The 56,837-nt window shown below is 42.3% G+C and carries 57 protein-coding genes (2 of these 57 running past the window's edge); 33 read left to right on the forward strand and 24 right to left on the reverse strand.

The features are described from left to right. The 10 genes from ACFSTG_RS10295 to ACFSTG_RS10340 all read left to right on the forward strand — a co-directional run. Nucleotides 1–898: the 3' portion of a TolC family protein gene (locus tag ACFSTG_RS10295; protein ID WP_380752110.1), read on the forward strand. It extends 368 nt beyond the left edge of the window; only the last 898 of its 1,266 coding nucleotides appear in the window; its start codon lies off the left edge, out of view; its stop codon occupies nucleotides 896–898. A 6-nt stretch (nucleotides 899–904) separates the two neighbouring features. Then, a complete protein-coding gene (locus tag ACFSTG_RS10300; RefSeq protein ID WP_380752113.1) occupies nucleotides 905–1,798 on the forward strand; it encodes an HlyD family secretion protein in 894 nt (297 codons plus the stop codon). 18 nt (nucleotides 1,799–1,816) lie between these two features. Further along, entirely contained in the window at nucleotides 1,817–2,752 is a 936-nt protein-coding gene (locus ACFSTG_RS10305; RefSeq protein WP_380752116.1) for an ABC transporter ATP-binding protein, read from the forward strand. Further along, complete coding sequence (locus ACFSTG_RS10310) at nucleotides 2,742–3,479, forward strand: ABC transporter ATP-binding protein (protein ID WP_380752119.1); 738 nt, start codon at nucleotides 2,742–2,744, stop codon at nucleotides 3,477–3,479. Before ACFSTG_RS10305 ends, ACFSTG_RS10310 begins: the two co-directional genes overlap by 11 nt. 39 nt (nucleotides 3,480–3,518) lie before the next feature. Then, entirely contained in the window at nucleotides 3,519–4,625 is a 1,107-nt protein-coding gene (locus tag ACFSTG_RS10315; protein ID WP_380752122.1) for an ABC transporter permease, read from the forward strand. Next, complete coding sequence (locus ACFSTG_RS10320) at nucleotides 4,625–5,746, forward strand: ABC transporter permease (protein ID WP_380752125.1); 1,122 nt, start codon at nucleotides 4,625–4,627, stop codon at nucleotides 5,744–5,746. The genes ACFSTG_RS10315 and ACFSTG_RS10320 overlap by 1 nt, the downstream gene beginning before the upstream one ends. 39 nt (nucleotides 5,747–5,785) lie before the next feature. Next, nucleotides 5,786–6,166: a hypothetical protein gene (locus tag ACFSTG_RS10325; RefSeq protein ID WP_380752128.1), complete on the forward strand. Its 381-nt coding sequence runs from the start codon at nucleotides 5,786–5,788 to the stop codon at nucleotides 6,164–6,166. A gap of 2 nt (nucleotides 6,167–6,168) precedes the next feature. Further along, entirely contained in the window at nucleotides 6,169–6,624 is a 456-nt protein-coding gene (locus ACFSTG_RS10330; protein ID WP_380752130.1) for a DUF2141 domain-containing protein, read from the forward strand. Further along, complete coding sequence (locus tag ACFSTG_RS10335) at nucleotides 6,621–7,526, forward strand: hypothetical protein (protein WP_380752133.1); 906 nt, start codon at nucleotides 6,621–6,623, stop codon at nucleotides 7,524–7,526. The genes ACFSTG_RS10330 and ACFSTG_RS10335 overlap by 4 nt, the downstream gene beginning before the upstream one ends. Nucleotides 7,527–7,593: 67 nt before the next feature. Beyond that, nucleotides 7,594–7,794, forward strand: a complete 201-nt coding sequence (locus ACFSTG_RS10340) for a hypothetical protein (RefSeq protein ID WP_380752136.1) — start codon at nucleotides 7,594–7,596, stop codon at nucleotides 7,792–7,794. 171 nt (nucleotides 7,795–7,965) lie between these two features. On the opposite strand, the gene ACFSTG_RS10345 is transcribed toward ACFSTG_RS10340, so the two are convergent. From ACFSTG_RS10345 to ACFSTG_RS10360, 4 genes are all read right to left on the reverse strand, one after another. Further along, a complete protein-coding gene (locus ACFSTG_RS10345) occupies nucleotides 7,966–8,817 on the reverse strand; it encodes a hypothetical protein (RefSeq protein ID WP_380752139.1) in 852 nt (283 codons plus the stop codon). 17 nt (nucleotides 8,818–8,834) lie between these two features. Beyond that, entirely contained in the window at nucleotides 8,835–10,874 is a 2,040-nt protein-coding gene (locus tag ACFSTG_RS10350) for a TonB-dependent receptor plug domain-containing protein (RefSeq protein WP_380752142.1), read from the reverse strand. An 82-nt stretch (nucleotides 10,875–10,956) separates the two neighbouring features. Beyond that, nucleotides 10,957–11,328: a hypothetical protein gene (locus tag ACFSTG_RS10355; RefSeq protein WP_380752144.1), complete on the reverse strand. Its 372-nt coding sequence runs from the start codon at nucleotides 11,326–11,328 to the stop codon at nucleotides 10,957–10,959. Nucleotides 11,329–11,472: 144 nt separating this feature from the next. Then, on the reverse strand, nucleotides 11,473–12,030 hold the full coding sequence (locus ACFSTG_RS10360; protein ID WP_380752147.1) for a Pycsar system effector family protein: 558 nt from the start codon (nucleotides 12,028–12,030) through the stop codon (nucleotides 11,473–11,475). 232 nt (nucleotides 12,031–12,262) lie between these two features. Between ACFSTG_RS10360 and ACFSTG_RS10365 the strand changes: the two genes are divergently transcribed. After that, nucleotides 12,263–12,409: a hypothetical protein gene (locus tag ACFSTG_RS10365; protein WP_380752149.1), complete on the forward strand. Its 147-nt coding sequence runs from the start codon at nucleotides 12,263–12,265 to the stop codon at nucleotides 12,407–12,409. A 398-nt stretch (nucleotides 12,410–12,807) separates the two neighbouring features. Further along, a complete protein-coding gene (locus ACFSTG_RS10370) occupies nucleotides 12,808–13,023 on the forward strand; it encodes a hypothetical protein (RefSeq protein ID WP_380752152.1) in 216 nt (71 codons plus the stop codon). Nucleotides 13,024–13,350: 327 nt separating this feature from the next. Here ACFSTG_RS10370 and ACFSTG_RS10375 read toward each other — a convergent pair whose 3' ends face one another. From ACFSTG_RS10375 to ACFSTG_RS10420, 10 genes are all read right to left on the reverse strand, one after another. Continuing rightward, a complete protein-coding gene (locus ACFSTG_RS10375; RefSeq protein WP_380752154.1) occupies nucleotides 13,351–13,788 on the reverse strand; it encodes a hypothetical protein in 438 nt (145 codons plus the stop codon). 158 nt (nucleotides 13,789–13,946) lie between these two features. Continuing rightward, nucleotides 13,947–15,056 (reverse strand): sensor histidine kinase, encoded by a 1,110-nt coding sequence (locus ACFSTG_RS10380; protein ID WP_380752156.1) that lies wholly within the window; start codon nucleotides 15,054–15,056, stop codon nucleotides 13,947–13,949. Nucleotides 15,057–15,058: 2 nt separating this feature from the next. Next, nucleotides 15,059–15,823, reverse strand: coding sequence for a LytR/AlgR family response regulator transcription factor (locus ACFSTG_RS10385; protein WP_380752159.1), 765 nt, complete (start codon nucleotides 15,821–15,823; stop codon nucleotides 15,059–15,061). 134 nt (nucleotides 15,824–15,957) lie between these two features. Continuing rightward, nucleotides 15,958–16,512 (reverse strand): hypothetical protein, encoded by a 555-nt coding sequence (locus ACFSTG_RS10390; RefSeq protein ID WP_380752161.1) that lies wholly within the window; start codon nucleotides 16,510–16,512, stop codon nucleotides 15,958–15,960. A 695-nt stretch (nucleotides 16,513–17,207) separates the two neighbouring features. Then, nucleotides 17,208–18,419, reverse strand: coding sequence for an ATP-binding protein (locus ACFSTG_RS10395; RefSeq protein ID WP_380752163.1), 1,212 nt, complete (start codon nucleotides 18,417–18,419; stop codon nucleotides 17,208–17,210). Nucleotides 18,420–18,697: 278 nt separating this feature from the next. Beyond that, nucleotides 18,698–19,714, reverse strand: a complete 1,017-nt coding sequence (locus tag ACFSTG_RS10400; protein WP_380752165.1) for an amidohydrolase family protein — start codon at nucleotides 19,712–19,714, stop codon at nucleotides 18,698–18,700. 231 nt (nucleotides 19,715–19,945) lie between these two features. Next, nucleotides 19,946–20,236 (reverse strand): energy transducer TonB, encoded by a 291-nt coding sequence (locus tag ACFSTG_RS10405; protein ID WP_380752168.1) that lies wholly within the window; start codon nucleotides 20,234–20,236, stop codon nucleotides 19,946–19,948. Between the two features lie 274 nt (nucleotides 20,237–20,510). Beyond that, complete coding sequence (locus ACFSTG_RS10410) at nucleotides 20,511–21,269, reverse strand: SDR family NAD(P)-dependent oxidoreductase (protein WP_380752171.1); 759 nt, start codon at nucleotides 21,267–21,269, stop codon at nucleotides 20,511–20,513. 312 nt (nucleotides 21,270–21,581) lie between these two features. After that, entirely contained in the window at nucleotides 21,582–22,325 is a 744-nt protein-coding gene (locus ACFSTG_RS10415; RefSeq protein ID WP_380752174.1) for an energy transducer TonB, read from the reverse strand. 440 nt (nucleotides 22,326–22,765) lie between these two features. Next, nucleotides 22,766–24,238 (reverse strand): exonuclease domain-containing protein, encoded by a 1,473-nt coding sequence (locus ACFSTG_RS10420; RefSeq protein ID WP_380752177.1) that lies wholly within the window; start codon nucleotides 24,236–24,238, stop codon nucleotides 22,766–22,768. Nucleotides 24,239–24,539: 301 nt separating this feature from the next. Between ACFSTG_RS10420 and ACFSTG_RS10425 the strand changes: the two genes are divergently transcribed. The 4 genes from ACFSTG_RS10425 (at nucleotide 24,540) to ACFSTG_RS10440 (ending at nucleotide 28,378) form a co-directional block, all read left to right on the forward strand. Beyond that, nucleotides 24,540–25,523, forward strand: a complete 984-nt coding sequence (locus ACFSTG_RS10425) for a rhodanese-like domain-containing protein (protein ID WP_380752180.1) — start codon at nucleotides 24,540–24,542, stop codon at nucleotides 25,521–25,523. A 32-nt stretch (nucleotides 25,524–25,555) separates the two neighbouring features. Beyond that, complete coding sequence (locus tag ACFSTG_RS10430) at nucleotides 25,556–26,560, forward strand: rhodanese-like domain-containing protein (RefSeq protein ID WP_380752183.1); 1,005 nt, start codon at nucleotides 25,556–25,558, stop codon at nucleotides 26,558–26,560. Nucleotides 26,561–26,577: 17 nt separating this feature from the next. Continuing rightward, nucleotides 26,578–27,636, forward strand: a complete 1,059-nt coding sequence (locus ACFSTG_RS10435; RefSeq protein WP_380752186.1) for a porin — start codon at nucleotides 26,578–26,580, stop codon at nucleotides 27,634–27,636. A 136-nt stretch (nucleotides 27,637–27,772) separates the two neighbouring features. Further along, the gene (locus ACFSTG_RS10440) at nucleotides 27,773–28,378 is read left to right on the forward strand and encodes a Crp/Fnr family transcriptional regulator (RefSeq protein WP_380752189.1); all 606 of its coding nucleotides are present in this window, start codon (nucleotides 27,773–27,775) and stop codon (nucleotides 28,376–28,378) included. A 114-nt stretch (nucleotides 28,379–28,492) separates the two neighbouring features. On the opposite strand, the gene ACFSTG_RS10445 is transcribed toward ACFSTG_RS10440, so the two are convergent. Beyond that, nucleotides 28,493–29,011 carry a DUF4494 domain-containing protein gene (locus ACFSTG_RS10445; protein ID WP_380752192.1) on the reverse strand — a complete coding sequence of 173 codons (519 nt, stop codon included), beginning with the start codon at nucleotides 29,009–29,011 and terminating at the stop codon, nucleotides 28,493–28,495. A 230-nt stretch (nucleotides 29,012–29,241) separates the two neighbouring features. On the opposite strand from ACFSTG_RS10445, the gene ACFSTG_RS10450 reads away from it, so the two are divergent. Then, the gene (locus ACFSTG_RS10450) at nucleotides 29,242–30,984 is read left to right on the forward strand and encodes a trypsin-like peptidase domain-containing protein (protein WP_380752195.1); all 1,743 of its coding nucleotides are present in this window, start codon (nucleotides 29,242–29,244) and stop codon (nucleotides 30,982–30,984) included. Nucleotides 30,985–31,151: 167 nt separating this feature from the next. On the opposite strand, the gene ACFSTG_RS10455 is transcribed toward ACFSTG_RS10450, so the two are convergent. Next, nucleotides 31,152–32,984 carry a DNA/RNA non-specific endonuclease gene (locus ACFSTG_RS10455; RefSeq protein WP_380752198.1) on the reverse strand — a complete coding sequence of 611 codons (1,833 nt, stop codon included), beginning with the start codon at nucleotides 32,982–32,984 and terminating at the stop codon, nucleotides 31,152–31,154. Nucleotides 32,985–33,143: 159 nt separating this feature from the next. Between ACFSTG_RS10455 and ACFSTG_RS10460 the strand changes: the two genes are divergently transcribed. Together ACFSTG_RS10460 and ACFSTG_RS10465 are read left to right on the forward strand one after the other, a co-directional pair. Continuing rightward, a complete protein-coding gene (locus ACFSTG_RS10460) occupies nucleotides 33,144–33,341 on the forward strand; it encodes a hypothetical protein (RefSeq protein WP_380752201.1) in 198 nt (65 codons plus the stop codon). A gap of 108 nt (nucleotides 33,342–33,449) precedes the next feature. Continuing rightward, nucleotides 33,450–34,346 (forward strand): DUF5996 family protein, encoded by an 897-nt coding sequence (locus ACFSTG_RS10465; protein ID WP_380752203.1) that lies wholly within the window; start codon nucleotides 33,450–33,452, stop codon nucleotides 34,344–34,346. Between the two features lie 50 nt (nucleotides 34,347–34,396). Here ACFSTG_RS10465 and ACFSTG_RS10470 read toward each other — a convergent pair whose 3' ends face one another. The 4 genes from ACFSTG_RS10470 to ACFSTG_RS10485 all read right to left on the reverse strand — a co-directional run bounded on the left by ACFSTG_RS10470 (nucleotide 34,397) and on the right by ACFSTG_RS10485 (nucleotide 36,705). After that, nucleotides 34,397–34,855, reverse strand: a complete 459-nt coding sequence (locus ACFSTG_RS10470; protein WP_380752206.1) for a DinB family protein — start codon at nucleotides 34,853–34,855, stop codon at nucleotides 34,397–34,399. 61 nt (nucleotides 34,856–34,916) lie between these two features. Next, nucleotides 34,917–35,381, reverse strand: a complete 465-nt coding sequence (locus ACFSTG_RS10475; protein ID WP_380752209.1) for a hemerythrin domain-containing protein — start codon at nucleotides 35,379–35,381, stop codon at nucleotides 34,917–34,919. Nucleotides 35,382–35,484: 103 nt separating this feature from the next. After that, on the reverse strand, nucleotides 35,485–36,282 hold the full coding sequence (locus ACFSTG_RS10480; RefSeq protein ID WP_380752212.1) for a universal stress protein: 798 nt from the start codon (nucleotides 36,280–36,282) through the stop codon (nucleotides 35,485–35,487). Between the two features lie 201 nt (nucleotides 36,283–36,483). Further along, the gene (locus ACFSTG_RS10485) at nucleotides 36,484–36,705 is read right to left on the reverse strand and encodes a CDGSH iron-sulfur domain-containing protein (RefSeq protein WP_380752215.1); all 222 of its coding nucleotides are present in this window, start codon (nucleotides 36,703–36,705) and stop codon (nucleotides 36,484–36,486) included. Between the two features lie 162 nt (nucleotides 36,706–36,867). Here ACFSTG_RS10485 and ACFSTG_RS10490 point away from each other — a divergent pair, with 162 nt between their 5' ends. From ACFSTG_RS10490 to ACFSTG_RS10530, 9 genes are all read left to right on the forward strand, one after another. Then, a complete protein-coding gene (locus tag ACFSTG_RS10490; RefSeq protein WP_380752218.1) occupies nucleotides 36,868–37,467 on the forward strand; it encodes a SatD family protein in 600 nt (199 codons plus the stop codon). Next, nucleotides 37,464–38,177: a DUF3307 domain-containing protein gene (locus ACFSTG_RS10495; RefSeq protein WP_380752221.1), complete on the forward strand. Its 714-nt coding sequence runs from the start codon at nucleotides 37,464–37,466 to the stop codon at nucleotides 38,175–38,177. The genes ACFSTG_RS10490 and ACFSTG_RS10495 overlap by 4 nt, the downstream gene beginning before the upstream one ends. 38 nt (nucleotides 38,178–38,215) lie before the next feature. After that, nucleotides 38,216–38,365, forward strand: coding sequence for a hypothetical protein (locus ACFSTG_RS10500; RefSeq protein ID WP_380752224.1), 150 nt, complete (start codon nucleotides 38,216–38,218; stop codon nucleotides 38,363–38,365). A gap of 325 nt (nucleotides 38,366–38,690) precedes the next feature. After that, nucleotides 38,691–38,846 (forward strand): hypothetical protein, encoded by a 156-nt coding sequence (locus ACFSTG_RS10505; protein WP_380752227.1) that lies wholly within the window; start codon nucleotides 38,691–38,693, stop codon nucleotides 38,844–38,846. A 46-nt stretch (nucleotides 38,847–38,892) separates the two neighbouring features. Continuing rightward, a complete protein-coding gene (locus ACFSTG_RS10510) occupies nucleotides 38,893–40,041 on the forward strand; it encodes a saccharopine dehydrogenase family protein (RefSeq protein WP_380752230.1) in 1,149 nt (382 codons plus the stop codon). 343 nt (nucleotides 40,042–40,384) lie between these two features. After that, the gene (locus ACFSTG_RS10515; protein ID WP_380752233.1) at nucleotides 40,385–42,247 is read left to right on the forward strand and encodes a glycoside hydrolase family 2 protein; all 1,863 of its coding nucleotides are present in this window, start codon (nucleotides 40,385–40,387) and stop codon (nucleotides 42,245–42,247) included. Nucleotides 42,248–42,322: 75 nt separating this feature from the next. Beyond that, nucleotides 42,323–43,066, forward strand: a complete 744-nt coding sequence (locus tag ACFSTG_RS10520) for a ThuA domain-containing protein (RefSeq protein WP_380752236.1) — start codon at nucleotides 42,323–42,325, stop codon at nucleotides 43,064–43,066. Nucleotides 43,067–43,268: 202 nt separating this feature from the next. Continuing rightward, nucleotides 43,269–43,835, forward strand: coding sequence for a hypothetical protein (locus ACFSTG_RS10525; protein ID WP_380752239.1), 567 nt, complete (start codon nucleotides 43,269–43,271; stop codon nucleotides 43,833–43,835). 107 nt (nucleotides 43,836–43,942) lie between these two features. After that, complete coding sequence (locus ACFSTG_RS10530; RefSeq protein WP_380752242.1) at nucleotides 43,943–44,455, forward strand: hemerythrin domain-containing protein; 513 nt, start codon at nucleotides 43,943–43,945, stop codon at nucleotides 44,453–44,455. A 2-nt stretch (nucleotides 44,456–44,457) separates the two neighbouring features. On the opposite strand, the gene ACFSTG_RS10535 is transcribed toward ACFSTG_RS10530, so the two are convergent. Further along, the gene (locus tag ACFSTG_RS10535; RefSeq protein WP_380752245.1) at nucleotides 44,458–45,111 is read right to left on the reverse strand and encodes a DUF6629 family protein; all 654 of its coding nucleotides are present in this window, start codon (nucleotides 45,109–45,111) and stop codon (nucleotides 44,458–44,460) included. Between the two features lie 222 nt (nucleotides 45,112–45,333). Here ACFSTG_RS10535 and ACFSTG_RS10540 point away from each other — a divergent pair, with 222 nt between their 5' ends. Together ACFSTG_RS10540 and ACFSTG_RS10545 are read left to right on the forward strand one after the other, a co-directional pair. Beyond that, complete coding sequence (locus ACFSTG_RS10540) at nucleotides 45,334–47,325, forward strand: S9 family peptidase (protein ID WP_380752248.1); 1,992 nt, start codon at nucleotides 45,334–45,336, stop codon at nucleotides 47,323–47,325. Between the two features lie 787 nt (nucleotides 47,326–48,112). Next, nucleotides 48,113–48,754, forward strand: coding sequence for a fasciclin domain-containing protein (locus tag ACFSTG_RS10545; RefSeq protein ID WP_380752251.1), 642 nt, complete (start codon nucleotides 48,113–48,115; stop codon nucleotides 48,752–48,754). 52 nt (nucleotides 48,755–48,806) lie between these two features. On the opposite strand, the gene ACFSTG_RS10550 is transcribed toward ACFSTG_RS10545, so the two are convergent. Beyond that, the gene (locus tag ACFSTG_RS10550; RefSeq protein WP_380752254.1) at nucleotides 48,807–48,950 is read right to left on the reverse strand and encodes a hypothetical protein; all 144 of its coding nucleotides are present in this window, start codon (nucleotides 48,948–48,950) and stop codon (nucleotides 48,807–48,809) included. Between the two features lie 108 nt (nucleotides 48,951–49,058). On the opposite strand from ACFSTG_RS10550, the gene ACFSTG_RS10555 reads away from it, so the two are divergent. Next, nucleotides 49,059–50,627 (forward strand): serine hydrolase, encoded by a 1,569-nt coding sequence (locus tag ACFSTG_RS10555; RefSeq protein ID WP_380752257.1) that lies wholly within the window; start codon nucleotides 49,059–49,061, stop codon nucleotides 50,625–50,627. Nucleotides 50,628–50,703: 76 nt separating this feature from the next. Here the strand turns inward: ACFSTG_RS10555 and ACFSTG_RS10560 are convergent, their stop codons facing one another. Both ACFSTG_RS10560 and ACFSTG_RS10565 read right to left on the reverse strand, forming a co-directional pair. Next, a complete protein-coding gene (locus tag ACFSTG_RS10560) occupies nucleotides 50,704–53,751 on the reverse strand; it encodes a VPS10 domain-containing protein (RefSeq protein ID WP_380752260.1) in 3,048 nt (1,015 codons plus the stop codon). 70 nt (nucleotides 53,752–53,821) lie between these two features. Beyond that, the gene (locus ACFSTG_RS10565; RefSeq protein WP_380752263.1) at nucleotides 53,822–54,544 is read right to left on the reverse strand and encodes an outer membrane lipoprotein-sorting protein; all 723 of its coding nucleotides are present in this window, start codon (nucleotides 54,542–54,544) and stop codon (nucleotides 53,822–53,824) included. A 361-nt stretch (nucleotides 54,545–54,905) separates the two neighbouring features. Here ACFSTG_RS10565 and acsA point away from each other — a divergent pair, with 361 nt between their 5' ends. Further along, a complete protein-coding gene (acsA, locus tag ACFSTG_RS10570) occupies nucleotides 54,906–56,639 on the forward strand; it encodes an acetate--CoA ligase (protein ID WP_380752266.1) in 1,734 nt (577 codons plus the stop codon). Nucleotides 56,640–56,641: 2 nt separating this feature from the next. Then, nucleotides 56,642–56,837, forward strand: partial view of a pyruvate dehydrogenase (acetyl-transferring) E1 component subunit alpha gene (gene pdhA, locus ACFSTG_RS10575; protein WP_380752269.1) — the 5' end (the start) only. Its footprint extends 782 nt past the window's final position; 196 of the gene's 978 nt are visible here — the first part of the coding sequence; it begins with the start codon at nucleotides 56,642–56,644; its stop codon lies beyond the right edge, outside the window.

Raw genomic sequence — 56,837 nt, forward strand, 5'->3', positions numbered from 1 at the left:
GTCGCAGGCACAAGAGGTAAGGATCTCTCTTTACCAAATAAAGAAAAGGATCAACAGGTATTATTTCGGGATCCTGCAGCTTAGGGAGCAAATGGCGCTTCTGGACTCAAAACAGGAGGTCCTGGCTGAGAGAGTAGATGAACTGCAATCCCAGGTAAAATACGGTACGGCTTTACCTGCTTCTGAGGACGTCTTAAAAGCTGAAATATTAAAAGTTAAACAACAACAGGATGAGGTGGAATCCCAGCTTCACACAGCCTTAAAAAGTCTCTCTGCGTATATAGCCAGACCCGTAGACACTACGACCGTCCTGGAATTACCTGATCAGGGAATGTATATTCAAGGGGAAGGATCGCGGCCTGAGAACGAGTTCTTCGACCTCAAAGAAAAAGAACTGGACGAAAACAAAAACCTTCTTTCAAAAAATCTTTATCCCAACATTTATGGTTTTGCCCAGGGAGGCTATGGTAAACCCGGATATAATTTCCTTGATAATTCATTTCAGGATTTTTACATGGTGGGAATAAAACTGAACTGGAATGTATTTGACTGGGGAAAGGTTAAAGAACAAAAAAGATCCCTCGACATTTCAAAGGAGCTGATAGATGCAGAGAGAGAGAGTTTCAATTTCAATAATAATATTGAACTGGAGGAAGCGGACAGGAACATTATCAAAATCCAGAATATGCTGGTTAAGGACAGGGAAATCATTGAATTACGCGAGGGAATAGTCGAAACAGCCAATTCACAACTTAACAACGGGGTGATCACCCCTTCAGAATACCTCACCGAATTCAACAATTTATACGAAGCAAAAATAAACCAACAACTCCATGAGATAGATCTTGAAATGGCGAAAGCAGATTACAAGGTCATAAAAGGAAATACTGAAAATTAGACCAAAATGAAAAAAGGAATTTTAATACTGGCATCATTTACACTTTTAGCTTTTACATCCTGCAGTGATGAAGATAAAGCTGACGGATATGGCAACTTTGAGGCAACAGAGATCATAGTTTCTGCAGAAGCCCAGGGGAAGATCAAATATTTTAATGTCCGCGAGGGGGAGAAAATTGATGCCGGGACACAGGTTGCCCTTATCGATACCACGCAACTTCATTGGGAAAAGCAACAATTACTGGCTTCCAAAAAAACAGTAGCCTCCAGATCTCAGGGTGTTTTTTCACAAATTGATGTACTCAACGAAAAATTAAAAAATGCTCAACGGGAAGAGAAAAGGCTAAGGAACCTTTTCACAGAAAATGCAGCTACCCAAAGGCAGGTTGACCAGGCTGAAGGAGAAGTACAGGTGATAAAGGAAGAAATAAAGAATGTCGAATCCGGGAATGCCCCTATCGTAAATGAAAGCCGGTTAATTGACGCCCAGATAGGGAAGATCAATGACCTGATAGAAAAAAGCACCGTTGAAAACCCTATAACAGGTACCGTCCTGGCCGCATATGCCGAGCCGGGGGAAATCACAGGGTTCGGAAAACCATTGTATAAAATAGCTGATATGGAATTTCTGACCCTGCGGGTATACATTAGTGAAACCCAGCTTTCAGATATAGAACTGGGCCAGGAAGTAACTGTAAAGATTGATTCCAAAAAGGAAAATATGAAGTCATTCCCCGGGAAGATAACCTGGATCTCCTCTTCGGCAGAATTCACCCCCAAGACCATCCAAACCAGGGAGGAAAGAGCAAATCTTGTTTATGGGGTTGATGTAAAGGTAAAGAATGACGGTTCCCTCAAAATTGGAATGCCTGCTGAAATGTGGGTGTCCACTGCAGAGTAGATCATTTAAAAAGACAATATGAGCATCACATTAAATAATATCAGCAAATCTTACAAAAAGGTCACAGCGGTCGAAGACATCTCCTTTGAGGTGAAACCGGGCGAACTGTTCGGCCTTATAGGACCTGATGGTGCCGGAAAAACAACCCTCTTCAGGATCCTTACCACGCTGCTTTTTGCTGATAAAGGCGAAGCTACGGTCGCAGGATATGATGTGGTGAAGGATTATAAGGAAATTCGCAAATCTGTCGGGTATATGCCGGGAAGATTCTCCCTGTACCAGGACCTCACTGTGGAAGAAAACCTTGAGTTCTTTGCGACCATTTTCGGCACTACCATAGAAGAGAATTACGACCTGATCAAAGATATATATGTGCAGATCGAACCTTTTAAAAAGAGACGGGCCGGAAAACTTTCGGGGGGAATGAAACAAAAGCTGGCACTGTCCTGTGCCCTTATCCATAAACCGAAGGTTTTGTTCCTTGATGAACCCACAACCGGGGTAGACCCCGTCTCCCGAAAGGAATTCTGGGACATGCTGAAAAGACTAAATGACAAAGGAATTACCACCCTGGTTTCCACCCCCTATATGGATGAGGCTGCCCTTTGCGATCGCATCGCCCTCATCCAGGGTGGTAAAATATTAAAGATAGACTCTCCCTCTAACATAATTGACCAGCATGATAAGGAGATCTTCAATGTAGAAGCAAAAAATATGTACAAATTAATTCAGGATCTGAAAGAGTATCCCGAAAATGAAAGCGTCTATGCCTTTGGAGAATTTGTTCATTACACCCATTCAAATGAGACCTTCCGTCCTGAAGAATTAGAGCAGTTTTTATCAGAAAGAGGTCATGAGAATATAAGTATTAACCCTACATCCCCAAGCATTGAAGATGTTTTTATGGATCTGGCCAGGATGAAGGACATAAAAACCACAGATAATGAAGTCTGAAGAAACCGTCATAGAGGTAGAAAATCTTACCAAGAAATTTGGTGAGTTCACCGCCGTGAATGAGATTTCCTTTAAGACCTATAAAGGGGAAATTTTTGGTTTCCTTGGAGCGAATGGTGCAGGGAAGACCACCGCGATGAAAATGCTCATCGGGATCTCAAAGCCTACCTCCGGTGAGGCTTCTGTGACCGGTTTGGACGTGTATTCCCAACCTGACAGGATCAAGCGGAATATTGGGTATATGAGCCAGAAATTCTCCATGTATGATGATCTCACCATCAAAGAGAACATCACTTTTTTCGGGGGAATCTATGGTTTGGAGCGAAAAACGATAAAAACCAAGATTCAGGAAATCATTGAAAGTCTTGGATTGGAAGATGTGGCTAATAAACTGGTAGGGGCGCTCCCTTTGGGTTGGAAGCAAAAACTGGCTTTTTCAGTGGCTTTACTCCATGAACCCAAGATCGTTTTCCTTGATGAACCCACGGGAGGGGTAGATCCCATTACCCGTCGCCAGTTCTGGGAATTGATCTATAAACAGGCTTCCCAGGGAACTACCATATTCGTCACTACCCATTACATGGATGAAGCTGAATATTGTGACCGGGTTTCCATAATGGTGGAGGGAAAAATAGAAGCACTTGACACCCCGAAAAATTTGAAAAAGGAGTTTGGGGCCAATTCAATGGATGGGGTATTCCTGAAACTGGCAAGGAATGTCGAATAAGATCATAAAGTAAAGAACACCCATATATAAATAACTTTTATGAAACGTTTTATCGGGTTTGTAAAAAAGGAATTCTATCACATATTTCGTGATAAACGCTCCATGTTTATTCTTTTTGGAATGCCCATAGCCCAGATCCTTCTCTTCGGATTTGCCATAACCAACGAGATCAATAACGTGGAAATTGGCATCCTGGATAAATCAAAAGATCACGAGACCCTTCAGATCATAGACAAAATAAATGCCTCTGGCTACTTCACCATAGAAAATGTAGTAGACAATGAAAACGAGATAGAAGCCGTCTTTAAAAAAGGGGAAGTTAAGGCCTTCCTGGTCTTTGAAGAAGGTTTCGCCGAAAACCTGCACGCCCTCCACCTCGCTAAAATCCAGGTGATCACCGATGCTACAGAACCTAATACGGCCAATACCATTGTAAATTATGTGCAATCTATCATTCAACATTACCAACAGGAATTGAACAGCACATCGGCCCCCGGGGTTCAAATAGACATTGAGACACGAATGTTCTATAACGCAGAGCTTAAAAGTGTTTTCAATTTTCTGCCCGGGGTCATGACGGTTATCCTCATGCTCGTATCTGCAATGATGACCTCTATTTCCATAACCCGGGAAAAGGAACTGGGTACCATGGAGATCTTACTGGTTTCTCCCCTGAAACCGGTACAGGTAGTTGTGGGAAAGGTTTTCCCTTACATCTTCCTTTCCATCATAAACGCGTTGGTCATTCTTATCCTGGGGGTAACCATTTTTGGAATGCCTATAGAAGGTAGTTTGATCCTGCTGGCTTTCGAAACCGTGCTGTTCATTATTACTGCCCTGGCACTGGGAATCCTGATCTCCACCATTGCCGAAACCCAACAGGCAGCCATGATGATCTCCCTGATGGGATTGATGCTGCCCGTGATCCTGCTATCAGAATTCATCTTCCCTATTTCCAGCATGCCTGCTTTGCTGCAGTATATCAGCCACTTTATTCCTGCCAAATGGTTTATCATCATTCTGAAAGGGATAATGCTGAAAGGGGTCGGACTGATTTATCTGTGGAAGGAAACAGTGATCCTGGTGGCTATGGCTGTTTTTCTGATTGGACTGAGTATCAAAAAATATAAAATAAGGTTAGAATAATGAAGACCATTAGTTATATCGTACAGAAGGAGTTCCGGCAAATATTCAGGAATAAAGGAATGTTACCCATCATCTTTGTTCTTCCCTTATTGCAATTGATAATTCTGTCTAATGCAGCCACCTTCGATATTGAAAATATCAAATTCTCCTATGTTGATCATGACAGGAGCTCAACCTCGAGGGCTCTGGTAGAGAATTTTGAAGCCTCTGCCTATTTTAATATTCTTCACTCCTTCCCTTCCCATACACAAGCTTATGAAGCCATGGAAAAGGGAGAAGTAGATGTCATCCTGGAGATCCCTACCAATTTTCACACCCGGCTTATCAGGGAACAGCAAGTTGATCTGGGAGTATATATCAATGCAATAGACGGCTCAAAAGCAGGAGTAGAAAGTGTTTATATCAATCAAATCATTAAAACCTTCAACAGGAACATTGCAATCAACACAACCGGCTTTGATCCCCTGGAAAATAAAAAAATTGAAGTTTTGACCGTCCCCTCTTTCTGGTACAATAATACCCTTAACTACAAGATCTTCATGGTTCCTGGGATCCTGGTCCTCCTGGTCACCATGTTGACCCTTTTCCTTTCGGGGATGAATATTGTTCGGGAAAAAGAGATAGGCACCCTGGAGCAGATCAATGTGACCCCTATAAAAAAATACCAGTTCATAATAGGAAAGCTGTTTCCATTCTGGGCCCTTGGTTTACTTATCATGACCATAGGTCTTTTGATCTCAAAGATCATTTTTGCAGTGCCTATGATTGGGAGCATTCCGCTTATTTACCTTTTTACCACTATTTACCTCCTGGTGATCCTGGGAATGGGATTGTTTATTTCTAATTATACCGAAACCCAGCAACAGGCTATGTTTATTGCCTGGTTCTTTGTTGTCATTTTTATTTTGATGAGCGGCCTCTTTACCCCCATAGAGAGTATGCCTGATTGGGCCCAAAAAATTACCCTCCTGAATCCCATCAGGTATTTTGTCGAAATAATCAGAATGGTAATGCTCAAAGGATCGGGCTTTATAGATATCATACCCCAGCTAACCATCATTTCGGGATACGCCCTGGTAATGAATGCCCTTGCGGTATGGAGTTATAAGAAGACAAATTAGGTTTGAAAAAACCCACTTATTGAAAAAAAAATGAGCAAAATGAAACTAAAATATCTATTGAGCCTTGTAGCCGTGATATTCGGGTTGGTCACTATTTTTGCCAGTAGCTCGGTTCTGTTCGGATATTCTGATGTTCTCGAAAAAGAAGGAAATTTCCCCTCCTTTATTCTTTGGGTGAATCTTCTTACCGGTCCGCTCTATCTGCTGGCTGCAGCCGGATTATTTTATTCCAAAAGATGGACGTTACCCGTGCTAACAGGCATCTTATTACTTCTGATTGTCAACCTTGGTTTTTTAATCCTGTTAATTACCACCGGCCAGGACTATGAACTGGAAACCCTGGGAGCCATAGCAGTAAGAATAGCTCTAACCAGTGTTCTTACCTTCTTTGCATTCAATAAATCTACAATAAACATATAAAAATGAAAACAATCAAAATAACACTATTGTCGATACTGGGAATTTTCATATTTGGATCCTCAAGAGCACAGACCCCTCAGGAGAATCTTTATTCCCTCAAGGTAGAAGTAGACAATTTCAGGAACTCCAAAGGTGTCGCCCAATTTGCACTTTACAACCGGGATGGAACCATCCCCGACGAGAAACTGAAAAAATACTTTAAAAAAGAAGTTTGTAAGATCGAAGATGGCAAATCATTCGTCGTTTTTGAAGATCTTCCCAAGGGACGTTATGCGGTCACCATCCTTCATGATGAAAACAATAATGCGGAAATTGACAAAACCTTATTTTTTCCAAAAGAAGGCTTTGGCCTGACTAACTTCGATAAAATTTCCCTTTCAAATCGCCCTGATTTTTCAAAAGCCAGCTTTGAACTTTCTAAAAATGCCGTAAAAAAAATTAAGCTTATCTATAAATGAAAATCAAAGTTTTGACAGGAGTTTTCCTGTTACTACATATCATCTCATTTGCCCAGGATAAATTAGATACCTTACCTAAACTGGATCTGACCAAAATAGCTTTGGTAAACCAGAGTGATAGTTATGTTACATTTCCAACCGATATTGGAAACCTTGAACCGCTCATTTTTGAAGCGAATGTAAATCCAAATTTTGTTATCAGGGAAAGGGCAGATTCAAAATTGATGGCCATCCTTACCCCTCAGATCAGGTTAAGGATGTACAACAAAGAATCCTATCCCGTGCAAACCCCCAGCTATATACCCCAGATTTCTATTTACCACCTGCTTTCTGAAACAGGGCCGCTAAAAAAAACTTCGGTTTTCGGAAAAATCGCACATCATTCTAACGGGCAGGACGGTAGTTTCTATAAAGACTCAACCTTAACGGAGATCAATTTTGAAACAGGAAATTTCGCTACTAATTTTATTGAACTTGGAATTCTCAGAAGCTTCTACAACCAGAAGCGAAATGCCTTAAGATTCTTCAAATCGTCAGTTGAATTTCACCCCTCGGGATGGATGCTTCCTGAGATGCGAGGCACCTACAGCGGCCTGAGGTGGCACAATTCCTTACTTGCCTATAAACTCCCTGTGGATAAGCTCTTTTTTTCTGAAAGCAGAAGGGCCAGTTTTTCGGTAAAACTTGAAACCACTTTAATGCTTGATCAGATCAATGATTGGGACCTGCTTGATCTGAACAGACTTAATGCCGCTTTGACCGTTTACTACCATCCAAAATTCCTGGAAGATATAGGATTATTCGTCCAGTTCTATAAGGGCAGAGATTATTATAACATTTACTATCACAACGACAACTCCACTATTCGCTTCGGACTCATGACCGAAATTTTGAGGTTTTAGTCTCATGGAAAGGAAGTGCAGCGACTTAAAAAAATGAGCTAATGTAAATATCTAAAACAGAAGGAAGATGAAATTGTATTATATAGATACCGAAAAAACACTCTTTGGAGAAAACGAGGTACATGAAGAAGGTTGTCATCGTTTACCTAAAAAAGAAAAGCTGGAATACCTGGGAACTTTTGCCAGTTGCCACACAGCGGTAAAAATGGCCAGAGGTCAATTCGAAGATGTCACAGGCTGCTACTTATGTAGCTGTCATTGTAGTTAGATTTGTAAATTAAGCTTCCAGATACATTTGAAATAAAAATTGGAAAAAAGATTGAAATTGCTTTATAGTTCTTTCCCCGATATTCCTGCAATACAAATTAGATCAAGCCTGTTCCTTATTAGCTAAATAAAAAATGCCGACCTGAGCCGGCATTTTTCATGTTCTGGAATTTTAGAATTCCAGTTCAAAATAAAGATCACTTTCAGAGTTGGATTCAGATACATCTTTTCCCATTATGGTTTCCCCCTCATCGTTTATTAGTTTTAGATTAATTTTCCAGTAACCTGTCATCGTGAGAGACAATTTGCCTTCATATAATTCTGAAGTGGCATTATATACCAGGTCTTGATTATTCGGAGAGCTGTGATTGTCCATACCGGGCATCCTGGGATCTACTGTTATAGAATAATTTTCTACCAACGGAAAATCCATCAAATTCTCCATTTTGTAAAGCACTGCCGTAAAATCATTAATCCCTATTTCCGGAGCTTTGGGATTTACATAGGCAAGGATATACTTATTATCATCATTTCCCAAAAAGACCTGTAGTTTCTTTTGATCCTCATTAGGTTGAAGTACAGTTATTTCATAGGTGTCAGTGATGACTTTTCCATTGATTTTAAAGGTTAATTCCAGATCCCAATATTCAGTCTCATTTCCTGGCATTTGGAACACAATTGTTCCCGAATAAACAGAGTTGCTCTCTGAATTATCCAGGGTACTGTGAGGTGCAGAGTGCTCTTTGGTTTCCATATGCATAAGGGGCATCCAGGAAACTTCTGCATTGGTAAGGTATTCATTGTTTGCCAAATCCTTTATACGAACGGATATTTCATTATATCCCACCTCAAGATTAAGTTTGTCTGAATAGAGTTCCAAAGAATATTCTTCAGCCGTAAATTCATAGATCTTTTCAAGGCCCTCAACAGGATTGGGTTCAAAAACCGGGTCACTATCATCTGAACAGCCGGTGAATAACGTTACAATAATAATCAGTGTGTAAAAATATTTGAGTGTTTTCATTTTTCTGTGTGTTAAATTCAATTTATTGAATAAGAGATTGTTAAATAAATGTTCCTGCCCATTCGCGGAATGTTGTTCCAGTCTGTATAGGAGGAATAATAAGAATCGAAAATGTTTTCAACCCCGGCTTTTATAAGGAGTTCATTGGTGTTGACAAAAAAATCCTTGCCCAGACCTGCCGATATTATGGCATAAGATGCTGTTTTCGTCTCCCCATAAGCAGGGTTATAATTAGTCTGTTCTCCAGCACCTTCAACAGAAAGGAATGCTGAATATTGATTTTTGTGGAATTCAAGTGCCGTTTGATAAGAAATCGGGCTAATGAGTGGAAGGTCATCCCCTTCATTATCCACTCCACGGTGAAATGATAACCGCCCGGTTAAACTTAAATCCCTGGTAACTACGTAACGACCTGAAACAGACGTATTAAATAATCTTGCATATTCCAGATTGGTGTACATTTTAACTCCGTCTGCACCAATGGTCATCGTTTCTAATGACGGGTCCAATTTTCCGATTATATAATCTGAAACATGAAAATAGGTGGCTGCAGCAGTTATTTCATACGCCGGTTTTCTATAGCTGAATGAAAGGCTGGATTCCACTGAACTTTCAGTGTCGAGATGGGGATTACCAATGTAATCATGGTTATCAAAACTGTTGAACAAATAGAACCCATAGCCTTCGGAAACCGAAGGCGCGCGCTCGCCATATGAGAGTAGACCTGTTATGGAAATGTCATCCAGATTTTTATGGTACCTGGCTGAAAAACTTTTCAGAAAACGGGTATTCTCCCGTTCCATCTCCGGATAAAAGATCTTTAAACTCTTAAGTCCGAAATCATCAGCTACAGTATTAAAATGATAACTTAATCTTGAGGAAAGTTGCAACCAATCCTTTTTAATGGTCAACCGGTCTTCAGCATAAAACCCCACATTTAGTGTGTGAACATCAGGCCAGGTATACATAAACATTGGCGGTTCATCACTATTACGGGGGTACATGGTCATCTCTGCCACAGATTGATTAAAAAACCCATCCAGTTTAAAAAAGAAATGATTTTTACCCCCGGTAAGTTCAGCCTGGGAATAGAATCCGTAAGTATCACTCCAACCGGGCATATCCATATGTATGGGTACATCTGGACGTTTGGTGTCATCCATTACATGTTTGATGTTATTATAATAAACCTTGGTCTCCCAATTGCTGAAATTCCGGGGCAAAGTATCCTGTTTGAAACTCAAAGAACCAATAAACGCCCTGGCCAGTGATACATCCATCGTCAGTGCAGGATAGCCTACATTATTCGCTTCGTCGTAAATGAATGTTGCTGAAAGGGATTGATTTTCAGAGAGTTTAAAACCTGAATTGAGGGAGAAGTTAAATTTCTCAAATCCGGAGAATTCCACTTCTTTGCTTCCGCCTGCCTCGTAATTTTCAGCAATACGGTAAATTCCATCAGTGTTCAAATAAAATTTTTCATCTGAATAATTGAGTTCGCCACCAAATACCCGCATCTGGTTATTGCTTTCATAAGCACTTTCTACCGCAGCATTCCAGCCGGTAGGCCTAAAATCGCTTTTGTCTACCCGGAGGTTGATACCCCCTCCAATTGTGTTCCCGAAAACCGCTCCCTGCTGACCAGATTGAATCTGCACTTCAGAGAGGTTTGATACGTCCACATAAGAAGTGACAGGATCCATCTTATCTGTGCAGGCGCCAAAAATCTGCATCCCGTCAATGGTAATAGCCAATCGTTGAGATTCCATATCATTCAAAAGAGGCTCCCAGGCATAAGCACCACGTTTGACCATATTGATACTTCGTGCAGATTCCAAAAACTCATCTATTGAAGACAAAGGTTTTCGCTGTTTTTGATAATTCAGTTTATTGTCGGCCGAAATAACCACCACTTCATCAAGGTTGATCATTTTCAGGCTATCGACAGGGGACTCCTGGGCATATATTCCAAAGCTTATTAGCCATAATAGAAATACATACCAAAGCCTTCCTCGAAGTACTCCCCGTACAGGAAATACTCTTACAGATAGTTTCATTTTGCTGTTGCTTTTGATAATTAAAAAAATAGGGTGCCGGGAAAATTCAAAAAAAATTCCACGGTCTACCGCTTAATAATTATCACGACTGCGGAGGATGTAGTATTTTGGAGGTGAAAAGGGAGTTATATAAATTCGGTTTGAAGAATAAGTCCCTGTCAGAACTAAATTCAACGGTACAGGCTAATTGGAAGTCCGGAAGATCTTCAGAAATAATAAATTGCGGAATTTCAGTTTTTTGAGAGTTATTTCTGAAAGGGTTTTGTTCTTCGCCGGCAGCCTCTTTCGCTAATTGTTCGGTCAAATAACATTTCCCGTTACACTGCATTTCGGGTTTATCCTTGTTTTCACAAAGCTTGTCCACTATGTAATCGTAATTGATCGCGTATTCTACTACAGGCCATAATGGCTTAGATAGCATTACCAATGCAATTAAAATAATTACATTTTTCATGCGGCAAATTTATCCAAAATCCTGACTATGGAATATGAGCCAAATCACATATTTTAAGGCTTTTTTTAGAACAGTAAAAAAATTTACTATTCTTCAAACAAAAATTTCAGAGAGTGTAATTAGTTAAAACGACATGAATTAGTTTTAAGCAATTTCATTCCATAAAAAATAAATTATGGCTGCCGTCAACCCGGTTAAAAATATCATCACAGAGAACATAAGAAGTCTTTGCTTTGTAACTATAATTTTTCCGAGAAAATAAAGGTCATTGATCATTTCATTATAAAGGCTCTGTCCATCTGCCATTATGCGTTCAAACTCCTTTCTAAAATCTTCAAGGGAGTGTTTATAAAAATTCGCGGCATATAAGGTTCCTTCATAATTACTTTCCCGAAATGATTTTCCAAGATATCTATGTGGTAACATACTCAATAAAGCCATAACCATTGATAACAAACCAGATATTACCAGGATCCTTATCCCATAGTTCTCCTTCACCTCTACACCTTCCACATTTAAAACCTGAATCCCGATGAGTAAAGAGGTTATGATTGAATTCACAGTTAGAACAATTCTGGCTTTATTATCCACCATTTTTAAAAGATTATAATGATTTCTCGAAAGCGTTCTGAAAAGGGTTTGTACCCCACGAGAATCATATTTCCCTAATTTTTCAATTCTTTTGTCCTGTTTTTCATCCATGGTATATAGTGTTATGAACCTTCCTGGTTCTTAGTAATTCCTCATTTGTAAAGTTATAGGATTACACCCGAATATTTATAGGCTACGTTGTATAGATTCACCTGCTTCTTTTTTCTCCTACTGAGGCAGGAAACCGGTTTGAAAAATAAAATTATATTCGTTCATTGTCGTTATAAAGAGACTTACTTCTAAATTACATTCTGTTGAAAACAATCAAAAAACCCCTGCATATATGACATTAACTCAAATTTACGACCGAATTGAAAATCTACTTGAAGAGATAAAAAAGAATCCCGAAGACCAGGATCACTTGTTTCGATGTGAAACAGAAATTGCGTCTTTGGAGCAACTAAGGGAAGATATGGAGGAAAATTGCTAAGGCAGGTTCATGAGGAGATTTCTATTGTTTCTGCCCGGCTTGTTTCATTTGGTATACTATTAATTGAAAAAATATTTGCGCCTCCTTACCAGCCACATATAAAAAGAATGCGGTATGGGTTCCACCCGGGAGAAAAACACGATCCTCCCGGGTTAATCTATTTGATTGAGATTGATTTACATCACCAGATTTCGGGAGGAAATTTTTCAGCTCTATCTAACCCTTCTGCCCTGTTCCATTGATTTTCTATTCAGGATATTTCTCCGGCTTTTTATGTAGCTAAACTACTTCTAATAAAACCCTGGAATGGTTTATTAGACATAAACATGATTAAGATCATATTCTCACTTTACCTGATATCCTATATTGTTGCCTGAAAACCATGTTATTACAACTACGTGAGGTCAACAGAAAGAATACTGGAATTTATTGCAAAAGGAGATGCCGTCGAAATTCTTGCTGAAAGCGACCTTACAGACAATTTAAACAAGCTGCTGATATTTGGCTTTATTGATATAATTGACGATAAAATTATGATTACCTCTAAAGGTGAAGAAGCAAGAAAAGAAGGTTTCGAAAAAGCACTGCTGCAATTAAGATCAGAAGATATATAGTATGATTATTTGCTTGCAAACACCTTGAAACGGTGGTGATCTTGAATTTCCAGATTCATGGTAAACCTAAAAGATTCATTAAAACCGCAGGACCGTTGGATCTATGTGATTTTATTCACCTTAATCGTGGTCCTGCTTTCCTAAGAGCAATAATTACTGATCTCTGAATTTTCCCCCCTATAGAATTCCGGAGAACCACTCCCCTGTTTAGGCAGGGGATTTTATTTATGAAAGATTACATATGATGGGAAGACTGCAAACCCACACCCATTAATTAAGAAAGATTGTTGGGAAGCTCAGTTCCTTCTCCTCTCTTTTCTTTTTCAACTATTCCAGGGTAAGCTCCAGGTCACCGGAAATATGATACACATGACAGCAATCTGCACCAACTTTATAATCTTCACTAACAACTTCCTCGCCCTCTATTAAGCCTGTAAAGTTAATATCAAGTTGCTGCTGAATATATTCCTGAACATATTTATCACTGAAGAGCGGATAAGATCCTCTTTCCCGAATGCTTTGAAGTACCTCCTCCTCTACCTGGATCGTAAGATCCCTCCCGTTTTTTAAATTGACAACTTTAAAACTATCCAAAGCTACGGGTTGATCTTCACTGTCTACGATTTTTACTATAATGGTACGGTACTCCTCTGTACAGGCTCCGTCGCATTTTTCATTATCCTTTTCAGAACAGGACTGAAAAAGAAACACCAGGCAAAGAAATAAGAGGGTACAGGGATTTTTAATATGAGACTTATGATTCATGAACATTCTGTTTTATCTTTTTTCAGTTGAAAGTGATTGACATTGTGGAGTACTCTTACTTTTCCTTTCAAATTGCATTTTCCGGGTTAACGATTAAGCTTAAAGCTCATTTATGGCAGATTTATTGGCATTGTTCAATATAGAAAATTTATTTTCAGTTAATCATGCAGAGGGATCTTAATAATTGTTTGCACTCCCGCACCATTCTCAGAGATGTTACTTATCTCAAAGAAATAATCATCATGGTAAAGGTTACGAAGACGGTCATTGATATTGGCAAGACCCACCCCGTTTTGAAGTAATTCCTCATGCTTTGAAGCCAGGGCTTTGCCGTTGTTCGCCACCCTTATGATCAGATAATTATCCCTCTCCTTCACAGAAATTTGAATATGAAGATCTGTATGATCATAAGAATAACCATGTTTGATGGAGTTTTCGATCAGGGGTTGTAAAAGCAGGGCCGGGATTTTTTTATTCAACAGGTTTTGGTCAATATCCTTCTTTATGGTGAGATGATCAGAGAACCGCACATTCAGGATATTAAGGTAGTACTCCAGCGTGCGTAATTCCTTTTCCAGTGTAATTTCATTATCATTCCTGCTATATAAGATCTCACGTAAAAAATCACTCAGATCTGCAATGGTGTCTTTCGCTTTTTCCTTGTCGAGATCTGCCAGAACAGCAATACTGTTTAGGGTGTTGAAGAGAAAATGGGGTTGTAACTGGGAAGACAGCATCTTCATCCTGGTGTTCACCAACTGGGTTTCCAGCATCCCCCGTTGTTTCTCCGCTTCTTTGACCTGTTTCACATAATAGTAAGTGTATATAATGAACACCATGGCAAAATAAATAAGGAAGTTGAGATGGATTACGTACATGAATCTACTCAGACTTTCTGCCACCTGGTATTCAGAAAATGGAATTTGTCCCGTGGCAATACCCACCAGGTCAAAAATCAACCTTATGATCAAACCAATTAAAATGGAAAAGATAGTGTGGATGATGATGATCTTTACCCATGAATAGTTCTTGTGCAGGAATCTCTTGGTACTTATGGCGATTAGGGACATATAGGTCACCACCACCAAAAAATCGATAAGTATGTTGTACACCAGGAAATCGAACCAGGGCTCAAAGACCTCATTGGGATAATTGGCCCGCATGTAAGCATACCTTGCTATAAAAACAATATCGAACAAGACATAGAATCCTGCCAGCAGCATGATCAACTTAAGATCTATATACTTTTTAATTGCTGAAATTCCCATTTTCAGATACCTAATTTTTCCAGGAACTCTTTCTTATTTGATTTACTGATGTGCAGTAATTTATCATCGGTCATTCTTACATCAACTTCAGAATATTCTGAATGCACCAGTTCCTTTACATAATTCACATTTACGATCGCCGAACGATGTATCCTGAAGAAAAGTTCACTGTCCAGGATGCTTATCAAATTTCCCAGGGATTCCCTGAGCACATGTTTTTTATTGTCCGTATAGATCTCTGCATAATACCCTGAAGCCAGTATATAAAGAATGTCTGCGGGATTGATCAAAGCTGTTTTGTTCCCCTGCTTAACCGGGATCCTTACGGGTGGAGGGGCCACTTTTGATTCCTGGGAATAGATGCGAAACAATTCTTTTATCCTTTTTTCAAAATTTACATCGGCCTCCTTTTTGGAGATCTGAAGAACTTTTTTTATGGTCTTAAAGAACCGCTGATCTTTGAAGGGTTTTAAAAGGAAATCAAAGGCATCAACTTCAAAAGCCCGGCTGGCGTAATTATCGTAGGCGGTCACAAATATCACGATGGGCTTTGGGGTCACTTCTATTTTTTGAAGAACTTCGAACCCATTCATATCTTTCATATTGATATCGAGAAAAATAAGGTCGGGTTTACCTTCGTTTATCTCCTTAATAGCGGTTCTGCCATTTGAACATTCCCCCAAAACCTCAATTTCCGGCACCTCTTCCAGCAGATTCACTAACCTTCTGCGGGCGAGTTCTTCATCGTCGATCACCAGTGCTTTCATAGCTCTAAGAATTAATCCTTTACAATTTAAGATTAATTCAGGTTTTTTAGAGGGATTATTTTTTCCTTCACCAGCAAAGACCAACAGGATAAAATTTCCTGTCGGTCTTTTTCTTTCTGTTCATCCCGGAGAGATCAATTGCTCGCCACTTCACTTCTTTCAGCAGTAATGCCGTCGATCTTCAAAGTTTTCCTTTCATCTCCATTGCGGAGTGTGATACGATAGAATTCTTTATCCACCTTTCCGTTCTCTCCCCTGGTCACCCTGACGTTCTTAACCATTTCCCATCCTTTATGATCTTTGTAGAGTTGCTCCCGCAGACTTGCAGGAAGAAAGATGTTCTTAAACCTTTCAGAAGTTGTTCCCAGGTTTCCATGCTTGTCGAAATCTGCCAGTAGATGGCCTTTTTTACTGCTGAAGGTGACCTGGAAACTATCAAATTTTTCACCTTTTAGAACAGTAATGAAATTGTGAATGTCAAAGTTGGCTTCCATAAAAGCTAATGGATTTGCCTCAAAATCACCCGCGTAGGATTCCTTTACGATGAAAGAAAATTGGTTTCCGTCACGGATAACTTCCGAAGAAAGGGGGGCAAAACCTACCTTAGCTTCTTTTAACTCTGTAATTTCCTGAGCCTGACTTACGCCTGCCCATATTACAAGTACCAGATAAATAAATAAAGTTTTCATAGCGCACATTTTTAATAGTTAATATTCCCTTTTACAACCTGTACCAATGGGTACAAATTCTTTTACAGGAATAAAATTAATACAGTACTTCCCTGTTTTGCAGTGAAAAGAAGTGGGGGAGCCGATTGTAGTAACCAATGGGAGTGTTTATGAACCGGACGGGTGAATGCATTGGTCGAAGCGGTTTACATCAAAAAAGCTGGCCTTCAGATCCAAAACGAGGTGATTCACCTTGTCTGATGTTAATTGGGGATTCGGGAATCGATGAATCGTTTAGGTTAATTGGGGATTGGTTAATTGGTTAATGGGTTGATTCGGGAATCGGGAGTCGGGAATCGTTGAATAGTTAATTCGGGATTCGGGAATTGGGAATCGTTGAATCGTTTAGGTTAATTGGGGATTGGTTAATTGGTTAATGGGTTGATTCGGGAATCGGGAATCGGAAATCGTTGAATCGTTAATTCGGGAATCGGTAGTCGGGAATCGTTGAATCGTTGAATCGTTTAGGTTAATTGGGGATTGGTTAATTGGTTAATGGGAATCGGGATTCGGGAATCGGGATTCGGGATTCGGGATTCGGGATTCGGGATTCGGGAATCGGGAATCGTTTAGGTTAATTGGTTAATAGGTTGATTCGGGAATCGGGATTCGGGAATTTGGTGCCTGGAATTTTGAATTGGAGGATTGATCACTTTTCAATGTCTTGGAAGAATAATTATAAAAGTCGTGCCCGCTTCTTCACTGCTTTCCACTTCAATTTTGCCTTTATGGCCATCAACTATTTCCTTTACTATATATAAACCGAGGCCATAACTATCTTTTTGGGTAGGATCTCCATTAGTTTTCGTGAACTTTCCTGTAGCAACCATATGCTTAATACTCTCTTTTATTGGGGAACCTTCGTTGTGAACTTTAAAGATGGCCTTCTTGCCTTTTGCAGATATATTTATGGTAACGGGACCTCCCGGTTTTCCATAGCGCAGGGCATTAGTAATTAAATTGGTCATTAACTGGTCCAGCCGTAGTACATCCCACTCCCCCTGAACGGGCCCGGGAGATTCAATGATCAATTCGGCTTCCGGATAACTTAATTGTAACTCCTGCACAATCTTCTCAGTTTGTTTGGAAAGATCAATCGTAGATTTATTGATGGTCATTCCGCTGCCCAACCTCAACTTGGTAAGTTCCAAAAGATTATCTATCAGCTCTTTCATCCGTTTCACACTGGAATCTGAACGCCCGATGAGGGATCTCTCCTTTTCTGATAAATTCTTTGACATCTTAAGGATTGACTGCACTCCCGAAATAGCAGCCAGAGGATTCCGCAGATCATGTCCCAGGATACCCATAAACCAGTTTTTACTCTCTTCCACCTTATTATCAAAACGCTTCAGGGAGATCATCCACGACTCATCAATGGCCTCATTAAAGCGGATCATCTCCTGAAAATCGGCCTTAGTTTTTTGGGATTTATTATGCTCTTCCCACAGTCGCAATACACTTGCCCGCAGCGCTCTGAATTCTGAGCTTAATTCCATAATATTGAAACCTAAATCTGCCCGTTGTTCCCCATGCTGGTTTGCAGCTTTGCTTTCTCCGGCGCGCATGATCTTATTCCCTTTAGATTTTTCTTCCTGCTGGTCATCGGTTTCAGATGTCTCCATGCTTTCCACAATCCTGTCGAGCATTTGTTTGATATGATCCCGAACCTCCTCCAGATCCAGCCTATTGATACCCTCAATATTCCCCCGGGCAAACTTCACCCATTCATTAGTGATATCTTCATTATGATTCTTAATAAAGTGGGCAAATTTCATATAGCTAAAGTTGGCATGTATGATAAGATAGAACTTTGTAAGAATACCCACTACAGATTTAGATAGAATTAACAGGATACCCGTGGTCACTTCTATATAATTTAGAACCTGAAAATTTTAAAACCTTATTGTTGTAACGGGAACATTACACCTGGGAGTAAGGGGACAAACCTGAATGTTGGGGGGAATAAATTATATCAAGGTTTCTTAATCTTCTCCGGGAGTTTAACTATCCGGTTGCCTTTCCCCAAATCCCTCACCGAGTCCTCTCTCTTCATCACCTCCACCCGATTATGTCGTCCTCAACAAAACATATTTTTACCGGAATGTTTATGGTCTTAACCCATTTAAAATTTGCTTTTTTCACCTTAATTCTTCACCATCTGGTGATGTTGTTTGATAACATCCTCCTCGAGTCCAAGAAATTCCGCAGCGTTGTTATAAAAAATATCCGTCTTTTCTTCCATCGTTAAAAAATCAAGGGAATTAATTCGCTCCACTGCTATTCCAATAGCTTCTGGCCATACCATTTGATCTGTCCCGAAGAGTACCCGATCAAGCATTCCCATTTGTTTTGCCTGTCGCAGAAAAGATTCCAACACCGGTTCCATTCCCGGCATCCAGTCAATGATACTTATATCTGTATAAAGCTGCGGATACATATTCATCATCATCAAAGCATATTGTGAATAGGGACCCGCTCCGCCTGCGTGCATCATGAAAACTTTCAGCTTCGGGAATTCCACAAGCATATCTTCCAGTAGCAGGGGATCCCCTAATTTGAGTCTAAACTTAGGGCAGCAACGGTAAGGCGTACCGGGAAAGCTGGCCCCGGTATGAATTCCAACGGGTACACCTTCCTCCTCAGCAACCCGGTAAAAAGGATAATAGGCAGGATCTGAAGGGGAGTATCCAAAATATTGGGCCCCAACTTCTCCCAGCATATCCAATTCTCCATTCTGTATCATCATTCGAAGACTATCGGCTGGCATAAATTCTGAAGGTTCCCTGAGCTCAATGCCCCGCAGGGTTCTGGTTTGGTCATAGCCGTACCAAATATTCCCGCTGGTTTTATCAATCCCGGAAACAGCACCTAAGACAATGTTATAATCCTGCATAACCTGGAAACTCTGTTCCATTTGCTCTCTGGATGTGGTACCGGAAAGATTTCCTGTTGCGGGATTTGGTGCAGGGCCCCAAAAATCATTGGAATAGGAATGAAGGTGCATGTCAATGATGGGTCCTGTATATCTGTTTGCAGTATTTGCTTCCTCTTTTTCAGGATTTTTATTCTGGCTTATCAATGGTTGAGCAAGCAACAAACTCAGGCTGAAGAATAAATAAATAGCAATAGTACTCTTTGTTGGCTGGTTAGAAGTTTCCATAAATTGTTCTTTAATTAAATTACCCAATCTTACCGGGATACGATGAAACCCGGGTCAGATTTCTTTAAACATTTGATCCAATACTTTGACTAATGGGAGGATAGAAAAATCAGCTACTTTAGCTCTGTAAAAAAGTGGGAGAACGCAGAGTACTCTAAAGAAAGATTTACCTGGAAGAAGTAGTACTTCTTTTTAAACTACATACAATATAATAAATTCATCTTCAAGTAATTAAAGGTTTCCGGTTTTTTTTGATGTATCACAGGAATAGATACCGGGAAAATTCTCTGGAGGTGAGAAAGGATAATTGAAATTATAGATGTGTTCCCGTACCTCGTACATTATTGGCAAAGAGTATTTTACGGCTACTGGTTTATCCCGTTGTCTGCCGGGAATCATCTTTGGTAAAAGGCTAACCACCCGTATTGCCTCTTCCTCCAGTCTCTTGTAAGGACCTCTGGCCATTATTTCTACTACATCACCTTTTGGATTGATCTTAAAAACCACGTAGATCCTGTTCATCCCGGTCAAACCTAATTCTTCCTGGTTTTTAAGTCTCAGCCGGGAAACAATGGAGTTTGCTCCACCACCATAAATGGAATTTCTTCGATTTCTTCCTCCTCCTTTTAAAAGAGATATCTTGGATGTGGCTCAGGCAAAATTCCCGCTCATTAAATGTGGCGGGAATCGTTAATCGGGAATCGCTAAATCGTGATTCGATAACTCGGGATTCGGGCATCCTAAATTTGGGAAATCTTCAAATTTTCATTGTTTATTGTTCATTGTTTACTGAACCTTATTTGGCGGTATATCCCCCATCGATGACCAGCTCACTGCCGGTTACGAATTTGGACTCATCAGACACCAGGTAGACGATCCCATAGGCAATATCAAGAGGTTCGCCTACATGCCCTAAGGGATGAAGGTTGTCGACCTTTTCCCTGAAATTGGGTACATCTTTACCAAATTCTTCTACCAGAGGAGTCCAGATGAATCCGGGGTGGATAGAATTCACTCTTATTTTATCCCGGGCATAGATCAGGGCGTCATTCTTGGTCATAAGTCTTACGGCGCCTTTTGAAGCATGATAGTGAGGAATATCGCCGGCACCGATGATCCCATAGATGGAAGAGAGGTTTACTATACTTCCCCCTCCCGCTTTTTGCATATGAGGAATGGCGTGCTTGGTACAGAAGAAAACGCCCTTGACATTAATATTCATCACCTGGTCCCATTCGGCTTCCGTAAGTTCATGAGTAGGTTTGTTTACACCTGCTATTCCTGCGTTATTTACGGTAGCATCCAGTTTTTTGAATTCCCTGACCACTTCAGCATACACCTTCTCAACCTCTCCTTCGTTAGCTACGTTGAGGTGCCAGTATTTCGCATTCCCGCCAGCTTTCTTGATTTCCTCAATCAAATTCTCTCCTTCCCGGTCCAGAATATCTGTTACGGCAACTTTGGCACCTTCTTTAGCCAATAAAATGCAGGTTTCCCTACCAATACCCAAGGCCCCGCCGGTGACGATCACTACTTTGTCTTTTACCCTTTCCATTTGTTATGTGTTTTAAATTTAAATCACAATTTAGATGGGGAGCGCAATATTTAAGAACCTGCCGGCTTTTGGAAAGCCAGTTGGTCTACAGGATAAACTTAAGCCATAACTACTTGGATTAAAATGACAATTATCAGAATAATCAATTTGAATTCAAGATATGGAAGTTTGGGATTTGGAATCTGGAATTTGGAATGGTTTCGTTTGTCATCCCCACGCAGGAGGGATCTCTTTCTCAAACGGTTTATCCTCAAATTTCCAAATCTTCAAATTTTCAAATCCTGCTATCCACTCTCTACAGTCCATTTTCCTCTAAATGCTTTCCCTAACCTCAAACATTATGGGTAAAGAATATTGTACAGATACAGGTTTATCTCTTTGTCTGCCGGGGATCATCTTTGGCAGGAGCCTCACTACCCGTGCAGCCTCTTCCTCCAGTCTCTTGTTTGGCCCCCGGGACCTTATATCTACCACATCCCCTTTTTCATTGATCCTGAAAACCACATAGATCCTGTTCATCCCTGTCAATCCCATTTCTTCACTAATATGAGTATTAAATTCGCGCCTTACCAGGGCGTCAATTTTTTCGCTCATACATTTTTTCTGTTCGTCCTTATTTCTAAATCTTTCACACCCGGGAAAAATTGGGGTTTGCTCTACCACCATAAAGGGAATGTCTTCTATTTCTTCCTCCTCCTTTTTATAGGAGATGTCGGCAACCTCTACGATCTCCTCCATTTTTTGATCCTGACTGCTTTCGGTAGACTGAATCGTGGTTTCTTCCACCTCTTCCAAATCTTCTATTACCTCTATGATCTCCGGTGCCGGTGGCGGTGGTGGTGGTGGCGGTGGTGGCGGGGTGGATAACCGGGTTACAGGAATGTCTTCCTGAACAAATTCCTCCATCTCCAGATCAAAGCTCTCCTCCTCATTACCGGCGTAAGACTTCCACTCTAAAGTGAAATAGGTGATACCGAGCATAACTATCAAACCGACCTGGAAAAAGATCATGCTCCACCTACTGTGGTCTGCCCCTGGGTTTTTCTTGACTTGCATGAACGTAAATTATTTAAGAATTATGTGGGAATATGCCCTTAATAATCGGTTCTATGGCTCTTTTTTCCCAGCCCTCTAAAGGGTAAGGGGAAAAGTCTCGGGAAAAAAAAGAGTAAGTCGGTTGTAAACTTTCGGCAGTAAGATCTCACGGCATAACCGGCATTCTAAAGATCGGAATCCAAAAGAAGATCAGGAATGATATCTGTCATGAATAGGTTGGGATTCGTTCATTCGTTAATTCGGGAATCGTTAATTCGGAATTCGGGTGGAGGGCATTGTCTTGATGTGTCATCCCGACGCAGGAGGGATCTCTTAATGAAATCGCGAAACCTTGATTCGGGAATCGTTAATTCGTTAATTCGGGATTTGTTAAGTAGGGAAGGTGTTTAATTGAGGATATCTTCAAATTTTCTTATCCTCTTTCCACTGTCCACTTTCCCCTAAAAAAGCGACAGCGTACCATGTGCAGCCATGACCATGGCGTTCCTTTGAGCTCTGGCTACCGGCCGGGATATTTCAGTGTCCAATGAATTTTCGAAAAAGATCACTTTAGGTGCTCCCTGTTTTCTCATGTAGTTACTCAGGATCTTGTGGGTGTGGTAGGTGGCTGTCTGCCGCTTTAAAAAAGGCTCGTAATCTTCAGGCCGACTTACCTGAACTTCAGTATCTATGAATCCGAAGCCCTGATACTTGCCATCCTTTACCAGGATAAAAGCTTCTTCCTCAAAGTGCCTGCCTTTCTCCCTGATCACATAGGTTGATGATTCCTTAGTAAGCGAAGCAATGGCTTTTGCTACCTTTGTGTTATAGGTCTCCACCTCTTCCGATCCGGAGCATACCCCTTCACAGCTAACGATCTCATAATGGGAACACTCCTCCACATGGCTCTGCAGACTGCAATATTTGGGACAAAGATTGAATTCCCGACAAAGGAACTCCAGCTTTTCCTGTGCCAGGGCCCGGTTGTAAAAGGTACCTATTGATTCTCTGAGCTTATTGGTCCTTTCCAGTGCCAGCTGCAGGATACCCCTTTGATTGGTATAACTCACAATTTGATACACCGGGCCCGGCCGTTTCTGTGCCCTGTTGAACCGGGGATAATATTTCCTGATGCATTCGGCTTCCAGAAGAAGGGCAACCAGTTCACTCCCGGTGGTTTCATGATCTATATGGTAAGTTTCCTGCCCCAGCTGATATTCCTTACTCATGCGGTCATAAAAATGGGAAACCACCCGTTTCTTGATATCTATAGCTTTCCCTGCATAGATGACTTTATGTTGCCTGTCTTTGAATAAATAGATCCCCGGACTCTCCGGAAGGCTGTGAATTTGTTCGGCTTCTATATGCGGCGGTAAGGTCGCCTGCCTGGAACGGGCATGCAGGAAAGAATTGATCACCTTGTAATCCTCATCTAACGAAAGCAGACGTTGAAAAAGGATCACTGTTGCATCAGTATCCCCTTCGGCCCTGTGGCGATTGGAAATCGGGATATTTATAGAGTCGCACAACCTGCCCAGGCTATAGGAGAACAAACCCGGAATGAGTTTTCGCGAAAGGCGGACGGTACAAAGTTTCCTTCGGTTATATTCAAATCCCAGCTCCCTGAATTCATTCCGCAGCACATTGTAATCAAAATTGACATTGTGAGCCACAAAGATCGCATCGCGGGTGAACTCTTCTACCTTTTTCGCCACCTCAAAAAATTTAGGTGCATCGGCAACCATCGAATTATCAATACCGGTTAACGCAGTAATATGTCGCGGAATTTCCTTTTCGGGATTGATAAGGCTGGTGAATTTATCTAAAACATTAGAACCACACAGGAGTACGATACAGATCTCGGTTAAACGATTTCCGTTGATCCCTCCTCCGGTGGTTTCTACATCAATGATTGCAAATAGCTGGTCTTTCATAATATTTCCAAAGGGGTAAAAGTAGGAAAAAATCCTTAAGAGTAGGAAAATATCCAAACGAATGGAAAAAATCCATTTTACAGATCGATGAATTCTTCCTTTCCTACTTCTCTACTAATTGTTAGCACTGGTCAATTTTCTGAAAAAATCCTGCATTTACGAAAAAACCTGACTTCCATCTGTAACAATTGTTACACAATTAACTGATTATGTATTAAATGATCATGACAAAAGTCATCTAAATAAATTGACCCGAGCTCGTAATTTGATGTGTTAATTAAACAATTTAAACTTATTCATCATGAAAAAGCTGAATTTATTTTGGATACTCTTTTTTGTATCAATGGCGACTTTTGGGAATGTATATGTTGATCACCTTGAACTAAGATCAAATCCTCCCGATGAGTTCACCACCTTGGTAGAATTTTTAGAAGGGAAGGTAGATTTTATCAAAGGTGATTTTCCAATAATTGCTGCAGAAGAAGTCAAGAAGAATCTAAAGAATGATACCTACCATATTATCGATATTCGATCAGACAGCTGGTTTGAATACGGGCATATTAAAAATGCTGTGAATGTTCCGGCAGAAGACTTGCTCAATTACTTTAAGTCTGAGATCGTTCCCGCTGACTTTGAGAAGATCATACTAATTTGTTACTCCGGCCAGTCTGCTGCATACTACTCCGGTTTATTGAGAATAGCCGGATATGATAATGTGTACAGTATGAAATGGGGAATGAGCTCCTGGAGAGAAGACTTTGCAGATGCCTGGTTAAAGAACACCAAAAGTTCCTTTGAAGATAAGTTAGAAACTACCTTAAATACTAAACCTGCCTCAGGTACCCCCCCTCAAATAAATACAGGAAAATCTGAAGGTAAAGAAATTCTTGATGACAGGCTGCAAAAATTATTTGCTGTTCCCTATAATAATTTCATTTTAAATTCTGAAGATATATTTGAGAAGCCAGGAGATTATTTCATAGTGAATTATGGTAAAACAGATGATTACAATCTTGGCCATATTCCCGGAGCAATTCTTTATAACGAAGGTTCCTCTTTACTATCAGACACCGACCTTTTGACACTTCCAAAAGACAAAAAAGTCGCTCTGTATACAACCACCGGACAGGAAGCCGCATACCTTATAGCTTATTTAAATGTACTTGGTTTTGACACCGGAAATATTGCCTATGGAGAAAACTCATTTATGAATGATCTTTTGAAAAAGAATGGAAGAGATGCTTTCAGTTCTAAACAAATAAACCTGTTCCCTGTAATTGAATAACACAAAGCAGTACACTAAATATATTTTATGTCATGAAAAAATTTCACCTATATTTTATCGCATTCCTTTTACTACCCGCTCTTTCTCTCACTTCTTGCGACAGAGGTGATGAACTCGAAGATTCTAATGTAGTAACTACCCCGGCTTTTGAATTAATGACAGATTACATGGTTCAAAACGGTTTGGACATCAATAATGTTTTAACCAATAAAGATGGACAGTCTTTTGTAGTAGGTGCACCTGCTGAAGCCGATCTCGCAGCATTCCTGAACACCTATTACATTATGGATATAAGGAGTAGCGCCGACTTTTTAACAGCACATATCAATGGAGCACAAAATGTTGCTTTTAAAGATATTTTGACTACAGCTGCTACAACTACAAAACCAATTCTAATAGTTTGTTATACAGGACAAACCGCATGTTATGCTACAGCTTTGCTGCGTCTTTATGGATATCCTAATACAAGAGCTCTTAAGTGGGGGATGTCCGGTTGGAATGCCGGACATGCCGGACCGTGGAATTCCAATATAAATGATATCGCCAAGAACAGTCCTAACTGGACCTACGGTAGTGCTCCGGCAAACGTAACTTATGGTGATCCCAAAATTTCAACGACCCTTACGAATGGGGAAGCTATTCTTAAGGAACGTGTTGAAAAAGTTGTTGCAGAAGGATTTCAGGGGGTTAATCCAGGTGATGTATTGAATAATCCCGGCGGATATTTTATCAATAACTATTTCAGTGAAGCAGATTATTCCGGATTTGGCCACATAAGTTCAGCTTATAGAATTCAACCTCTTACGTTGGCAGACGATAGTTATAAATCACTGGATCCTCTGGCTAATACTATAGTTACTTATTGTTATACAGGTCAAACTTCAGCTGTATTAACAGCAACTCTCAGAGTTTTAGGGTACAATGCAGCCAGCCTGAAATTTGGTATGAATGGTTTATACAATTCAAACCCTGCATTTAAATCCAATCAATGGCAGGGAGACTCCCATCCAAAAAATCTACCAGTTGTTAGTAACTAAGAAATACATTGAATAAAATGAAAAGCAAAGTAAATATATTGCTCGTTTTAACATTGTTACTCCATTGGAATTCAATGTTCTCTCAGGGATGTGAAGCAGAGGAACCGGGATCGTCATCAAAAGATTCCTTAAGTGGGCCAACTATTGACATATTCGGATACTTACAGCCTCAATATGATTATTTTTTCACTGATGGAGATCAGGATAACACTTTTAGGTTCAAAAGAGCCCGCGTTGGTGTTAGAGGTGAGGTGTTGGATGATTTCTCTTATTATTTTATGCTGGAGACCAGTCCTTTTATTGGAAGTACAGGGGATGCCTATTTAATGGATGCCTTTATTACGTATAATGCCGATAATTGGGCGAGAATATCTTTGGGATCCTTTAAACAACCTTTCAGTTTAGATGTTTCAACGCCCTGTAATCAGCTAAAAACAATAGAAAGATCGGTTGTAGCTGACCAGTTAATATCACCACAACGTGATTTTGGGGTGGCTGTTTTTGGCGGAAATAAATACAATAGGTTGAATTATTCTGTTGCACTTATGAATGGACGCGGTTTAGGCGTTAAAGATGATAATGTCAAAAAGGATATTACGGGCCGCGCTACCTATAAAATTATTAGAAATCTTACTGTTGGTGCCAGTTTTAGATATGGTTATCCCATTCCAAACAATAATGAAGATGACAGAACTACTTACGGGGCAGAATTTCTTTTAGAGTTGAACAGGTTCGCAGTTCAGGGTGAATATATTTATGATGAAGGAGCGTATTTTGCCGGTGCAGGAGGTGGTTGTGGTGCAACACCTATAGCCTTGGGAAAGGAAAGGGATGGTGCCTATATCCTGGCCAGTTATGATGTAAGTGAAAAATTCCAACCTGTATTTAAATATGAATATTTTGATGCGGATATTAACATTAAGGATAACTTAGGATATTCTGAGAGAATGACTCTTGGGTTTAATTATTTCGTTAATGATAAAGTGCGTTTCCAGGTTAATTACTTAGCTAATATCGAGACCGTGGTAAATGTTAATAATGATGCATTATTAACACAGGTTCAGGTTAGATTTTAATTCTGTTTTTTGTTAATCGAATTGACCCTTCTGTATTTTTCAGAGGGGTTAATTTATTAACTTTGTGGAACAACAATAAAAGGAAGTGAATAGTAATTTTATTTTAAAAAGGAAACTTCATCATCAATACTCTGAATTGTTTGAAGAGGAATTAATTCAGGAAATTATTGAAGTCGGGTTTCTTAAAAAACTTGATAATGGACATCTCTTAATTGATATTGGTGATCAGCTAACCCATATCCCATTAATCATAGACGGGGTAGTGAAAATTATAAGACAAGATAAAAATGGTTTTGAATTATCTTTATATTATTTGGAACCTGGTGATACCTGCGCTATTTCTTTTGCAAACTGTATAAATAAAACCAAAAGTATTTTTAGAGGTATTGCAGAATCTGACGTGGAGGCCATTTTTATTCCTGTTGATATAATCGATCAATGGCTTGTTAAATATAAAACCTGGCGTAATTTTATAATTGACAGTTACCATTTCAGACTGCTCGAAATGGTTGAATCAATAGATTCCTTAGCGTTTCTCAACCTGAGAAATCGCATATGGAAATATTTATCTGATAAAGTAAAAATTTCAAAAAATATTGATCTGGGAATTACCCATCAGGAAATTGCAATAGATTTAAACTCCTCACGAGTTGTGGTTACCAGGATCTTGCAAAAACTGCATGATGAAGAAAAAATATATTCAACCAGAAATAAAGTAAAGGTATTAGAACTATATCACTAATTTTTCTATTTATCCTTCTGAAGAACAAAAACAAACACCTCTCAATTTCTCAAGAGGTGTTTGTTTTTACTGCCGGTCCTATCTACGAGCGGGACGTTCCCCGATAGTTAGAATTTAATTGGATTCCGTCTGTTCAGCGAATTCCTCTTCTGCATTTTCAGAATTATTAAGTTGATTAAATTTCTCTAATTGATCTTCTTCCCCTGTAAAATATGGAAAGACATCAAGGATAGGGGATTCGGTAATGGAAGGGATCGTGTAATCTCCCATGGTGTTTGCCATTGCAGTGGTAGTGTTCTCAAAAGCCTCTTTTACATCATTCGCCTGTACCAGGATATACATGTTCGTTTTTCTTTCCTTCCCGCTCTCCTCATCAAGAGCAATAAGGGATACCTTTGATTTGAACCAACGATCGGAATTTTCAAAAGGATGCACCTCAGCAAAGTTGGCAACCTTAATGTTCATGATCCTGAAATCTTCGTTGGTGTAAGCCTTCATCTCTTCGGTGAGCCTTGCCTCCGCCTCAGTATAGGAAACCGCATCAAGCAAATAGGTGTCTGTAGTCACTTTCTGTTCTCCTGTTTCGTGTGTTTTTCTGTATTTCACCTTACATTCATACCAAATTACGCTCATATCATTTTTTTTAGGGTGCCAAAAATATCATTTATAAAACACCCTGAAAAAGAACTGGTAAATAGATATTCACAAATTTCTTTTCCAATTTTTAAAGTGCTTTTCTTCAGTTCTGAAGAATTATATGAAGAAAATTTCTTTTAAGAAGAAATTAGTATTTTTCAGTAGCTTTACTAAAATATTTAAGGAGTTCCTCAACCCTGAATTTACACCTGAAATATCCTACCGGCATGAAAAATAAATTATTACTTCTTTTCTCCCTTTTTCTATTAGCAGGAACAGCAATAGGACAAACTCAAAAGAAATATTATTACGATAATGAGTGGAAGGGCACTTCTGCTTCAAAAGCTGAATTTTACAGGATCGTAAATTTTGACCAGCAGAATAAACCGGTTGGGGAAGTGAGGGATTATTTTATAACCGGCGAACTACAAAGTATAATTGACGGGGCACTGTTGATCGACAGAGATGACGATTCAGAATCTATATTTATCGGGAACAGCCGTGGCTTCTTAAAAAATGGCAAAAAACAGTTTGAGAGCCTTTATGACCGGAAAGGGAATATGTTAAGCCATAAGACCTGGTTTGAGAACGGAAACTTACAAATGGAGGCCGCATATAAAAATGGGGAATATCACGGAGATTATATTTTGTATTACGAATCTGGTAAAGTTTATCGCATTTTCTCCTTTTCGAACGGGGAAATGAACGGAAAATTCTTTACCGAATGTGATGAATTTGAAGATTGTCAGAAGGTCTTTTACGAATCGTTTTATTCTGCTGAAAATGACAATGGCTGGAATCTCATCTCTGATGAAAAAGAATTTAAAAGCAATATAATCCCCACGACAGGATTAAAAATGAAGAGTTCAGGACCTACTTTTCAGCAAACGGTAAATGTTCCTCTTTCTCTTTCTGAAGACTTTTCAATTGAAACCATTGTTGATTTAAAGTCGGGAGAAACTAATACCGGTCAGGGGCTTATCTGGGGGTTCAGGAATTGGGATAATTATTACTATTTCACCATTACTGCTACAGGTTATTACATTATAGGAGGCAAAACCGAAGGTATTAATCTGGAGTTTGCTGACTGGACCGAGTCCGACAAGATAAATAAAGATTACCAGCGGAATCTTTTAAAGATATTGAAAGTAGGTGATAAGGTTTATTACTCCATAAACGGAAGCGTTGTGTTTTCGGGGGATTTCTACTCCTTTCGGGGCAATAATATTGGATTCCTGATTTCAGGGAGTAAAGATGTCCTGTTTGAAAACCTGATCGTTAAACAGGATGTTTCCAGCGATCCGGTTTCTAATAGATCCGTTTCGACCGGAACAGGTTGGAAGGGAAACGGCACAGGCTTCTTTATTAGCAGGGATGGTTATTTAGCCACTAACTATCATGTAATTGACGGAGCTTCAGAAATAGAAATAGAGTTCATCAGGAATGGTCAGAAGATACAGCACCAGGCCCGGGTAATTCAAAGCGACAAACAAAATGACCTGGCCATACTTAAGATCAAGGATGATTCATTTACCCCTTTTAATGATCTGCCCTATTTTTTTGAAACAGAGTTATCTGATATCGGTACGAATGTTTTTGCTCTTGGTTACCCCATGGCGCTGTCTGTAATGGGTACTGAAATTAAATTCACTGATGGTAAAATAAGCTCTAAAACAGGTTTCCAGGGAGACATTTCCACTTACCAAATGACTACTCCCATCCAGCCCGGAAACAGTGGGGGGCCTTTATTCGACTTTGACGGAAGATTGATCGGGATAAATTCAGCGATCATAAGGCCAGACCTGGCCGATAATGTCTCTTATGCGATCAAATCAAGCTATTTAAAGAATTTGATCGACGTTCTACCTGCTTCCCTCCAACTACCGAATGATTTAAATATCAGAACCAAAACCCTGACCGAAAAGATCAAAATCATCTCTGACTTTGTGGTGTTGATCAAAACCAAATAGAAGGACTATTTTTTATGATTTAAAAATAGCAGGCATAGCTTCTTAAAATATTTCTTATGCTGCACCGGCAGGTTTGTTTTTAAAGCGGTTTCGTACAATTGCATATTGTCTAAAACAAAAAACACGCTCGTGCGAGCGTGTTTACATTTATGCTATTTTGTTTTAAATTAAATGCTGCTACCGGCAGCCTCGATCACATCTTCAATATGATCGGGAACCAGGTCAAAGAAATCATAACCTGTAGCGGCCTCTATTTGATCTACACTGGTTTGGTACAGCGTCCAGTCTGAAGAAACACTCTGGCTGTTCGGCATGTCAACCGCGATCACCTGAGTGCTTGTGGTCACCCTGTTCACATCATCATCTCCATCGGGAATGATCATGATCACTTTCCAGGTATTTGAAGGCACCTGAACGTTTCCGTTAGCAATGTAATCGGCGGCACCGGCAGAACCGTCCCCTCCCATTCCGTAGCCGCCGGAAATGATATAGATCTCATAACCCCCGCTCAACATTGAACGACAGTAACTTTCTAATGAGGCCCATCCAATCCTGTTATTATTTGGCGCCTGTGGCATCATATTGGTCATGAAAAAGGTATTGGAATTATCATCTACAGAAAGGGTTCTGTCGGCTGACGGACACAGGTGGCCGCGATCAAATCCGCTGTACTGGTAATCTGTCGCGCTCACCTGGTACCAACCTGCCGGCAAACTGCTGTCGGCCCTAAAATCATTCTGTCTTGAGGCGCTTCCCAACCAGGCTTCATCCAAATGCCAGCTCACCCAGTTCGCAGTTCCTTTGTCACGGCTGTAAGACATCACATATTCCTCTTTTTCAAGCAGGTAGTTATTTGGAAAGTTGGTATCTGCAATAGCTGCGGAAGGATTCCCCATGGTAAAATGCACGGTTCCCGAAACTCCCGGTTCACCACCTCCGGTACCGCCCCCATCAGAAATGTCCTGGGTTCCGCCAATGGTGAAATCGTCAATATTGATACGGTCACCGCTACCTGAAAGCTTTACGATTTTAAACCGTACCGCTGCGGAATAATCAACGCTGAAACTTACATTTTCAAGACTGGTAGAAGTAGAAGTTTGTGTTCCTCCAATAGTGGTCCAGCTTGCTCCTGAATCTTCGGAAGCCTGAAGTTCCCAACTGCTCGCACCATCTGTCCCATAAACGGCATGATTGAAACTTACCGAAGTAGCCCCGGTAACATCATAATTCATTTGTAAAATACCTAAATCACGGATCCGTACAGATTTGGTTCCGGTTTTACGATCGTTATCCAAAGAACCCAGGAGAGCTTCTTCCAGATACCAGGTGCCCGTGGATAAGTCTACAAGGCCGGCTGAATAACTTCCCTTGGAGCCACTTTCGTAGTCTTCGGTAATGTCTACCAGGGGTCCCGGTGTTGCACCACTGTAAGACTCCACCCAAATGTCATCTATATTCAGCCTTTCTGAAGAACCATCGGTTTTCCTGATCTCGAAACGCACATTTCCTCCATGATTAATGGGAAAGGTCGCAGATTGCAGGTTCTTGTTGTTAACCGTGATCTCACTGCCGCTCTGCGTCCAGGTTACGCCTCCATCAGTAGAATAATACAGGCTGAAGCTGCTGTTTCTGTCCTTGCCAAATTTTGCATAGCTCAGGTTCAGATTATCAGCCCCATCAGGAAGGTCAAAATTCATGGTTATTTTTCCATTGTTCCTGATACGTACTGACTGCGAACCGTTTTTAGTGTCGCTTGACAGCGTACCCAGCAAAGCATCTTCAAAATACCAGGTCCCATCGGGAAAAGTTACTTCCCCGCCCGCGTATGAATTTTTAAACGCATCCTCAAAATTTTCGTGATAATTTCCGTCAGCATCTACTGTGAAGTTCAATGTGTAGTAGTCATCAGAAGAAGGAATTTGCTCTTCCGGGGAACAGGCATTAAATACCAGGAGTACCTGTAACAGGAACAAGCCTCTCAAAAAGAATAGTTTTTTCATTGTGTAGGTAAGATTAGTTTTTGCTAAAACTATCTTAAACCTGTAAACTATGAAAAATCCTACAAAAAAGTTTTAAAGATGTTATTAACGGTTTAAAGTATATTTTAAACTATTATTCCAAACCCTTGATCGATCCCTTATACTTCTACATGATCTCAAATGAAGAACGGATGGCCATTCCTGAATATTCACCGGCTACCCAGGATAAATTTTGCTCTTTATCCCGATTTTAGCGGAGAACATTCTCAACCAGAATTCTTTGCAGAATCGAACAACTACCCCACCCGGTATAACATCTATGAGGATTCGAAAACCGGGGATATCTATATTTCCCTGAGTGATTTCGTTGCCAGGTAAAACCCTGCGAGTGCAGCACCACATCAGATGCACTTAATTTAATTTATAATTCACTTTAAATAAGAAACTGTTTTTGAGTATCTTAAAAGATATTCAAAAACAGTTGTCATGCAAAAGAAGTGGCCGGAATTATCTTATGAAAAAGGAAAAAAAACCTATGAAACGCTTCATATGTTTACGCAGGTCCTTGGAAAGATCAAATTGGAATGCCTTCCCTGGCAAAATCATTCCTGGCATATCACTTTAAAATTCACGCCCACCGGGCTTACCACTTCACTCCTACCTCACAAGGATCAGTTTTTCCAGATCGACCTGGACCTCACAGAACATAAACTGGGAATCCACACCAGCCATGGTAAAAACCGTGAATTTGGGTTATCGGGACTCTCGGTTGCCGGATTTTACCAGAAGGTGTTCGGTCTTTTAAGAGAACTGGATATTGAAATTAAGATCTACACCAAACCGGTAGAGCTGGAGGATCCCATTCGCTTTGAAAAGGATAATATTCACAATACCTATGACCCCGAGCAGGCGCTCGTGTTTCACGAAGCTTTGCTGGCCATGCAGAAAGTTTTCTATGGATTCAGATGTAGATTTAAAGGCAAAAGCAGCGAGGTGCATTTTTTCTGGGGAAGTTTTGATCTCGCAGTCTCCCTTTTCTCGGGACGCAAAGCTCCAAAACACCCGGGCGGCATTCCCAACCTGCCCAATTGGGTGGCAGAAGAAGCTTACTCCCATGAAGTCATGAGCTTCGGATTTTGGCCGGGCAGTGAAGCTTTGCCTGAAGCAGCCTTCTATGCATACCTGTATCCCGAACCCAATGCCTTTAAGGAAGCAATTGGTCCAGGGGAGGCTTATTACCATCCCGATCTCAGGGAATTGGTTCTACCCTACAAAGCCGTTCAGCAGGCTGAGCACCCGGCAATTAAACTTAGGGAATTCCTCGACAGTGTTTATAATGCCGGAACCTCTTTAGCGAATTGGGACAGGGAAGCACTGGAATAGGATTTTTGAAAACAGGTCTGCGAGTCCTTGTTTAGTTTATGGTTGGATCATTATCCCTGCCCGTATTTTTTAATGAGCGCCAACTGGCCGGCGTGATAGGTGGTATGGGAAATGATGCGGCCGAAAGCTTCTGCCTTGGTTTTGATACCAAATTCCTTGGTGGTAATGTTTGTCTCCCAGTCTTCGTCAGACTGTTTTTCTATGATAGCTTTCAATTTATCCCGTGAATTGGTAACATAGCTTAGCAATTCTTCCAGGTTGGTCCATTCCCCGGTATCTTTTTGGGCACTCACAGTTTTTGCCATAACTCTCAACCCCGATTCGCCGAAAACATTTTTAGCGAAAAGCAGCTCCACATCCCCTATGTGCCGAATGAGAAAACCGGCAGAGTTTGGCGAAGAACCCAGCTTTTTTTTCAGGTCTTTTTCAGTGAGATCATTCAGGAGGTTGGAAAACCGGGTACGGGCTTCCAGCCAGAGTTCCAGTAAACTTTCAGATTTTGTTTTCATCTTTTTCCCGGTTAACTTTCAGCCGTAAATGAAGCCCCATAAGATTTCTGCCTGATAAACCTTATTTCCAGAATTCATCTTCAGAATTCTCTATGAACCTTTCATCCTTATGTACTTCAGTGATTACGCCAAGTTGTTCTTCATTGGCATTTCTCTGGATCTCGTTGAACAACTCCCGCTCCTCAAATCTCACGTGTTTCTCCAGCTCTTCCTCCAGTAAGCTCAGGTTTTTCTCCAACTCCTCCTCGGCCGTAAAAAGCCTTGTAAGGCGGCGATGTTCGGCCAGTGCCCTTTGTACCATTTCATGGTCATTGCCAAGCACAGGAAAAAGGTAATCTTCTTCGATCTTGAAATGAGGAAGCGCATGGTTCCTGTAGAACCAGTCTGAGTATCTTTTGATCCTTTCGGGTTCCACTCCGTTTGAAAATCCTTTCCTGATCTTCCAGCTCAACAACAAAGTATGGTGGTGATCCCTGCTAAGGGGTTGAATGTTCTTATCGCGTTTGAGAGGTTTATTCGTTTCCATAATCTTCTTTTTAATAGGTCTCTTTTAATATAAGATAAGTAATTTTTGTCACTCTGTAGTGCAACAGGAGACGGGGGGAATTTAGATGATCGTCCGGGTGAGCCTATTGATGGAGCACCAGGATAGGTAATTCATTGGCAACCCTGGAATATAGCCCCTGTTCTGTATGCAGGAGTTCCCCACAAATATTTATATTCTTACCCAGCAAAAGGATCATATCGAAATCCTGTTGCAACACCTTTAGCTGCCCCTCAGAAAAGGCTTCAGAGGTAGGCATTTGTTTGGTTTCGATCTGCCGGTTGTGCAATTGATCAAAGAACAGGCTCTCAGGTCTTGCTGTTTCAGTTTCACATCCTAGTTCAACAACGGTGATACCCGCATTTTGGGCGATCTGCGGACGCTGCAAAAATCGTAGGTTCTGGTGTTCCAGGGATACCCCGTAGTCGATAGGAAAAACCATTCTGCGCGGAATCCTGTACCTGCTGTTTTCGGCTACCGCCAGTATGTTGCATTTGATCTTGGTGATCACTTCATATGTATGGTTCCCAATGATGGTATTGGGAGAATGCAATTTATTGGCAGCCCCCATTACGATAAGATCGATCTTTTTCTCCTCCACGAACTTTCGGGTAGCACCCACCAGGTCACTTTCTGAATAGATCACAGAGAAACGGTGTTCCTTGTTGGCGGAAAGTTCCTTTAATTCAGACACCCTTTGCTGCAGTTTGCCCAACGCAAGATCCCGGGTCTTGTTATCAAAATCTGTTTCGGGTTGGTCAGGATGGAACAGTTTTATGTTCAGAAGAAAAAAATGTGCGGGAATATCAGCCAGAAATTGCACGGCATAACTCCCTGCATTCTTTGCCACTTCAGAAAGGTCGGTCAACACTAATACATTCATATCTCCGGTTTCATTCCATTTTATGACGCGAAACTATGGCAAAAGACACAGGAGAATCATGATTAAGATCATCTTATCCGAATTTAAGACTGAAGTGCTCCTTTTTCCGCCGAAAAACCTATGATACCCCCGAAGGTTTGTACCATAGGTTTCAGTCGAATTCTTGAAATTGACCCTAATACGGGAAATCCCGCTACCTGCTTATTTTTTCGCCGGAAGAGCAAAAGCCACAGCGTCGTGTTCAAAATGCCCCCTGTGAGAACCATCACAAAATGGTTTGTTGCTGGACAAGCCGCATCGGCACAGGGAGACTTTTTCCCTGCCGCCCAGGTCATATTGATTTCCGTTCTTATCTACGATCTCAAATTCCCCGTCGATGATCAGGGACCCGTTGTTGTTGACTGTGATCTTTGTTTTAGACATATTTATTGATTTTAGAAGGCTAAATTACTCCTTTTAAATAATTCAGATTTAAAAAATCTTTACTATGAACCCGATAATTATCGGGTTTTTAGGCGATAAACTAAAATATCGGTTTTTAACCCGATATTTGCATATATCGTATTTAAACCCGATATTCACCTCATGATTGCAGTAATTACAGGAGACATTATCAATTCCCGGAAGGAACCGGCTCCTACCTGGCTCCCCGTCCTTAAAGAGGTTTTGAACCATTACGGAAAAGAACCGGTAGACTGGGAGATCTTCCGCGGGGACAGTTTTCAATTGACCCTGCCACCAGAGGAGGCTGTGTTTGCCGGTCTGCACCTTAAGGCAGCTATCAAACAAATAAAGGACCTGGATGTGCGCCTGGGGTTGGGCCTGGGAGAACAGGAACATAAGGCGAAGAAGATCTCTGAATCCAACGGTACAGCCTATGTACGCTCGGGGGAATGTTTTGAGGCCTTAAAGAAGCAAAATCTGGGCATTGTTTCCGGGGATCCTGAATTTGACGAAACCCTGAACCTAATGTTCCTCCTGGCGCTGCTTACGGCCAACAACTGGAGCCAAACGGTGGCCGAAGCTATACGATCCTCTCTTGAAAATCCCGGAAAGAGTCAAAAAGAAATTGCCGAACTTCTGGGAAAATCCCAGAGCAGCCTGAGCGAAGCTTTGAAAAGGGGAGGCTATGAAGAAATAATGAAACTCGAAGAATATTACCGAAAAAGATCTGCCGCCCTATGATAAGTCTTGTCCTAAAACTCCTTCTGGCCCACATATTGGGCGACTTCGTTTTACAACCCGATCATTGGGTCGAAAAGAAAAGAAAGAAGAAACACAAGTCGGCTGCCCTGTACTTACACCTTGGCATTCACGCCCTGGCATTATTTGTTTTACTGCAATTCGACCTTACTTACCTTATTGGCATTGGGGTGATACTGGTTACCCATTTTTTCATTGATCTCCTGAAACTGACCCTGGAGAACCGTATGCATAAAGGCTGGTTGTTCGTGCTGGATCAACTGGCACACCTCCTGGTCATTCTGCTGGTTGTTTATGCCTATCATCCTTTCACCATTGATCTCAATCCTCTCTTTGAACCTTCTTCCCTCCTATTGATCTTCGCGGTGCTTTTTCTTACCTCGGTTTCGGGGATCCTCATGAGACTGCTGATGAGCAGGTGGGAATTGCCGGAAGACAGTGCTGAAGATTCCCTGCCCAAGGCAGGAAAATATATCGGGATGCTGGAGCGGCTATTTGTATTTACATTTATCGTTTTACAGCAGTGGGCAGCCATTGGATGGCTTATCGCCGCGAAATCCATCCTCAGGTTCAGTGACCTTTCCCGGGCAAAAGACCGAAAACTTACCGAGTATGTTCTTATTGGTACGCTGCTTAGTTTTGGGCTTGCCATTGGGGCCGGTCTTTTATATCTCCTGCTTCATAAAATATAAGCTGGCAAACCCCGACAATTTTTCCTAAATTCATAGCTATGTACCCTTTAATGTCAAATACCGCAATAGGTTATGCTGTGATCTCGGGGACAGTACTTCTTGCGGTGATCATTTACACCGTCTTTAAACTGCGGAAGCAGGTGAAAAGAACAGAAGAAGCCGAGAGGAAAAAGAAGAAAAAGCCTTAACCCTGAAAACCTCATTTGGGGTGGGAAACTGTGGAAGCCACATCCCTGTTGGGGAAAATTACGCCAGGTTCCCCCGCAATCTTTATTTATATGGAAGTCTCCCAATGTTAATTCTGATTTAAAAATTTCTGCACCTCTTCCGAAGCGCTCCAACAGGAAAATATCTGAATTTTCCCGACAAAAGCAGGATTTGCCCGCAACACTTCCTGTCTCTTTTTTACATTTATTTTGTATTTAACAGAAGAATTAGGAAAAGCTCAATGCATCTCCAAAAAAACCGGAATTACTATTGCAATCATTCTTTTACACCCAAAATAAGTCAGTGATGGATGCAAAAGAGAAAAAATACGGCCCCGAAAAAACCTATGAATCTTATGTCTCTCAAATCAATGAAGACTGGCTCTTTCTAAAAGGACAGATGATCTTTGGCGGGATCCTGTTCCTGGGTTTACTGGCATTCCTGTTGTGGCAGATACAGTAAGAGGTTTTTACCTTTAATTGAATCCCGAATTTCCGTACTTTAGAGTATGGAACAGCAGTATAACATTATCATTGCCGGTGCGGGCGGAATAGCAGAAGCCGCAGCCCTTATGCTCCTTGAATGGAGCCCCGTCCCTCCTTCTCTTTTCATTGGGAACCGTACCCTGGAAAAAGCAAAAAAAATGGTTCAATGGCTACAGGGAGGTACCACCGGCCCTACCAAACTGACCGCCTTTCACCTTCCCGAATCAGATCTTTCCGAAGAAATGAAGCAGGTCCTGCAACAGGGCGACCTGCTGCTGGATTGTCTTCCGGGAAGTGAAGCCCCACGCCTGGCAGGCCTTGCAAAAGACTACAACCTGCACTACGCGAACCTTACCGAATATGTTTCGGAAACCAATGAGATCATCAGCCTGGCTGAAGGTGCAAAGACAGGTTTCCTTCTGCAAACCGGCATTGCCCCGGGTTATATCAATGTGCTGGCGAACGGACTCTTTCAAAAATTCTGCGCTCAAAACGAGGTTGATAAAGTGGATAAGCTGGAAATGCGGGTGGGGGCACTCACAGATCATGCGGTGGCTCCGCACTATTATGGTTTCACCTGGAGTCCTGTGGGTGTAGCTACCGAGTACCTGAAGAGAGCAGAAGTGCTCAGGGATTTTAAAAAAAGAAATGTAGCTGCCCTTTCTGAAAGAAAACGTATCCTCATTAACGGGATCGCCTATGAGGAAGACCTCACCTCAGGCGGTGCAGCCAACCTGCCCGATGCACTGGCAGGAAAAGTTAGAGAACTGGATTATAAGACCCTGAGACACCCGGGGCATTTCGAATGGGTAGAGCGTCAACTTTTAGGAATGGGCGGCACAGAAGACATGATCGCAGAGTTGCAGAAAAGAATGGAACTCGTGATCCCCAATATTGAAGAAGACCAGATCATTCTGTATGTCGCCGTAGAAGGAAGGGATGCAAAAGGAATACTTCGCAGGCATGAAATCGCCAGGAAAATCCTCCCGCAAACAGTAGGCAAACACAGGCTGCGTGCCATACAGACCACCACTGCCGCTCCTTTGCTGCAGTCGGCGCAATTACTTTTAGAGACTTCTCCCAAAGGGGTCATCCATCAAAGCGAGATAGATCCGGAGACTTTTTTGAACGGGAATTTTGTGGTGAAGGTGTATGGGGAAGTTGGGTTGTAAGTTCACAGTTGGCAGTTCTCGGTTGTCGGTTGTCGGTTGTCGGTTGAAATCCCGAATTAACGATTCCCGATTCCCGATTCCCGAAATAACGATTGACAAAGCACAGGAAGTTGATAGAGTTTTTTTACCCGTCTTTGCGAAGTAGCCCGGCGGGCGACTGAAGCAATCCCCTTCTCGAGAATTTATTTCTTTCTTTGAAGTCCGAATTAAAAATCTTCTCCGTAACAAGGAGATTGCTTCGGTCGGGTTATCCCCTCCCTCGCAAAGACGTTTTAAAGAATTCCCAACCCCTTTTCTCCAAAAAATTCAATAATTTTCAGAGGTAAACCCAGAATCTACTCAAATGCCTAAAATCACTTCCATTTTCCTCTTTTTTATGACATTTAGCCTTTCAATTTCAGCGCAGGAAGATCTGCTTATGAATATTGATGGCAGAAATACCATTTCCCTTAACGGCACCTGGAGCTATATCATTGATCCCTATGAGACAGGCTTCTATGACTACCGGTATAAAGAAAGAAATGAAAACGACAGGGAAGCCTACTGGAACCGGCCGGTGACCGAAAAAAGGTCAGACCGGGTGGAACATGGTTACGGGGACAAATATACCCTTCAGGTACCCGGCGACTGGAATTCGCAGGAGGAGGTATTCAAATATTATGAAGGTACGGTGTGGTATCAGCGGGAATTCAGCCTGGACGAGCTGCCGGAAGACAAGCGGTTCTTTTTACATTTTGGAGCGGTGAATTATGAGGCTCATGTTTATTTGAACGGAAAAAAACTGGGCAGCCACAAAGGCGGGTTCACTCCTTTTAATTTTGAGATCCCCCGCCTGCTCCTAAAAAAGGAAGAGAATTTCCTGGTAGTGAAGGTCGATAATAAAAGACATCCTGAAGAGATCCCCACCGTGAATACCGACTGGTGGAACTTTGGCGGTATCACCCGGGATGTTCACCTGGTGACCCTGCCCCAAAATTTCATTCAGCAATACGCGATCCACCTTACCCCCGGGCAAGACCTTGAAACGGCGAAGAAACGGAAACGCTTCGACATTTCAGGCAGTATAAAGTTAAGTGGACCGGTAAATGACGATTCGTTCGTAACCATTGAAATTCCGGAGGTACGGGTAAAAGAGCGCTTCGAGGTGACCGGTGACAGCCTGGCTTTCAGTTTCCGGGGAAAAGGAATAAAACTTTGGTCTCCCGAAGATCCTAAACTCTATGAGGTGATCTTCAGCCATAACGGGGAGCCGCTTAAAGACAGGATAGGCTTCCGAAGTATTAAGACTGAAGGAAAAGATATACTTCTCAACGGCGAAAAGATCTTCCTTCGCGGCATCAGCATTCACGAAGAAATTCCGCAGCAAATGAGAAGGGCCCACAGTAAAGAAGATGCCCGGCAGCTGTTTGGATATGTGAAAGACCTCAACGCCAATATGGTGAGGCTGGCGCATTATCCGCACAATGAGAACATGACCAAAATGGCAGATTCCCTGGGGATCCTGGTATGGTCTGAGATCCCGGTTTACTGGACCATAGATTTTGAAAACCCGGAGGTGCTGAAAAAGGCCAAAAAACAACTTAGCGAAATGATCATAAGGGACAGGAACCGCGCTTCGGTCATCATCTGGTCAGTAGGAAACGAGACGCCGGTTTCTCCCGTACGTACTGAATTTATGAAAGCCCTTATCAAAGAAGCCCGTGAGCTGGATGACAGCAGACTCATTTCGGCAGCGCTGGAAGTAGGCAATGATAACGGGGTTTTCAGAATAGATGATCCTTTGGGGGAATTTACAGATATTGTAGCGGTCAATGAATACCTGGGTTGGTACGGCGGACTCCCAGGGGACGCCAAAACGGCCAAATGGGAAGTCACTTATAATAAGCCATTGTTCTTCAGTGAAACCGGCGCCGGTGCCAAAGCCGGCTATCATGCCGAGAAAGAGACCAGGTGGAGTGAAGAATACCAGGAGTGGTACTACCGGGAACAGGTGGAAATGATGAAGCGCATGCCCAACAACTACAGCGGATTATCGCCATGGATCCTTACAGATTTCAGGTCGCCACGAAGGAACCATCCCGACTTCCAGGAAGGATGGAACAGGAAAGGACTTATTGACAATGAAGGCAACAGGAAAAAGGCTTTTTTTGTGCTGAAAAAATATTATGAAGAATTATTGTCCGAAGGAATAAGGGATAATGGCTAATTATTATTGAATATTGTTTATTGAATATTGTTTATTGAATATTGATTACTGATTACTGAATTTTGAATTGTAAGAATGACAAAAAATAATGCTTTCAAAAATTATCTTTTTATTCCACTTTTTGGAACTGTGATACTCCTGATGTCTTTAGGCTGTGGTGCGCAGGAAAAAGACAGGATTCTGGTGTTCACCAAAACCGACGGATTTGTACATGAATCCATTCCGGCAGGAAAGGTGGCATTGATGCAGGCGGGCAGGGAAGCCGGATTCGAAGTGGATACTACAAGTGACGCTTCAGAGTTTCGTGATAACCTGAAAAAGTACGAGGTGGTAGTTTTCCTCAACACCACCGGGAATGTGCTGAATGAACGCCAACAGTCAGCTTTTGAAAAGTTCATTCAGGCAGGGGGCGGATTTGTCGGGATACATTCAGCTGCAGACACCGAATATGACTGGCCCTGGTACGGGAAACTCGTCGGGGGTTATTTTAAATCTCATCCCCATATTCAGGAAGCCGTGATCAATGTGGTGGACCGGGATCACATTAGCACCGCTCATCTTCCGAAGCAATGGGAGCGGGAAGACGAATGGTACAACTACAAAGAACTGAACCCTGAAGTAAACTTCCTTGCCACCCTGAATGAAGAAAGTTATGAGGGCGGGGAAAACGGGGAACACCACCCTATTGCCTGGTTCCACCACTATGACGGCGGCAGGGCCTTTTACACCGGCGGGGGCCATACCTCAATTAGCTATGAAGAACCCGACTTTCTCAAACATGTGCTAAACGGGATCTTGTGGGCCGCAGGAAGAAAGTAAGATAGGTCAACATTTAGTTTCCTGAAAGCTGGCTTTACTATGATTAAGAAAGACGAACTTCCCGGTAAAATTTCCTTTCCCGATACTTCTACCTTTAAAAAAGTTGTTCAGAAATCTGTATAACGTCCTGATATTTATCATGTTATAAACTGCGCCTATTTTCTAACTTAATGATAGTATTAACCATTTTAAACATTAAAAAATGAAAAAATTACTATTGCTAGGTATGCTTTTTTTCTTTTTAACCGGATGTGAAAAAGAAGAATTGACCCCGGACACGGAAGCTGGAATCAGCGAGCTGGATTTTCGAACCTCTGCGAATAAGGAAAAAATGGTTCCTTTAAAAGGGGAAATCATAGAGATTCCCGATCTTTTTTACGGATATCTGGACTGCGGAATTCCTGCAATTCAAGAACCAAAACATTACGATGATATAGGAGGCAATTTAACTCACCTTGGCAACGTGGCAGGAGGTTACGGAGATCTTGATAATTGCCGGATTGAGGTAAGAGAAGGAGAAATGTATGTGGTAGCCGATGGTTCAGGTGAAATCATGTCGGCCAGCGGGGATGTCCTCAGGTATGATGGGGAAATGTGGATCTCCTTTTCCGATCCTGCCCTTAACGGAAGTCTCTTTGCTATCACGGGAGGTACCGGCCGCTGGGAGAACGCCAGAGGTCATTTTGCAGGATTTTTCGAATCCCTGGAGGACGGAACCCTGTTTTTCGGAATAGATGGATTCGTAACCCCTCCCGGAAAGAATAAGTAAACCTGTTGTTTAGCCCCCCATTTTGGCTTCGTAAATTTTGCGGTTCAAACCAGGCAATAACTTCTTATTTATTTACCAACATGAAATGCTTCCTCTATATACTCCTGATGCTCTTATTTCTGAATGGCTGCGGAAATAAAGAGGATGCTGCTACCCCGTCTTTTTCCGGAATTTCGGAAGCCCCGGAATTCCTTTTGGAGGACCATCAGGCTTTTCTGAAACAACTCGAACCTTTCACTTCCTATAAAGACAGCACAGGGTTAATAGCCAAAGAACTTTATGAAGTGATGGAATACCATTTTAAGGAGGAAGAAGACTATGTATTGCCTCCCCTGGGGATTCTGCCCGCCCTGGCTAAAGATCGGGTGCCTCAAGAAAGTGATAAGATCATGCTGCAGATCGAAAAGTTCAGGAAAAATGAGACGCTTATGCTGGCAGAACATCAAATGATTGGCCATTTTCTCATACAGCTGACGAGGGCTGCGGAAAGGGAAGGCCACGGGGAACTTTCGGGGTTTGAGGAGGCGCTTGAGAAGCATGCAGCCCTGGAGGAAGAGATCCTGTTTCCTGCGGTCTTATTGATCGGGGACCGGTTAAGACCTAAATTAGCTGAGGAATGAGGTCAGTATCTCACCTCCCCAGGTTGAGAAGTGGCAGGAAGAAGAAACCAAACCGAGATGCTGATCACCGCGGCGAAAAAGCACCACACAGAGATCAGGCTGTCCCTGAAATAAATGAAGGATACCAGATAAGAGACCAGTACCAGTAATCCGAAGATCTCCATTCCTTTTGCTTTGGAAACAAAGGCGGGAACCACCGTGGCGAGTCCGTACAACAGGTTCCCGTAGCCATGCAGCGGCCTGGGATAATCCAAGAAGTATTTAATATGGTTTTCTGCGATCAAGGACTGTACCTCATAGGTCATTAGACAATAAGCCATGTAGCCGGCCACCAGGAATCCGGCCCCGCTCAGGACCTTAAGAATACGGCGGCGGGTGGTGTTGTGCTCCAGCCACAAAAAACAAAGCGGGATCCATACCGGCCACATCACTTCTGCAAAGAACAGGTAAAATCTGGTCAGAATTCCTTCATTCCCCGGGTAGGCTCTTTCCAGCGAGAGCCATAAAAGACCTTCGGTGAACTGTTGTATAGCAAAGATCAAAGGGATCACCGCAAAGGGCAGCTGTCGCATCCCATTGGCTTTTAAAATACTTACAGCCCCAATGATCAGCAATACCCCCGATGCCCCAAAACTGGCAGTTGCAGAAAAGCACATATTCTGTTTAGATTAATGGACTTTATAAACCGGCCTTTAAAACAAAGGAGAGGTGCCACCTTTAAAAGGTACATCTTTTAGGGATACAAAAGGTAATATTATAGGCGGGGAAATAACGGGAAAGACCCCACTCCTGCCGCAGGTTTTTCCTGTCTAAATACACTTGTGTCAATGCAAAGATTACATTATCTTAAGCCTTGAAATTTTAAATCTATAAACGTCATGAAAAGATCCATAACGATCCTTTTATTTTTAATTGCCCACACCTTTTTCGCACAGGAAAATGTGCTGACTCCACAGGATGTGGCAAAAATTGAAGTAATTACCAATGCAGTCATTTCTCCTAACGGGGACAAAGTAGCTTACCAGCTACTCGTTCCTGCCGACCCGACTATAGAGAATGTACCGTCTAAATCCCACCTGTATGTCTATGACCGGACTGGTAAGACCTCTACCCCTTTTGTGACCGGGTACAGTGTCTCCAATATCAAATTCAGGCCGGGGCACAACAGCATCACCTTTACGGCCAAAAAAGAAAATGATAAAGCAACAGCCCTGTACGAAATTCCACTGAGCGGCGGGGAAGCTCAAAAACTCTATGAGTTTGATGCTTCCATTTCCTCTTTTGACTGGCACTCCAATGGTAACAGGCTGGCATTTGTTTCCAATGAGAAGAAAGAAAAGAATGGCCATGCCCTTCCCTATCAGCCGGAGATCTATGAATCTGACCTTCAGAATTCCTCTGCATTCGTCATGGACCTAAATTCTGCTACTCCCAAAAAGCTGGAAGTGGAAGGACATGTTACCGCCGTGCAGTGGAGCCCTGAAGGTTCAAAACTGGCGGTAAGCGCTGCACCTTCTTCCCTGGTAGACGATTTCTATACCGGCCAGAAAATCTACATCGTAGATGCGAATACAACCGGGGTCACAGCTCAAATTGAGCATAAGGCCAAAATGGGACAGTTTGAATGGGGCCCAGACGGAAAGAAGATCGCTTTTATAGCGGGGGAAGACCAGCATGACCCCATTGACGGTCGTATTTTTATTGCCGATGCTACGGGTGGAAAACCACAGATCCTTCAGCAACAATTCGAAGGGCAGTTCCATGCGCTCTCATGGAAAGACAACAAGACCCTTAATTTCCTGGCCAGCGAAGGAGTTTACAGCAGCCTGGGGACTCTGGATACGAATGGGAACCTAAAGAAAACTTTCGAAGACAAGAACCTCAATATAACCGGATTTTCGGCAGCCGATAATAACAGCATCGCTTTTGTGGCAAATTCGGCCCAGCATCCGGGGGAACTTTTCCTGCTCAATGCAAAAGCTTCCGCAGCAGAACGTATCACCAACTCTAATGAGTGGCTAAAGGACAAGAAATTGGGGAATCAGGAGGTGATCACCTATAAGGCTTCAGACGGAATGGAGATACAAGGGATCCTCATCCATCCGTTGGAAAGTACAGGGAAGATCCCTTTGATCACCGTGGTTCACGGCGGTCCTGAGGCACATTATGACAATGGCTGGCTTACGGCTTACAGCATGCCCGGACATGTAGGGGCAGCACAAGGCTATGCCGTTTTCTACCCCAACTACAGGGGAAGTACCGGCCGCGGAATTGAATTCGCGAAATCCAGCCAGGGCGACCCTGCCGGAAAGGAATTCGATGACATTATTGACGGGATAGATTTCCTTATCGAGAATCACAACATAGACCGCGACAAGGTAGGAGTAACCGGAGGTTCTTACGGGGGCTATGCCACTGCCTGGATGTCCACCCGCCACACCGATCGTTTTGCTGCCGGGGTAATGTCGGTAGGTATCAGCAACAATATCTCTAAATGGGGAACCAGTGATATTCCTGAAGAAATGTTTTTGGTTCACTCCCGTAAAAGGATCTGGGACGACTACCAGTTCTACCTTGAGCGCAGCCCTATTTTCTATGCCGACCAGGCCAAAACCCCGCTCCTTATCCTCCATGGAAAAGAAGACACACGGGTAGATCCGGGGCAGTCATATGAGCTGTACCGACACATCAAAACCAGAACTGATACTCCGGTAAGATTGGTCTTATATCCCGAAGAAGGCCATGGCAACAGGAAATCTACAGCCAGGTATGACTTCAACCTGCGTATGATGCGTTGGTTTGATACCTATCTCAAGAACCAGACTGCAGAAGTTCCCGGGATCAATTTGGAGTTGCAGTTGCAGGATTAAAAAAAGAATCCAGAGTCTGGAGACCAGAGACTGGAATTTTTCTAGACAGAACCGGAATTTATTTCTCACGAAATAAGTTCCGGTTTTTTTTATTCAGGGTTTAAAGTTCGAGATTCAAAATTCAGGACTTAAAATTCAGGATTTAAAATTCAAGATCATCTCCCTATTCTGATCATTATTTACTGATAATTGATCATTGAAATATATCCCCCACTCCCTTCGTCCCTTAGTTACCAAGTCCTCTAAGTCCTTCTCAGTTGTGAGTTGTCAAATTGGTCGGTTGTCCGAAGCTAATTAGTATTCTTTTCTAGCCATTACAAAAGGCTGGAGATGGCCTATCGAAAATTGATCCTCAAATTTGAGGTGAGGTGGCGAAAAAATTTTCTGCTGCCTGCCTGCCGGTAGGCAGGTTTGAGCGAAATGAAGAATGCTTGGTTAGAAGAATTTCTCCAGCGAGTTCTGAAAATTTAGACACCGAGCGAAAAATTTAGATCCATTTTCGTAAGCCGAGCTTTTTTTGGTTCTTTTTTGGGCGATGCAAAAAAGAACAAATCAAAAATCCTAACCGGCTAATAAGATGCAGGTAAGTAGTTTTCGAGATCGTCACAAAAATATATTTTCATATAAAATATCCTTCATCAGATTCACTTCTTTTTTAAAAAATAAAACACGAATACGGAAAGCATTAGCTTATATAATTTTATTGTTTAAATAAAAAGTTAATTATTTAAACAATAAAGATAAGTTGTTTATCTTTAACTCATTATAAACCACAAAAATCTTTATTATGAAAAATTACACCACCATTAGTTTGAACAAAAGCAGATTATTCCTTCACCTCTTCTTTATGATCGCGCTTTCATTTTTCCTCGTGTCATGTGAAAAGGAGGAAATGGAGATGACAGATGAAACAGCAGCCGAAGCGGTGTTCACCGGAAATGCTGATTACAATGCAGCCCTTAAGAAAGGTGCTCCGGCGCCGGGTGAGGATCCTATCGCGGCCATTGCCATTGCCGGTGGATTTGACGAGCTGGTAGGGGCACTATCCTATGTGGATGCCGAACTTCAAGCGGGACTGGTAGACCTGTTCCTTAACGGCAAAGATCAATACACTGTTTTTGCCCCTACAGACGAGGCTTTTGAGAGACTTTACATCGCCCTTGGGATAGATGACATCACCGATCTTCCTGCTCCCCTGGTGCTTGATGTTTTGCTATACCACGTGACCGAAGGCCGCAGGGCTGCCAATAGTGTTGTCCCTCCAAAGAACTACCGTACCATCGAAACTTTACTTGGAGAAAGTTTTAAAGTGGATTCTATGGGCAGGATCATGGCTATAGGTAACTCTGCCAGTATAGAAACCCCTAACATTTCTGCTTCCAACGGGATCATTCATGTGATCGACGAGGTACTCCTTCCCATGGAATAACTAAATATTTCCTAAACTAAAACAGCTGCCTTTAAAGCAGCTGTTTTAGTTCTTACTCTTTTTTACTTTTCAGGTTGCGGGGACTTTTGCCATTGGTGGTGTTTAGATATTCGAAAATTTCCTGCTGCTGCTGTTCCAGCATGAGGTTACCCTCGTTGTGCACGCTTATCGCAACTTTTTCTGCAAAAATACCCATAAAGATATCCGGGATTCAACTTTGAATGACACCCCCTTCTGCCGCAAGTGCAATCTGTTGTAGGAGAATTCTTAAGAAACACTATCTTTAAGGGTAAATATTTACCTGATGAAAACCACATTTCTTACCAAAATTCTCCTGATAAGCATATTGTTCTTCACCATTTCGGGAACCGCGCAAGGCCTTAGTGCAACCCAAATAGACAGTCTTGTTCAAAAAACCATGAGTACTTTTAAAGTGCCCGGCATCGCTGTTGCCGTCCTCAAAGACGGGGAAGTGGTTCATATGGAAGGCTACGGCACCCGCTCCCTTAGAGACGGTGGGAAAGTAGACGAAAATACTCTTTTTGGGGTAGCCTCAAATACCAAGGCGATGACCAGTGCCGCCCTCGCCATGCTCATCGATGAAGACAAACTGGAATGGGATACGAAGGTCACCGAAATTATCCCTGAGTTCAAATTATATGATCCATACGTCACCAGCGAATTCACCGTAAGAGATCTTCTTACCCATCGCAGCGGACTCGGACTTGGAGCCGGGGATCTTATGGTTTGGCCGTCCCAAAACACTACCTCAAAAGATCAACTCATTTATAACCTGCGTTACCTCAAGCCGGTATCCTCCTTTCGCTCGCAATACGACTATGACAATCTGTTATATATCGTGGCTGGAGTAGTAGTGGAAAGGATTTCGGGGAAGGATTACGAAACCTTTATCAAAGAAAACATTTTTCAGCCGCTGGGAATGGATCGTTCAGCGGTGAATTATAACCTCCTCGAAGATAAATCCAATGTTATTGACGGACATGCACCAACTGACGGAAAACTGGTCCCGGTAGGCCTTAGCTTTACCGCAGCAGCAAATCCGGCCGCAGGGGTTTATTCTTCTGTGAATGATATGAGCAAATGGGTGCAGGCGCAACTCAACAAAGGTAAATACGGCGAAAACCTGGAGAAGGAACTCTTCAGCGAGAAGCAGCACCGCGAGATGTGGAAACCCCATACCCTCACAGGCACGGGAAAAGGGGATTATAATACCCATTTTAAGGCCTACGGGCTGGGATGGTTTTTAAGTGATGTGAACGGATACCTGGAAGTGACCCATACCGGCGGACTCCTGGGAATCGTGAGCCAGGTAACAATGATCCCCGAACTTGACCTGGGTATTATCGTATTAACTAATCAGCAATCTGGAGCAGCTTTCAGATCTATCACCAACTCCATCAAGGATGCTTACTTTGGGATTGAAGGGAAAGACCGCATCACCCAGTACAACGAAAGCAGGTTGAAGTATGAAAAAAGAGCCGATTCTGTAGTAGCTGAAGTCTGGAGAAAAGTTGAAGAAGTCCAGAAAAAAGGTAAAACCGGTGCAGAGGCTTTGTCTGATTACACAGGCACCTACAACGACCCCTGGTTCGGAAAGGTGAACATTAAACTGCAAAACGGAAAACTGCGTTTTGAAGCCAAAAATGCCCCTGATATGCATGGGGAAATGAGCTATTACAAAGGGAATTCTTTTGTGGTAAGGTGGGATGATCGCAGTCTTAACGGGGATGCTTTTGCGGTTTTTTCACTTGACCGGGAAGGGAAAGCTAAAGGCTTCACCATGGAACCTGTCTCCCCCATGACCGACTTTAGTTTTGATTTCCAGGATCTGGAATTTTCTAAAGTAAAATGATCTAATATCTGCAGAAATAAAAACAGCCACAAGGGCGACTGCTCTTGTGGCTGTTTTTATTTCTTGTTAATTTGAGTTATTCTGTTACAAACTCTTCTTTTGATTTAAGTTCTACCTGCTTTTTTTCTGCCTTCTCCAGCTCACTATTTACTTTTGAAGCATATTTCTTCTCGATCTTTTGAAAATCTGCCCAGGCTTGCTCCAGCTGCTTTTCATATTCTGCAGTATTGGTATACTGTACCGGGGCCGGTTTATCAAAGCTACCAGCAACCTGGTTGTAAAGATCACTCAGTTTTTCCCTTAACTCATCTTCTGCTTCCTGCACATACCTGTCACCAGTGGTTACCACAAGTTTTGATTTGAGTTGCGTCAATTCAGCAGTCATTTTCCCGGCGTTCTTAGAATCAGATTTCTCCAAAGCTTTTACATAAGAATCGATTTTATATCCCAAATATGCAAGATCTTCTACGGCCTCAAAAAGGCGAAAAGTAAGCTTTCTGTTTTCTTCCCGCTCTTCAGCAGTAACGTTTGAAGAAGGATCATTTTTCACACTTATCTTGTGTTCGTACTGTTCCTTTCCTTTATTGATCACTACTTTATAATCTCCGGCCAAAACACGGGGAGCCATTACAAAGGAAGGCACCTTACCCACAGCCACTTTTGGAGTCTTTTGAAGATAATTCCAATTCACAATATTTAAACCTTTTGATTTCCCGGGAGACGGACTGGCAACTATATTTCCATTCTCATCCAGGATATCAAGTGACATCTTTCCGAAGGTGTGCCTTTTATTCAGAAAATAAATGATCCTCGCCTGTGAACCAGGATTTGCTCCCACAAACTGGGTTTCACTGCTCGCACCACCAAAGTTCCTTTCCTCCTTGATAATTCCTGCAGGAGTGTCAAAGAAATGCAGGTCCTTCTGAAGCACTTCATTGTTGATTTGGCGAAGCGGGGAAATATCATCCAGGATGATCACGCCGCGACCGTGTGTTCCCAGAACAAGGTCTGAGGTCTTTTTATGCAATTCAATAAATGGAATTGCCACCGGCGGAAGGTTATTGGTGAAATGAGCCCAGTGCTTTCCTCCATCTACCGTAATATACAAGCCCATCTCGGTACCCAAAAAGAGTAAATTTTCCTTTTCATAATCCTCCTGGATATTACGGGCGTAACCATTGATCTCATCTGTGGTGATAGATTTCCAGGTCACCCCAAAGTCAGAAGTTTTGTAGACATATGGCTTCATATCACCCACAGCATGCCTGTCAAAGACGGCATAAGCAGTACCGGGGTTATGTACACTGGTTTCAATATGAGAGACCCAGCTGTTTGCCGGAAGATTGGGAACGTTTTTCACAAGATTGTTCCAGGTCTTTCCGCCATCACGGGTAAGCTGCAGGTTGCCGTCATCTGTTCCTACCCAGATCAGGTTTTGATCCAGCGGCGATTCAGCAATGGTAAAAATAGTGGTATGAGTCTCAGCACCAGATTTGTCTTTTGACAAGCCTCCCGATTCCTTATCCTGCTTTGAAGGATCATTGGTAGTAAGGTCAGGGGAAATTTTGGTCCAGGTATCTCCCATATCTTCAGATCTGTGAAGGAACTGGCTTCCCATATAAAACCTGTCGGGTTGATGCGCACTCACTGCCATAGGCGCATTCCAGTTGAAACGCAATTCCTCATCTCCTTCCGGAAGGGGAGCAATGACCTTGGCCTGTTTTTTCGCTACATCATATCTCCACACAGGATTCGCACCCTGGGCTTCAGAATAAATAATATTTTTCGTTGGATGTTTTAGCACCCGGAAGCCGTCTCCCCCGCCAATGGGTTCCCAGTCACGGGCTTCGATCCCGCCGGGGGAAGAAGAAGGTCCAAACCACGAACCATTGTCCTGTAAGCCGCCATAAACATTGTATGGCTCAGCATCGTCAACAGAGACGTGATAGAACTGGGAAACCGGGATATTTTCTACTATTTCAAAGGTTGCTCCCCCATCCCAGCTGCGGTAAACGCCGCCGTCTGTAGCTGTGTATATCCGGTCGCTGTTGTTGATATCAAAGGAAACATCATGAATATCGGCGTGTTGAGGGCCAAGGTTTTTAAAGGTCTTTCCGCCGTCGTGGGAGATCGAACCTGTCAAGCCGCCTTTTACAACTACTTCAGGATTTTTGGGATCAACCACTAATCGGGCAAAATAAAACGGACGTACGGTCAACCCAAAATCGCTGTTCAGGTGCTTCCATGTGGCTCCTGCGTCATCACTTCGGTATAACCCATTAGTCTCAGCTTTTTCGGTTTCAACTGCAGCATAAAGGGTTTTTGGTGCCGAGGGCGCAATTGCTACCGTGATCCTTCCGAGTTTTCCTGAAGGAAATCCATCGTGGATCTTACTCCAGGTTTTGCCTGCATCTGTACTTTTGTACAAGGCACTGCTCGTTCCGCCGGAATTAAAACCCCATGGAGTTCTTCGGAAATTCCACATAGACGCGTACAGTGTGTTAGTATCTGATGGATCCATGACGAGATCTGCAGCCCCCGTTGTCTGGTCTGTATAAAGGATCTTCTTCCAGGTTTCCCCGCCATCGTTACTTTTAAAGATACCGCGCTCCTCACTATCACCCCAGAGGGCTCCCATGACACCCACGTACATTTCTTCCGGATTTTCAGGATTGATCACAATACTGCTTATCCTTTCAGAATTTTCAAAACCTTTCTTTGCCCAGGTCGTACCGCCATCAGTAGACTTGTAGAGTCCGTCACCCAGGCTCACGGAATTACGGGTCCAGATCTCTCCGGTACCCACCCAAACCGTCTTATCGGGGTCTGTAGGATCAATTACCACAGCGCCTATTGATTGCGCATGTTCATCAAAAATGGGTGAAAAGGTTGCTCCTCCGTTGGTTGTTTTCCAGACCCCACCCCCGGCTGTACCCGCATAAAGAATACGGTCATTGATTGGATGGGCTTCAAGGTCTACAATTCGTCCACTCATTAAAGCCGGACCGATGTGACGGGCGCTAAGGTCTCCAAAAAGCTCTTTTCCGGAAAGATTTTTTTCCTGTGACAGGGCCGGAAGAGCTGTGGCGATTGCAAAGCAAGCTGTAAGTACTGTTTTTTTCATATGCTGAGGATTATATAAAAAAGGGGAGTTACTTTATGTAACTACCCCTATTTTATTTATGCGTTACTATTTATTCCGTCGGAAAAGCGAAAAGAGAATCATCAAGTTCAGGATTAAGAATAATTTCCTTGATCACGATTGGCTGTCCTCCCTGGTTTAGCGCAAACGGAAAATAAAGTCCGTCCACTTCCTGGTAGTCACTCATTCCAACAGTCACCAGCTGACCTGACTCCTGTGTACTTTCCAAAATAATAGGTACAAAATTCTCTTTCTCAAAATAGTAGTAGTTGATGCTCGGCACTTCTTTACCATTAACCATTACCGGCTCCTGGGTAACTTTTATTTTAAAGGTCTCGGTTCCTTCTTTTGTCTCGGTTCCCACAAGTTCTACCTCATATCCATTTTCTTCGATATTGGTTAAAGCCGAAGGAAAGTCATTTTTATTCAAAGCCATGTTCTTAGTCAGTTCCTCATTGCTTTTTTCAGGTTTCATGGTCATAAAGTTGGTATTCCAAAGAGTAGTCCCGTCATATGCCATTTGGGTGATTTCCTGTCCCTGCAGGTTTACCACCACCGCCAATTTTCCGTCCTTGGTGTTATAAACGGTCACCGGAATTTCCATTCCTCCCTGGTTTACAGAAGCGATCATCTTGGTAGCTTTAAGATCTTCCCATGCCTTCTCTCCTCCTGTGTTCTCTATGTAATTAGCAATGATCTCATCTGCAGTTTGAGCCGATGACGGCGCCACGATCAACAACAACATCGCCGCGAATAATGATTTAATGATTTTCATAAAGTGTGCTTTAGGTTAATGTTTGAATTAATGATTAGTTAGTTTCCTTTGTAAAATGTTACAAGTTTACTTGAATTTTATGAAATGTACATTAACCACCGAATTTTTCCTGCGAACAGGTAATAATTCCTAACCTGCTCCCTGTAATACTTCCTGCAATGACAAATATCATTGTATCCCTCCCCCGGGTCGGCTAATTTAAATAGCTGAAGTTCCCCCCATTCCTGCCTGGAGAAGGTTCGAATAAACCTTCAGAAAAAAAATATCCCGGTTTCCGAATTCCGGTAAGCCCGGTAACAACTTTAATTGTAGCACAGCCCCCACATCAATTTGAAATGATTGTTGAATTTAAAAAAAGGCAATGAGTTCTACAGGAAATAACGCAGACTACAACCTGGTGGATTACGACAGTAAACGGAGCTCCTTTTCCTGGGATACTGTAGAAAAAGAACTGGGGTTTGGTGAAGCTGGATATGAACATAATATCGCTCACCTGGCGGTTGACCGTCATGCCACCGGAGTTCTAAGAGATGTCATCGCCTTTCGGTTCATTCAGAAAGACCGTAGCCGGCAGGAATTTACTTATTTGCAATTAAAGGAAGAATCTTCCAGGTTTGCCAATGTTCTTTCTAACCTGGGGATTCAAAAAGGGGAAACCGTTTTTTCCCTTGCCGGCAGGATTCCCGCTTTATATATCACTGCCCTGGGGAGTTTGAAGGCTACCGCAGTATTTTGTCCGCTCTTCTCGGTGTTCGGGCCCGAACCTGTTTTTCAGCGGCTTCACAAAGGGGAAGCAAAGATCCTGGTCACCACTTCGGCAATTTATGAGAGAACGGTAAATCAACTGGAAGACAGGCTCCCGTCCCTGCAGTATATAATCCTGAGTGACCTGGAGGAACATCGTTCTGACAAAGTCCTTTCCTGGTCCCGACTGATGAAGGAGGCGTCACCAGATTTTGAAATACCGACTACCGGGCCGGAAGATCCTGCCCTTCTACATTTTACCAGCGGTACTACCGGCATGCCCAAAGGCGCCCTACATGTGCACAAAGCCGTACACACCCATTATATAACCGGAAAATATGTTCTGGATTTCCATCCCGGAGATATCTTCTGGTGCACGGCAGATCCCGGTTGGGTTACGGGTACTTCCTACGGAATAATAGCGCCCCTGGTTAACGGAGTGACTTCCATTATAGATCAGGAGGAGTTTGATGCCATGCGATGGTATTCCATTCTCCAAGAACAAAAAGTAAATATCTGGTATACTGCTCCCACGGCTGTCAGGAGACTGATGCGAATGGATATTAAGCCCCTTGAAAAATTCAACCTGGATTCTTTGCGGGTCATTTTGAGCGTGGGGGAGCCCCTGAGTGCCGAGGCGGTGCTGTGGGGGGAACGCAGCTTCGGAATTCCCATTCTCGATAACTGGTGGCAAACCGAAACCGGCGGAATAATGATCGCCAATTACCCCTCGATGGAGGTAAGGCCCGGCTCCATGGGCAAACCCCTTCCAGGAATAGAAGCCGCCCTGGCCGATGTGACCGAAGAGGGATTCAAGCTCATTGAATATCCGGGAAAACAGGGTCACCTGGTCTTGAAAAAAGGATTTCCATCCCTGTTCCGGGCCTACCTGCATGAAGAAGAACGCTTTAAAAAATGTTTTGCAGGAGACTGGTACCTTACCGGTGACCTGGCCAAACAGGATGCCGACGGGTATTTCTGGTTTATTGGAAGGGCAGATGATATTATAAAAACCAGCGGTCACATGGTAGGCCCTTTTGAGGTTGAAAGCACCCTGATGAGGCATCCTGCAATAGCTGAAGCGGCTGTTATAGGCAAACCCGAGCCCTCAATCGGGGAGCTGGTCAAGGCTTTTATCGTTCTTAAACCGGGCAAGGAACCCACAGAGGACATGAAGCTGGATATTACAGGATTTGCACGAAAAAATCTGGGACCTGCAGTAGCCCCCAAGGAAATTGAATTTGTTTCCAGTGTACCCAAGACCCGCAGCGGAAAGATCTTGCGCCGGTTATTAAAGGCCCGCGAATTGGGCTTACCCGAAGGGGATACCTCCACTCTTGAACAAAACTAATCATGGAAAAACAAAACAGTCCACATCCCGAAGATCTACTCTACCAGATGCTTCTAATGAGAAAATTCGAGGAGAAGAGCGCCGAGTTGTATACCAAAGAAAAAATAAGGGGGTTTCTCCATTTGTATGTCGGAGAAGAAGCCGTAGCCACGGGGGTCATTCAGGCATTGAGCCCAGACGATAATGTACTGGCCACCT

Origin of the sequence: Salinimicrobium flavum, from assembly GCF_042684505.1 — a bacterium.
GTDB classification, from domain to species: Bacteria; Bacteroidota; Bacteroidia; order Flavobacteriales; family Flavobacteriaceae; genus Salinimicrobium; species Salinimicrobium flavum.

What these genes read in the sequence shown, in the direction of transcription:
- ACFSTG_RS10300 (WP_380752113.1), top strand. Translation starts at nt 905, where the DNA reads ATGAAAAAAGGAATTTTAATACTGGCATCATTTACACTTTTAGCTTTT.
- ACFSTG_RS10305 (WP_380752116.1), top strand. Translation starts at nt 1,817, where the DNA reads ATGAGCATCACATTAAATAATATCAGCAAATCTTACAAAAAGGTCACA.
- ACFSTG_RS10310 (WP_380752119.1), top strand. Translation starts at nt 2,742, where the DNA reads ATGAAGTCTGAAGAAACCGTCATAGAGGTAGAAAATCTTACCAAGAAA.
- ACFSTG_RS10315 (WP_380752122.1), top strand. Translation starts at nt 3,519, where the DNA reads ATGAAACGTTTTATCGGGTTTGTAAAAAAGGAATTCTATCACATATTT.
- ACFSTG_RS10320 (WP_380752125.1), top strand. Translation starts at nt 4,625, where the DNA reads ATGAAGACCATTAGTTATATCGTACAGAAGGAGTTCCGGCAAATATTC.
- ACFSTG_RS10325 (WP_380752128.1), top strand. Translation starts at nt 5,786, where the DNA reads ATGAAACTAAAATATCTATTGAGCCTTGTAGCCGTGATATTCGGGTTG.
- ACFSTG_RS10330 (WP_380752130.1), top strand. Translation starts at nt 6,169, where the DNA reads ATGAAAACAATCAAAATAACACTATTGTCGATACTGGGAATTTTCATA.
- ACFSTG_RS10335 (WP_380752133.1), top strand. Translation starts at nt 6,621, where the DNA reads ATGAAAATCAAAGTTTTGACAGGAGTTTTCCTGTTACTACATATCATC.
- ACFSTG_RS10340 (WP_380752136.1), top strand. Translation starts at nt 7,594, where the DNA reads ATGAAATTGTATTATATAGATACCGAAAAAACACTCTTTGGAGAAAAC.
- ACFSTG_RS10345 (WP_380752139.1), bottom strand. Translation starts at nt 8,817, where the DNA reads ATGAAAACACTCAAATATTTTTACACACTGATTATTATTGTAACGTTA.
- ACFSTG_RS10350 (WP_380752142.1), bottom strand. Translation starts at nt 10,874, where the DNA reads ATGAAACTATCTGTAAGAGTATTTCCTGTACGGGGAGTACTTCGAGGA.
- ACFSTG_RS10355 (WP_380752144.1), bottom strand. Translation starts at nt 11,328, where the DNA reads ATGAAAAATGTAATTATTTTAATTGCATTGGTAATGCTATCTAAGCCA.
- ACFSTG_RS10360 (WP_380752147.1), bottom strand. Translation starts at nt 12,030, where the DNA reads ATGGATGAAAAACAGGACAAAAGAATTGAAAAATTAGGGAAATATGAT.
- ACFSTG_RS10365 (WP_380752149.1), top strand. Translation starts at nt 12,263, where the DNA reads ATGACATTAACTCAAATTTACGACCGAATTGAAAATCTACTTGAAGAG.
- ACFSTG_RS10375 (WP_380752154.1), bottom strand. Translation starts at nt 13,788, where the DNA reads ATGAATCATAAGTCTCATATTAAAAATCCCTGTACCCTCTTATTTCTT.
- ACFSTG_RS10380 (WP_380752156.1), bottom strand. Translation starts at nt 15,056, where the DNA reads ATGGGAATTTCAGCAATTAAAAAGTATATAGATCTTAAGTTGATCATG.
- ACFSTG_RS10385 (WP_380752159.1), bottom strand. Translation starts at nt 15,823, where the DNA reads ATGAAAGCACTGGTGATCGACGATGAAGAACTCGCCCGCAGAAGGTTA.
- ACFSTG_RS10390 (WP_380752161.1), bottom strand. Translation starts at nt 16,512, where the DNA reads ATGAAAACTTTATTTATTTATCTGGTACTTGTAATATGGGCAGGCGTA.
- ACFSTG_RS10400 (WP_380752165.1), bottom strand. Translation starts at nt 19,714, where the DNA reads ATGGAAACTTCTAACCAGCCAACAAAGAGTACTATTGCTATTTATTTA.
- ACFSTG_RS10405 (WP_380752168.1), bottom strand. Translation starts at nt 20,236, where the DNA reads ATGAACAGGATCTACGTGGTTTTTAAGATCAATCCAAAAGGTGATGTA.
- ACFSTG_RS10410 (WP_380752171.1), bottom strand. Translation starts at nt 21,269, where the DNA reads ATGGAAAGGGTAAAAGACAAAGTAGTGATCGTCACCGGCGGGGCCTTG.
- ACFSTG_RS10415 (WP_380752174.1), bottom strand. Translation starts at nt 22,325, where the DNA reads ATGCAAGTCAAGAAAAACCCAGGGGCAGACCACAGTAGGTGGAGCATG.
- ACFSTG_RS10420 (WP_380752177.1), bottom strand. Translation starts at nt 24,238, where the DNA reads ATGAAAGACCAGCTATTTGCAATCATTGATGTAGAAACCACCGGAGGA.
- ACFSTG_RS10425 (WP_380752180.1), top strand. Translation starts at nt 24,540, where the DNA reads ATGAAAAAGCTGAATTTATTTTGGATACTCTTTTTTGTATCAATGGCG.
- ACFSTG_RS10430 (WP_380752183.1), top strand. Translation starts at nt 25,556, where the DNA reads ATGAAAAAATTTCACCTATATTTTATCGCATTCCTTTTACTACCCGCT.
- ACFSTG_RS10435 (WP_380752186.1), top strand. Translation starts at nt 26,578, where the DNA reads ATGAAAAGCAAAGTAAATATATTGCTCGTTTTAACATTGTTACTCCAT.
- ACFSTG_RS10445 (WP_380752192.1), bottom strand. Translation starts at nt 29,011, where the DNA reads ATGAGCGTAATTTGGTATGAATGTAAGGTGAAATACAGAAAAACACAC.
- ACFSTG_RS10450 (WP_380752195.1), top strand. Translation starts at nt 29,242, where the DNA reads ATGAAAAATAAATTATTACTTCTTTTCTCCCTTTTTCTATTAGCAGGA.
- ACFSTG_RS10455 (WP_380752198.1), bottom strand. Translation starts at nt 32,984, where the DNA reads ATGAAAAAACTATTCTTTTTGAGAGGCTTGTTCCTGTTACAGGTACTC.
- ACFSTG_RS10460 (WP_380752201.1), top strand. Translation starts at nt 33,144, where the DNA reads ATGAAGAACGGATGGCCATTCCTGAATATTCACCGGCTACCCAGGATA.
- ACFSTG_RS10465 (WP_380752203.1), top strand. Translation starts at nt 33,450, where the DNA reads ATGCAAAAGAAGTGGCCGGAATTATCTTATGAAAAAGGAAAAAAAACC.
- ACFSTG_RS10470 (WP_380752206.1), bottom strand. Translation starts at nt 34,855, where the DNA reads ATGAAAACAAAATCTGAAAGTTTACTGGAACTCTGGCTGGAAGCCCGT.
- ACFSTG_RS10475 (WP_380752209.1), bottom strand. Translation starts at nt 35,381, where the DNA reads ATGGAAACGAATAAACCTCTCAAACGCGATAAGAACATTCAACCCCTT.
- ACFSTG_RS10480 (WP_380752212.1), bottom strand. Translation starts at nt 36,282, where the DNA reads ATGAATGTATTAGTGTTGACCGACCTTTCTGAAGTGGCAAAGAATGCA.
- ACFSTG_RS10485 (WP_380752215.1), bottom strand. Translation starts at nt 36,705, where the DNA reads ATGTCTAAAACAAAGATCACAGTCAACAACAACGGGTCCCTGATCATC.
- ACFSTG_RS10490 (WP_380752218.1), top strand. Translation starts at nt 36,868, where the DNA reads ATGATTGCAGTAATTACAGGAGACATTATCAATTCCCGGAAGGAACCG.
- ACFSTG_RS10495 (WP_380752221.1), top strand. Translation starts at nt 37,464, where the DNA reads ATGATAAGTCTTGTCCTAAAACTCCTTCTGGCCCACATATTGGGCGAC.
- ACFSTG_RS10500 (WP_380752224.1), top strand. Translation starts at nt 38,216, where the DNA reads ATGTACCCTTTAATGTCAAATACCGCAATAGGTTATGCTGTGATCTCG.
- ACFSTG_RS10505 (WP_380752227.1), top strand. Translation starts at nt 38,691, where the DNA reads ATGGATGCAAAAGAGAAAAAATACGGCCCCGAAAAAACCTATGAATCT.
- ACFSTG_RS10510 (WP_380752230.1), top strand. Translation starts at nt 38,893, where the DNA reads ATGGAACAGCAGTATAACATTATCATTGCCGGTGCGGGCGGAATAGCA.
- ACFSTG_RS10515 (WP_380752233.1), top strand. Translation starts at nt 40,385, where the DNA reads ATGCCTAAAATCACTTCCATTTTCCTCTTTTTTATGACATTTAGCCTT.
- ACFSTG_RS10520 (WP_380752236.1), top strand. Translation starts at nt 42,323, where the DNA reads ATGACAAAAAATAATGCTTTCAAAAATTATCTTTTTATTCCACTTTTT.
- ACFSTG_RS10525 (WP_380752239.1), top strand. Translation starts at nt 43,269, where the DNA reads ATGAAAAAATTACTATTGCTAGGTATGCTTTTTTTCTTTTTAACCGGA.
- ACFSTG_RS10530 (WP_380752242.1), top strand. Translation starts at nt 43,943, where the DNA reads ATGCTCTTATTTCTGAATGGCTGCGGAAATAAAGAGGATGCTGCTACC.
- ACFSTG_RS10535 (WP_380752245.1), bottom strand. Translation starts at nt 45,111, where the DNA reads ATGTGCTTTTCTGCAACTGCCAGTTTTGGGGCATCGGGGGTATTGCTG.
- ACFSTG_RS10540 (WP_380752248.1), top strand. Translation starts at nt 45,334, where the DNA reads ATGAAAAGATCCATAACGATCCTTTTATTTTTAATTGCCCACACCTTT.
- ACFSTG_RS10545 (WP_380752251.1), top strand. Translation starts at nt 48,113, where the DNA reads ATGAAAAATTACACCACCATTAGTTTGAACAAAAGCAGATTATTCCTT.
- ACFSTG_RS10550 (WP_380752254.1), bottom strand. Translation starts at nt 48,950, where the DNA reads ATGGGTATTTTTGCAGAAAAAGTTGCGATAAGCGTGCACAACGAGGGT.
- ACFSTG_RS10555 (WP_380752257.1), top strand. Translation starts at nt 49,059, where the DNA reads ATGAAAACCACATTTCTTACCAAAATTCTCCTGATAAGCATATTGTTC.
- ACFSTG_RS10560 (WP_380752260.1), bottom strand. Translation starts at nt 53,751, where the DNA reads ATGAAAAAAACAGTACTTACAGCTTGCTTTGCAATCGCCACAGCTCTT.
- ACFSTG_RS10565 (WP_380752263.1), bottom strand. Translation starts at nt 54,544, where the DNA reads ATGAAAATCATTAAATCATTATTCGCGGCGATGTTGTTGTTGATCGTG.
- acsA (WP_380752266.1), top strand. Translation starts at nt 54,906, where the DNA reads ATGAGTTCTACAGGAAATAACGCAGACTACAACCTGGTGGATTACGAC.